53 protein-coding genes, 1 tRNA gene and 4 pseudogenes (1 of these 58 running past the window's edge) are annotated in these 55,037 nt (G+C 67.3%); 22 read left to right on the top strand and 36 right to left on the bottom strand.

Going from position 1 to position 55,037, the window contains the following annotated elements; translation table 11 throughout:
* Positions 1-544, bottom strand: partial view of a VOC family protein gene (locus tag ABNX41_RS13180; RefSeq protein WP_438670187.1) — the 5' portion only. Its footprint begins 272 nt before the window's first position; 544 of the gene's 816 nt are visible here — the first part of the coding sequence; the start codon lies at positions 542-544; the stop codon falls past the left edge of the window.
* Positions 545-784: 240 nt separating this feature from the next.
* Here ABNX41_RS13180 and ABNX41_RS13175 point away from each other — a divergent pair, with 240 nt between their 5' ends.
* A complete protein-coding gene (locus tag ABNX41_RS13175; RefSeq protein ID WP_438670186.1) occupies positions 785-1,207 on the top strand; it encodes a PaaI family thioesterase in 423 nt (140 codons plus the stop codon).
* 3 nt (positions 1,208-1,210) lie between these two features.
* The gene (locus tag ABNX41_RS13170; RefSeq protein WP_438670185.1) at positions 1,211-1,723 is read left to right on the top strand and encodes a flavin reductase family protein; all 513 of its coding nucleotides are present in this window, start codon (positions 1,211-1,213) and stop codon (positions 1,721-1,723) included.
* Between the two features lie 28 nt (positions 1,724-1,751).
* Here the strand turns inward: ABNX41_RS13170 and ABNX41_RS13165 are convergent, their stop codons facing one another.
* Both ABNX41_RS13165 and ABNX41_RS13160 read right to left on the bottom strand, forming a co-directional pair.
* A complete protein-coding gene (locus tag ABNX41_RS13165) occupies positions 1,752-2,939 on the bottom strand; it encodes a TIGR03862 family flavoprotein (protein WP_438670207.1) in 1,188 nt (395 codons plus the stop codon).
* Positions 2,940-2,976: 37 nt separating this feature from the next.
* Positions 2,977-3,591, bottom strand: a complete 615-nt coding sequence (locus ABNX41_RS13160; protein WP_438670184.1) for an enoyl-CoA hydratase/isomerase family protein — start codon at positions 3,589-3,591, stop codon at positions 2,977-2,979.
* 192 nt (positions 3,592-3,783) lie between these two features.
* Here ABNX41_RS13160 and ABNX41_RS13155 point away from each other — a divergent pair, with 192 nt between their 5' ends.
* From ABNX41_RS13155 to ABNX41_RS13140, 4 genes are all read left to right on the top strand, one after another.
* A complete protein-coding gene (locus tag ABNX41_RS13155) occupies positions 3,784-5,292 on the top strand; it encodes a DUF2125 domain-containing protein (RefSeq protein WP_438670183.1) in 1,509 nt (502 codons plus the stop codon).
* A gap of 122 nt (positions 5,293-5,414) precedes the next feature.
* Positions 5,415-6,986, top strand: coding sequence for a hypothetical protein (locus ABNX41_RS13150; RefSeq protein ID WP_438670182.1), 1,572 nt, complete (start codon positions 5,415-5,417; stop codon positions 6,984-6,986).
* 58 nt (positions 6,987-7,044) lie between these two features.
* Positions 7,045-8,391: a TldD/PmbA family protein gene (locus tag ABNX41_RS13145; protein ID WP_438670181.1), complete on the top strand. Its 1,347-nt coding sequence runs from the start codon at positions 7,045-7,047 to the stop codon at positions 8,389-8,391.
* 4 nt (positions 8,392-8,395) lie between these two features.
* The gene (locus tag ABNX41_RS13140) at positions 8,396-9,223 is read left to right on the top strand and encodes a 3'(2'),5'-bisphosphate nucleotidase CysQ (protein WP_438670180.1); all 828 of its coding nucleotides are present in this window, start codon (positions 8,396-8,398) and stop codon (positions 9,221-9,223) included.
* Here ABNX41_RS13140 and ABNX41_RS13135 read toward each other — a convergent pair.
* Genes ABNX41_RS13135 through ABNX41_RS13125 form a run of 3 tightly spaced genes read right to left on the bottom strand, consistent with a single transcriptional unit; the run spans position 9,199 to position 10,843 of the window.
* On the bottom strand, positions 9,199-9,684 hold the full coding sequence (locus tag ABNX41_RS13135) for an NUDIX hydrolase (RefSeq protein WP_438670179.1): 486 nt from the start codon (positions 9,682-9,684) through the stop codon (positions 9,199-9,201). The two genes, ABNX41_RS13140 and ABNX41_RS13135, sit on opposite strands and share 25 nt — an antisense overlap.
* Positions 9,674-9,961 carry an NfeD family protein gene (locus ABNX41_RS13130; RefSeq protein ID WP_438670178.1) on the bottom strand — a complete coding sequence of 96 codons (288 nt, stop codon included), beginning with the start codon at positions 9,959-9,961 and terminating at the stop codon, positions 9,674-9,676. The genes ABNX41_RS13135 and ABNX41_RS13130 overlap by 11 nt, the downstream gene beginning before the upstream one ends.
* Positions 9,962-9,964: 3 nt before the next feature.
* Complete coding sequence (locus ABNX41_RS13125; RefSeq protein ID WP_438670177.1) at positions 9,965-10,843, bottom strand: SPFH domain-containing protein; 879 nt, start codon at positions 10,841-10,843, stop codon at positions 9,965-9,967.
* 261 nt (positions 10,844-11,104) lie between these two features.
* On the opposite strand from ABNX41_RS13125, the gene ABNX41_RS13120 reads away from it, so the two are divergent.
* Genes ABNX41_RS13120 through lpxK form a run of 3 tightly spaced genes read left to right on the top strand, consistent with a single transcriptional unit; the run spans position 11,105 to position 13,578 of the window.
* The gene (locus tag ABNX41_RS13120) at positions 11,105-11,347 is read left to right on the top strand and encodes a DUF4170 domain-containing protein (protein ID WP_438670176.1); all 243 of its coding nucleotides are present in this window, start codon (positions 11,105-11,107) and stop codon (positions 11,345-11,347) included.
* Positions 11,348-11,350: 3 nt separating this feature from the next.
* Positions 11,351-12,547 (top strand): 3-deoxy-D-manno-octulosonic acid transferase, encoded by a 1,197-nt coding sequence (locus tag ABNX41_RS13115; RefSeq protein ID WP_438670175.1) that lies wholly within the window; start codon positions 11,351-11,353, stop codon positions 12,545-12,547.
* Positions 12,547-13,578, top strand: a complete 1,032-nt coding sequence (gene lpxK / locus ABNX41_RS13110) for a tetraacyldisaccharide 4'-kinase (RefSeq protein ID WP_438670174.1) — start codon at positions 12,547-12,549, stop codon at positions 13,576-13,578. The genes ABNX41_RS13115 and lpxK overlap by 1 nt, the downstream gene beginning before the upstream one ends.
* A gap of 2 nt (positions 13,579-13,580) precedes the next feature.
* Here the strand turns inward: lpxK and dxs are convergent, their stop codons facing one another.
* The 5 genes from dxs to ABNX41_RS13085 all read right to left on the bottom strand — a co-directional run bounded on the left by dxs (position 13,581) and on the right by ABNX41_RS13085 (position 17,936).
* Complete coding sequence (dxs, locus tag ABNX41_RS13105) at positions 13,581-15,506, bottom strand: 1-deoxy-D-xylulose-5-phosphate synthase (RefSeq protein WP_438670173.1); 1,926 nt, start codon at positions 15,504-15,506, stop codon at positions 13,581-13,583.
* A 14-nt stretch (positions 15,507-15,520) separates the two neighbouring features.
* Entirely contained in the window at positions 15,521-16,390 is an 870-nt protein-coding gene (locus tag ABNX41_RS13100; RefSeq protein WP_438670172.1) for a polyprenyl synthetase family protein, read from the bottom strand.
* The gene (locus ABNX41_RS13095) at positions 16,387-16,626 is read right to left on the bottom strand and encodes an exodeoxyribonuclease VII small subunit (RefSeq protein ID WP_438670171.1); all 240 of its coding nucleotides are present in this window, start codon (positions 16,624-16,626) and stop codon (positions 16,387-16,389) included. Before ABNX41_RS13095 ends, ABNX41_RS13100 begins: the two co-directional genes overlap by 4 nt.
* 96 nt (positions 16,627-16,722) lie before the next feature.
* A complete protein-coding gene (locus ABNX41_RS13090) occupies positions 16,723-17,442 on the bottom strand; it encodes a response regulator (RefSeq protein ID WP_438670170.1) in 720 nt (239 codons plus the stop codon).
* A complete protein-coding gene (locus tag ABNX41_RS13085) occupies positions 17,439-17,936 on the bottom strand; it encodes a MarR family winged helix-turn-helix transcriptional regulator (protein WP_438670169.1) in 498 nt (165 codons plus the stop codon). Before ABNX41_RS13085 ends, ABNX41_RS13090 begins: the two co-directional genes overlap by 4 nt.
* A 145-nt stretch (positions 17,937-18,081) precedes the next feature.
* On the opposite strand from ABNX41_RS13085, the gene ABNX41_RS13080 reads away from it, so the two are divergent.
* Entirely contained in the window at positions 18,082-18,948 is an 867-nt protein-coding gene (locus ABNX41_RS13080; RefSeq protein WP_438670168.1) for a branched-chain amino acid aminotransferase, read from the top strand.
* A gap of 168 nt (positions 18,949-19,116) precedes the next feature.
* On the opposite strand, the gene ABNX41_RS13075 is transcribed toward ABNX41_RS13080, so the two are convergent.
* The 4 genes from ABNX41_RS13075 to mtgA form a co-directional block, all read right to left on the bottom strand.
* On the bottom strand, positions 19,117-19,305 hold the full coding sequence (locus tag ABNX41_RS13075; protein WP_438670167.1) for a hypothetical protein: 189 nt from the start codon (positions 19,303-19,305) through the stop codon (positions 19,117-19,119).
* Between the two features lie 34 nt (positions 19,306-19,339).
* Positions 19,340-20,470 carry a tRNA epoxyqueuosine(34) reductase QueG gene (gene queG / locus ABNX41_RS13070; RefSeq protein WP_438670166.1) on the bottom strand — a complete coding sequence of 377 codons (1,131 nt, stop codon included), beginning with the start codon at positions 20,468-20,470 and terminating at the stop codon, positions 19,340-19,342.
* A 36-nt stretch (positions 20,471-20,506) separates the two neighbouring features.
* The gene (gene fzlA, locus ABNX41_RS13065; protein ID WP_438670165.1) at positions 20,507-21,172 is read right to left on the bottom strand and encodes an FtsZ-binding protein FzlA; all 666 of its coding nucleotides are present in this window, start codon (positions 21,170-21,172) and stop codon (positions 20,507-20,509) included.
* A gap of 76 nt (positions 21,173-21,248) precedes the next feature.
* Positions 21,249-22,034 (bottom strand): monofunctional biosynthetic peptidoglycan transglycosylase, encoded by a 786-nt coding sequence (gene mtgA, locus ABNX41_RS13060; protein ID WP_438670164.1) that lies wholly within the window; start codon positions 22,032-22,034, stop codon positions 21,249-21,251.
* 160 nt (positions 22,035-22,194) lie between these two features.
* On the opposite strand from mtgA, the gene ABNX41_RS13055 reads away from it, so the two are divergent.
* Positions 22,195-22,668 carry a hypothetical protein gene (locus ABNX41_RS13055; protein ID WP_438670163.1) on the top strand — a complete coding sequence of 158 codons (474 nt, stop codon included), beginning with the start codon at positions 22,195-22,197 and terminating at the stop codon, positions 22,666-22,668.
* An 81-nt stretch (positions 22,669-22,749) separates the two neighbouring features.
* On the opposite strand, the gene ABNX41_RS13050 is transcribed toward ABNX41_RS13055, so the two are convergent.
* The 8 genes from ABNX41_RS13050 to ABNX41_RS13015 form a co-directional block, all read right to left on the bottom strand.
* Positions 22,750-23,391: an RES family NAD+ phosphorylase gene (locus tag ABNX41_RS13050; RefSeq protein WP_438670206.1), complete on the bottom strand. Its 642-nt coding sequence runs from the start codon at positions 23,389-23,391 to the stop codon at positions 22,750-22,752.
* A 72-nt stretch (positions 23,392-23,463) separates the two neighbouring features.
* Complete coding sequence (locus tag ABNX41_RS13045) at positions 23,464-23,877, bottom strand: MbcA/ParS/Xre antitoxin family protein (RefSeq protein ID WP_438670162.1); 414 nt, start codon at positions 23,875-23,877, stop codon at positions 23,464-23,466.
* Positions 23,878-24,350: 473 nt separating this feature from the next.
* Entirely contained in the window at positions 24,351-28,889 is a 4,539-nt protein-coding gene (gene gltB / locus ABNX41_RS13040) for a glutamate synthase large subunit (protein ID WP_438670161.1), read from the bottom strand.
* A gap of 3 nt (positions 28,890-28,892) precedes the next feature.
* A complete protein-coding gene (locus ABNX41_RS13035; RefSeq protein ID WP_438670160.1) occupies positions 28,893-29,399 on the bottom strand; it encodes a GFA family protein in 507 nt (168 codons plus the stop codon).
* On the bottom strand, positions 29,389-30,174 hold the full coding sequence (locus ABNX41_RS13030) for a hypothetical protein (protein WP_438670159.1): 786 nt from the start codon (positions 30,172-30,174) through the stop codon (positions 29,389-29,391). Before ABNX41_RS13030 ends, ABNX41_RS13035 begins: the two co-directional genes overlap by 11 nt.
* 85 nt (positions 30,175-30,259) lie before the next feature.
* Positions 30,260-31,696, bottom strand: a complete 1,437-nt coding sequence (locus tag ABNX41_RS13025; RefSeq protein ID WP_438670158.1) for an NAD(P)-dependent oxidoreductase — start codon at positions 31,694-31,696, stop codon at positions 30,260-30,262.
* Positions 31,697-31,856: 160 nt separating this feature from the next.
* Entirely contained in the window at positions 31,857-32,660 is an 804-nt protein-coding gene (locus ABNX41_RS13020; protein WP_438670157.1) for an undecaprenyl-diphosphate phosphatase, read from the bottom strand.
* A gap of 4 nt (positions 32,661-32,664) precedes the next feature.
* Positions 32,665-33,651 (bottom strand): complex I NDUFA9 subunit family protein, encoded by a 987-nt coding sequence (locus ABNX41_RS13015; RefSeq protein WP_438670156.1) that lies wholly within the window; start codon positions 33,649-33,651, stop codon positions 32,665-32,667.
* Positions 33,652-33,821: 170 nt separating this feature from the next.
* Between ABNX41_RS13015 and ABNX41_RS13010 the strand changes: the two genes are divergently transcribed.
* Positions 33,822-33,906 (top strand) — tRNA-Leu (locus ABNX41_RS13010).
* A gap of 166 nt (positions 33,907-34,072) precedes the next feature.
* Here the strand turns inward: ABNX41_RS13010 and ABNX41_RS13005 are convergent.
* From ABNX41_RS13005 to ABNX41_RS12980, 6 genes are read right to left on the bottom strand one after another with little or no spacing between them, the layout of a single operon-like run.
* Positions 34,073-34,948 (bottom strand): DMT family transporter, encoded by an 876-nt coding sequence (locus ABNX41_RS13005; protein ID WP_438670155.1) that lies wholly within the window; start codon positions 34,946-34,948, stop codon positions 34,073-34,075.
* A 1-nt stretch (position 34,949) separates the two neighbouring features.
* Positions 34,950-36,311, bottom strand: a complete 1,362-nt coding sequence (locus ABNX41_RS13000) for an amidase (RefSeq protein WP_438670154.1) — start codon at positions 36,309-36,311, stop codon at positions 34,950-34,952.
* A 5-nt stretch (positions 36,312-36,316) separates the two neighbouring features.
* Positions 36,317-36,568, bottom strand: coding sequence for a hypothetical protein (locus ABNX41_RS12995; protein WP_438670153.1), 252 nt, complete (start codon positions 36,566-36,568; stop codon positions 36,317-36,319).
* Positions 36,569-36,628: 60 nt separating this feature from the next.
* Positions 36,629-37,630, bottom strand: a complete 1,002-nt coding sequence (locus ABNX41_RS12990; protein ID WP_438670152.1) for an ABC transporter substrate-binding protein — start codon at positions 37,628-37,630, stop codon at positions 36,629-36,631.
* Between the two features lie 2 nt (positions 37,631-37,632).
* Positions 37,633-38,454 (bottom strand): ABC transporter permease, encoded by an 822-nt coding sequence (locus tag ABNX41_RS12985; RefSeq protein WP_438670151.1) that lies wholly within the window; start codon positions 38,452-38,454, stop codon positions 37,633-37,635.
* Between the two features lie 56 nt (positions 38,455-38,510).
* Positions 38,511-39,293 (bottom strand): ABC transporter ATP-binding protein, encoded by a 783-nt coding sequence (locus ABNX41_RS12980; protein WP_438670150.1) that lies wholly within the window; start codon positions 39,291-39,293, stop codon positions 38,511-38,513.
* Between the two features lie 210 nt (positions 39,294-39,503).
* On the opposite strand from ABNX41_RS12980, the gene ABNX41_RS12975 reads away from it, so the two are divergent.
* The 3 genes from ABNX41_RS12975 to ABNX41_RS12965 all read left to right on the top strand — a co-directional run bounded on the left by ABNX41_RS12975 (position 39,504) and on the right by ABNX41_RS12965 (position 42,712).
* On the top strand, positions 39,504-39,917 hold the full coding sequence (locus tag ABNX41_RS12975) for a MarR family winged helix-turn-helix transcriptional regulator (protein WP_438670149.1): 414 nt from the start codon (positions 39,504-39,506) through the stop codon (positions 39,915-39,917).
* A 106-nt stretch (positions 39,918-40,023) separates the two neighbouring features.
* Complete coding sequence (locus ABNX41_RS12970) at positions 40,024-41,139, top strand: substrate-binding domain-containing protein (protein WP_438670148.1); 1,116 nt, start codon at positions 40,024-40,026, stop codon at positions 41,137-41,139.
* Positions 41,140-41,200: 61 nt separating this feature from the next.
* On the top strand, positions 41,201-42,712 hold the full coding sequence (locus tag ABNX41_RS12965; protein ID WP_438670147.1) for an amidase: 1,512 nt from the start codon (positions 41,201-41,203) through the stop codon (positions 42,710-42,712).
* 216 nt (positions 42,713-42,928) lie between these two features.
* Here the strand turns inward: ABNX41_RS12965 and ABNX41_RS12960 are convergent.
* A pseudogene (locus ABNX41_RS12960) lies at positions 42,929-43,885 on the bottom strand (IS5 family transposase).
* Positions 43,886-43,971: 86 nt separating this feature from the next.
* On the opposite strand from ABNX41_RS12960, the gene ABNX41_RS12955 reads away from it, so the two are divergent.
* The gene (locus ABNX41_RS12955; RefSeq protein WP_438670146.1) at positions 43,972-44,520 is read left to right on the top strand and encodes a TetR/AcrR family transcriptional regulator; all 549 of its coding nucleotides are present in this window, start codon (positions 43,972-43,974) and stop codon (positions 44,518-44,520) included.
* A gap of 27 nt (positions 44,521-44,547) precedes the next feature.
* On the opposite strand, the gene ABNX41_RS12950 is transcribed toward ABNX41_RS12955, so the two are convergent.
* The 3 genes from ABNX41_RS12950 to ABNX41_RS12940 all read right to left on the bottom strand — a co-directional run bounded on the left by ABNX41_RS12950 (position 44,548) and on the right by ABNX41_RS12940 (position 46,936).
* Positions 44,548-45,624, bottom strand: a complete 1,077-nt coding sequence (locus ABNX41_RS12950) for a Gfo/Idh/MocA family protein (protein ID WP_438670145.1) — start codon at positions 45,622-45,624, stop codon at positions 44,548-44,550.
* Positions 45,625-45,667: 43 nt separating this feature from the next.
* A complete protein-coding gene (locus tag ABNX41_RS12945) occupies positions 45,668-46,600 on the bottom strand; it encodes an alpha/beta fold hydrolase (protein WP_438670144.1) in 933 nt (310 codons plus the stop codon).
* A gap of 156 nt (positions 46,601-46,756) precedes the next feature.
* Positions 46,757-46,936 (bottom strand): tautomerase family protein, encoded by a 180-nt coding sequence (locus ABNX41_RS12940; protein WP_438670143.1) that lies wholly within the window; start codon positions 46,934-46,936, stop codon positions 46,757-46,759.
* A gap of 147 nt (positions 46,937-47,083) precedes the next feature.
* Here ABNX41_RS12940 and ABNX41_RS12935 point away from each other — a divergent pair, with 147 nt between their 5' ends.
* Positions 47,084-47,992 (top strand): LysR family transcriptional regulator, encoded by a 909-nt coding sequence (locus ABNX41_RS12935; RefSeq protein WP_438670142.1) that lies wholly within the window; start codon positions 47,084-47,086, stop codon positions 47,990-47,992.
* A gap of 24 nt (positions 47,993-48,016) precedes the next feature.
* Here the strand turns inward: ABNX41_RS12935 and ABNX41_RS12930 are convergent.
* Positions 48,017-48,325, bottom strand: a pseudogene (locus ABNX41_RS12930) (LysR substrate-binding domain-containing protein); the annotation flags it as partial.
* 20 nt (positions 48,326-48,345) lie between these two features.
* On the opposite strand from ABNX41_RS12930, the gene ABNX41_RS12925 reads away from it, so the two are divergent.
* Positions 48,346-48,798 (top strand): glutathione S-transferase C-terminal domain-containing protein, encoded by a 453-nt coding sequence (locus ABNX41_RS12925; protein WP_438670141.1) that lies wholly within the window; start codon positions 48,346-48,348, stop codon positions 48,796-48,798.
* A 343-nt stretch (positions 48,799-49,141) separates the two neighbouring features.
* Here the strand turns inward: ABNX41_RS12925 and ABNX41_RS12920 are convergent, their stop codons facing one another.
* Positions 49,142-49,462 carry a hypothetical protein gene (locus ABNX41_RS12920; protein WP_438670140.1) on the bottom strand — a complete coding sequence of 107 codons (321 nt, stop codon included), beginning with the start codon at positions 49,460-49,462 and terminating at the stop codon, positions 49,142-49,144.
* Between the two features lie 539 nt (positions 49,463-50,001).
* On the opposite strand from ABNX41_RS12920, the gene ABNX41_RS12915 reads away from it, so the two are divergent.
* A complete protein-coding gene (locus ABNX41_RS12915) occupies positions 50,002-52,554 on the top strand; it encodes a membrane-bound PQQ-dependent dehydrogenase, glucose/quinate/shikimate family (RefSeq protein WP_438670139.1) in 2,553 nt (850 codons plus the stop codon).
* Positions 52,555-52,666: 112 nt separating this feature from the next.
* Here ABNX41_RS12915 and ABNX41_RS12910 read toward each other — a convergent pair whose 3' ends face one another.
* Positions 52,667-53,050 (bottom strand): hypothetical protein, encoded by a 384-nt coding sequence (locus tag ABNX41_RS12910; RefSeq protein WP_438670138.1) that lies wholly within the window; start codon positions 53,048-53,050, stop codon positions 52,667-52,669.
* 255 nt (positions 53,051-53,305) lie between these two features.
* On the opposite strand from ABNX41_RS12910, the gene ABNX41_RS12905 reads away from it, so the two are divergent.
* The 3 genes and pseudogenes from ABNX41_RS12905 to ABNX41_RS12895 form a co-directional block, all read left to right on the top strand.
* On the top strand, positions 53,306-54,757 hold the full coding sequence (locus ABNX41_RS12905; RefSeq protein WP_438670137.1) for an NACHT domain-containing protein: 1,452 nt from the start codon (positions 53,306-53,308) through the stop codon (positions 54,755-54,757).
* Positions 54,645-54,881 (top strand): annotated as a pseudogene (locus tag ABNX41_RS12900) (transposase); the annotation flags it as partial. The gene ABNX41_RS12905 and the pseudogene ABNX41_RS12900, both read left to right, overlap by 113 nt.
* Before the next feature lie 31 nt (positions 54,882-54,912).
* Positions 54,913-55,037: pseudogene (locus ABNX41_RS12895) on the top strand (IS3 family transposase); the annotation flags it as partial.

Here is a 55,037-nt window from a genome sequence, read left to right as displayed (position 1 = left end):
AGGCCTCGGCCTCGGGCAGCGCACCGACCTGAAGATGGACGTGACCCACGGTCGAGCCCTCGGGAAAGCCCTGCCATTGCGCGCCCCCGGCCGCTTCGACCAGCGCGGGAAGGTCGAGATGATAGGTGCCCATCTCGACCTCGCCATTGGGCTTGTGGCGCCAGCTTCCGGCGGGACGGTCGGCATAGATCTCGACGCCGTTGCCCTCGGGGTCGGTCAGATAGACCGCCTCCGAGACCTCATGGTCGGAGGCGCCGTCGAGCCGGGTGCGGCGGGCCGAGGCGTCCAGCACCCAGGCGCCGAGCGCGGCGCGCGAGGGCAGAAGGAAGGCGGTGTGGAAAAGCCCCGCCTCACGCGGGGCGCGGCGGCGCGCGGCGCCGTCCTCGCGCAGCTCCAGCAAGGTCGCGTCCTTCGTTCCCAATTGCGCCACCCCGCCCGACTGCGACAGCAGATGAAGGCCGACAGCGGTCCGATACCATTCGGCCACGCGGCCAAGGTCGTTCACGATCAGGGCGACACGGCCCAGTTCAAGCGTCTTCGTCATTCTCTGCCCCCGTCTCGGGAAATGGCCGGGCCGGTTCGGACCCGGCAGAACATGATCACGATATGACCACATCCATTCCATGAATAAACCCGGGCAGGCGGCGATTGTTCTCTTCCGAAATGGAATCAATCATGCGCGGCCGGGGCGCAAAACAGAACGGACGGCCTCTTGCGCGCGCGGGCCGGTCGGGCAACTGTGCCGCCCGAAGCGACGATCCGAACCGATGAAAGGAACATGGGCATGGCATCCAAGGCCGAACCGGAGATCCATCCGATCGCGGCGGAGCAGCCGCCCTTCGCCCGGCATCTGGGCCTGCGCCTGCTTTCGGCCACGCCCGAGCGCGTCGAGGCCGAGATGGTCGCCGCCCCCGACCTGATCAACCGCAACGGCCATCTGCACGGCGGCGCGATCATGGCCCTGGCCGACAATCTGGGCGGGACGGCGGCCTTCCTGAATCTGGGCCCAGGCGAGGGCACGACCACGGTCGAGAGCAAGACCAATTTCTTCCGCCCGGTCCCGGCAGGCGAAAAGGTCCGCGCCGTGGCGGTGCCCTTGCACCTGGGCCGCTCGACCCAAGTCTGGCAGACCACGCTGACGCTTGCAAACGGCAAGATCGCCGCCATCGTCACCCAGACCCAGTTCACCTTGAAGCCGAAAGCCTGAGCCATGACGCTTTCAGACGCATTCCGCGAGGCGTTCCGCTATCACCCCGCCGGTGTCGCCGTGATCACCGCCGATCCCGGCGACGGGCCGGTGGCGCTGACGGTCTCGTCGCTGATCTCGGTCTCGGCGGCGCCGCCGGTGGTGGCCTTCTCCCTGTCGTCGCGCTCGTCTTCGGCCGAGCCGCTGCTGCGGGCGGAAACCATGGTGATCCATCTGCTGCGCTTCCAGGACCTCGATCTGGCCCAGCTTGGCGCGACCAGCGGCGTGGACCGATTCAGCGGCGTCGCGCCATGGGAAAGGCTGCAAAGCGGCGAGCCGCGCTATACCGGCGTCACCACCTGGTTCCGCGCCCGCAAGCTCGGCGTGCTGCCGGTCGAGGGCGCGGCGCTGGTCGCGGCCGAACTGATCGGAGGAGAGGCGGCGGCGGGTGCCATCGAGCCCGAGGCGGAATCGCTGATCTATCTGGACCGGCGCTGGCACCGACTGCGCGAAAAGCTCGACGGCGTGGCCGGGTAAGCCCCAGTCCACCCGATCAGCTCCCCGATCAGGCCAGGCGCGCGGCGGCGGCGCGACCTGCCCGTCGGCCCGCCCATCGGCCTGTGGCAAGGCAGCCGGTCAGCAGATAGCCGCCGGTGGGCGCCTCCCAGTCCAGCATCTCGCCCGCGGCGAAGACGCCCGGCACGGCGCGCAATTCCAGCCCCTCGGTCAGGCTTTCGCGGGTGATGCCGCCCGCGACCGAGATCGCCTCGTCCAGCGGCCTCGGCCCCCGATGCGGCACGGCCAGCGATTTCAGCGCGGCGAAAGGGGCCTCGCGCGCCCATTCCATCACCAGCGCCGCCGCGACCGGGGCAAGCCCCAGCTTGCGCAGCCGGTTCGCGGTGCTTTCGCCCGGCCGCATCCGCGCCAGGCGCGCCACGATCGCGGCCTCGTCAAGGTCCGGCAGCAGGTCGAGCACCAACGCCGCCCCCTCGCGCACCGGGCGCGAGACGGCATAGATGCCGCCGCCCTCAAGCCCCCGGGCCGAGACCACGAATTCGCCCCGATGCCGCAGGCCCCCGGCCAGAAGCGCCGCGCCCTTGACCGGCTGGCCGAAATGGCGCGCCATATGCGCCGACCAGTCAACGCGCAGGCCCATGTTCGCGGGCTTCCATGGCGCCAGCCCCACCCCGCGCGCCGCCAGAAGCGGCACCCAGGCCCCGTCGGACCCCAGCCGCGCCCAGCTTGCGCCGCCAAGCGCCAGAACCGTCACGCGGGGCCGGACCAGCCGCGCGCCCGCGGACGTGTCGAAGGCCAGCGCCCCCTCCCGCCAGCCGCACCAGCGCCAGCCCGGGCGCAGCTCGACCCCCTGCCCCGCCAGACGCGCAAGCCAAGCCCGCAGCAACGGGGAGCCCTTCATCGCCACCGGAAACACCCGGCCCGAGGATCCGGTGAACACCTCCTGCCCCAGATCCCGCGCCCAGGCGATCACCTCGGCGGGGCCGAAATCGGCCAAGGCCGGGGCGATCAGATCGCCGTCGTAACGGCTGGCGAAAAGCGCGGCGGACTCGTCCATGGTCAGGTTCAGCCCGGATTTCCCCGCCATCAGGAACTTGCGCGCCGGACTGGGTTTGGCCTCGGCGACCAGCACCGACAGCCCGGCCCGGGCAAGCTCTTCCGCGGCCATCAGCCCGGCGGGGCCCGCGCCCACCACAAGGGCGTCGGGGGTTTCGGGCGGCGGCGCTACCGAGTGCACCACCGGCTCTGCCCCTGCGGCCGGGCCGCCCGCCATCTCAACCCGCCATGCGCTTGATCGCCGCGACATGCTCGGGCGTGGCGGCAAGGGCGGGCCGCGCCAGGGCGCTGGCCGCGTCGAGCAGGCCATCGGGGGCGACGATCCGCTCGACCAGCCCCCAGGCCAGCGCCTCCTCGGCGCCGATCTTCTCGCCCGCCATCAGGATCATCTTCGCCCGCGCCGGGCCGACCAGCGCGACCAGCCGGGCCGGGTCCTGCGGCTGGGGCAGATAGCCAAGCCGCATCACCGGATAGAAGAAATTCGCCCCCGGCACCGCGATCCGCAGATCGCAGGCCAGCGCAAGCGCGAAGGCGCCCCCCGCCAGGGTGCCGTTCAGCGCGGCGATGCTCAGCCCGGGAAACCCGGCCAGGGCCGACGAGGCCCGCCCCCAGACCGGATCGGTGGCAAGCCCCGCCTTGGCCGCATCCAGATCGGCCCCGGCGGAAAACACCCGCCCCTCGCCGGTCAGGACCAGCGCCTTCACGCCCGCCACCGCCGCACCCTGCGCCGCCTCGGCCACCTCGGCCAGCATGTCGGCGGTCAGCGCATTCGCCTTTTCGGGTCGCGACAATGTGATCACACGCAGCCCCGCCCCGTCCTCGACCCGGATCATCGCCCGCTCCTCCGCTTTTCCATCGAAAGCCTTAGCCCGCGCGCGGGTCGGCCGAAACCCCCTTGCCCCGCGGACATCGTCCAATCGCCGCGGATTCCAGCCACCCGCGCCGCGTCGGCCCTTGACGCCCGGGCACGGGCGGTGAACCATGCGCCGCGTATCCGTATTTCCCTAACGAGGTTCCTTATTCAGATGAAGCATTGGCCCCTTTCCGCATCGACGGCACTTGCGCTTATCCTTTCCGCGGGCCCCTCGCTCGCCCTGACGCCCGAAGAGGTCTGGGAAAGCTGGAAACTGCTGACCGCCCCGTCGCTTGCCACCGTGACCACCGAATCCGAGACCCGCAACGGCAATGCGCTTGAAATCCGGGGGCTGACCACCAGCGTCGTCGATCCCGACGGCATCACCTACGAATTCACGCTCGACTGGCTGACGCTGACCGACCGGGGCGACGGCACGGTCGAGATCACCAATGCCGAATCCTATCCGATGGTGATCACCGCCCCCGGCGGTCCCAAGGGCACGCTGTTGCTGCACCAGCCCGGCGGCTCGGTGATCGCCTCGGGAACGGCCGAGGCGATCAGCTACGATTTCGACCTGCCCACGGTGACGGCCTCGCTGACAGAACTGACCGATATCCACGGCGAGACGACCGATATCCGGGTCGAGGCGCTGCTGAGCGACATCACCGGGCGCTACCTGATCACCCCGGCCGAAGGCGGCGGCCACAATGTCACCAGCGATGGCCGGATCGGCAATTTCGCCCTGACCGGCAGCGGCACCAATCCGCAGACCGACGGCAGCTTCACCGGCTCGATCACCATCGCCGATACGGTGACGAGCTCGACCGGGCGGCTGCTCGACCAGGATTCGATGCTCGATCTTTCCGCGGCGCTCCGCGACGGTTTCGCCATCGCGGCCGAGGCGACGACCGGCGCGATCAGCTACGATCTGGACGTCTCGGAATATGGCGACGACACCGCCATCAGCGGCACGCTCGGCGGCGTCGTCCTGAATGTCGCGCTGGATGCGGCGGAGATGGAATACGGGTTCGGCCTCAATGAGGGCACGATCGCCATCGCGGCCGCGGCCTCGGGCGTTCCGCCGGTGGAGGCCGGATTCGGCGAGATCTTCTTCAGCTTCGCCATGCCCGTCAGCCAGAGCGCCACGCCCCAGCCCTTCTCCTTCGTGACCCGGCTGGTCGACATCTCGCTCTCGGATGCGGTCTGGGGGCTGGTCGATCCCGGCGCGCAACTGCCGCGCGATCCGGCGACGCTGATCCTGGATCTGGCGGGAACCGGCGCCTGGGCCGTCGACATCCTGGATCCGGCGGTGCAAGGCGGCATGGCGCCCATGCCCGCCGTGCCCGGCACGATCAACTCGCTCGACCTGCGCCAGGTGCTTTTGCAGATCGTCGGCGGCGAGGCCACGGCGACCGGCAGCCTGGTCCTCGACAATGAGGACCTGTTCTCCTTCGACGGCTTCCCCGCGCCCGAGGGCAAGATCAACGTCGATCTCAAGGGCATCAACGCGCTGATCGACAAGGCCGTCTCCATGGGCTTCCTGTCGCCCGACGACGTCTTCGGCGTGCGCATGGGCCTTTCGATGTTCACCCGCCCCGGATCCGGCCCGGACCAACTGGTCTCGGAGATCGAGTTCAAGGACAAGGGGCTTTACGTGAACAGCCAGAGGATCAAGTAACCCTGGTTTTCGCCAGACCCGGGCTGCGCCCTGGCGCATCCCGGCCCAGCCCCCAGGTCCCGATCCGGCAAAACCCGGTCCGGGGCGTTTCCCGTAACCCTCCGCATGAACTGAAATCCCGGATGCGCCCCCTTTCGCAAGTCACACTGCCTGCCGCCATCGTCCTCAGCCTGGTCCAGATCCCGCAGGGCGCCCTTGCCCAGGGTGTCACCGCGGCGGAACTCTGGTCCTCCTGGCAGGAGGCGGTCGCCTCGACCGGCGGCGCGCTTTCGGCCGAAGAGCGGCGCGAGGGCAACCAGTTGATCCTGGACGCGCTGGTCTTCAAGCCCGAGGCCGATGAGGAAACCGCCTTCCGCATCGACACGCTGACCCTGGTCAGCCAGGTCGACGGCTCGGTCGGCGTGGTCCTGCCCGAGACCTTCCCGCTGCGCGTCGACCTGGCCGGAACCCGGGGCGAGACGGCGCCGGGGCAGCTTGTCTTCTCGATCACCGCGCCGGATCTGGGCGTGACCATCATCGGGCTGGGCGAGCGCGCGGAATTCCAGGCCATCGGCCCCTCGGTCTCGGTCACGCTGGACGGAATCGCCCCCCCGGCGCCCGGGGGCGAGGAAATCACCCTGGCCGCGACGGTCGAGAATCTGGAACTGCGCTACAAGCACGACCTCGCCGTGGCGCTGCCCTCGGTCGAGGCCGCGCTGACCCTTGGCACCGCCGAGTTGACGGCGAGGGCCGTCTCCGGCCCGGAGCGGCATACCGAGGTGACCTCGGGGATCGAATCGCTTTCGCTGTTCGCCGCCGCGGCCTTCCCGCCCTCGACCAGCGACCTGACCCGCAGCGCCACGCAGGGCGGTTCCACCCCGCCGGTGGCGCCGCTGCTGACCGCGCTGGCCGATGGGCTTTTGCTCGACCTGCGGCTCTCGCTGGGGCCGTCGAACCTGCATGCCGACATGGTCGAGCCGGGACGGGAGCCGGGCCGCGCGCGGTTCGACCTCGGCTCGGGGGCGGCCAGCCTCAAGCTGGACCAGACCGTGCTGGCCTGGAGCGCGGCGATGACGGATTTCCTGATGACGGGCCCCGTGCCCGACATCGACGGCGCCGAGACCATGGTCGAGGTTTCGCTGGGCGAATACCGCAACGTGATCTCGCTGGGGCTGAACGGCTTTGCCGGGTCCCAGGACTGGGCCTTCGCCCATCTGCTGCGCGATCTGGCCTTCGACGACGCGGGCTGGGCCGATCTGGACCCGACCGGGATGCTGCCCAACACGCCGCTGACGCTGGCGTTCGACATGGATGGCCGCTACGGCCTGGATCCGGCCGCGCTGGAGCCGGGCTGGCAGCCCGATCCGCGCGCACCCCATCCGCTGCGCGACTTCTCCTTCGACATCAACGAGCTTGCCTTCAGCGGGCTCGATCTGTCGGTGACGGGCACCGGGGGCTTGGGCTTCGACTTCCGCGATCTGGTGACCTTCGACGGCGTTCCGGCGCCTGCCGGGCGGCTTCAGTTCGTCACCCGGGGCGCCTATGCCCTGATCGACCGCCTCTCGGGGGCCGCGCTGATCTCGGAGGCCGAGGCGACTCAGGCGCGCCAGGCGTTGCTGCTGATCGGCCAGGCCGGGGAAGACGAGGATACGCTGGCCACGGATGTGGATTTCCGCGACAAGGCGCTTTACCTCAACGGTCAGCGGATCCGCTGATCCCCCCGGGAAGGGGCTGACCACCGACGCCCGCGCCCCCTGCCGCAAAGGAAGTTCCATGTCCGCACCCTCGCTTTCCGATCTGGCCCAGGCCCTGCGCGAGGCCGCCCTGCGGGCAGGGGCCGAGGCGGCCGATGCGCTGGCGGTGCGCGGCACCTCGCTGTCGATCGACATCCGCCAGGGCGCGCTGGAACAGGCCGAGCGCGCCGAGGGCACCGAGGTCGGGCTTCGCGTGCTGATCGGCAGGCGGCAGGCCTGCGTCTCGGCCTCGGACACCGCGCCCGCGACGCTGGCCGCGCTGGCCGAGCGCGCGGTCGCCATGGCGCGCGAGGCGCCCGAGGATGCCACGGCGGGCCTGGCCGCGCCCGGGGATCTGGCGCGGGACTGGGATCTGGCCGCGCTGGATCTGGCGGATGCCGCGCCCGAGCCCGATGCCGCCGCGCTGGAGGCCGAGGCCCGCGCGCTGGAAGGCGCCGCGCTTGGCCGCTCCGGCGTCACCCAGGCCGAGGCCTCGGCCGCCTATTCCCGCCGCGCCATGCATATCGCGCAATCGAACGGGTTCGAGGGCGGCTATGCCCGCACCAGCCATTCGCGCTCGGTCGTGGCCTTTTGCGGGTCGGGCACCGGGATGGAGCGCGACTATGCCGGCGAAAGCCGCGCCCATCTGGGCGATCTGCCCGGGGCGGAGGGGATCGGCGACAAGGCCGCCGAACGGGCGCTGGCGCGGCTTGGCGCGGTGAAGCCGCCCACCGGCAGCTATCCGGTGCTTTACGACGAAAGGGTGGCGGCCTCGCTGATCGGCCATCTGCTGTCGGCGATCAACGGGACGGCGGTGGCGCGCGGCGCGACCTGGGCGCGCGACCTGATGGGCGAAAAGGTCCTGCCCGAGGGGCTTTCCCTGACCGAAGACCCGCTGCGCCGCCGTGGCCCCGGATCGCGGCCCTTCGATGCCGAGGGCCTGCCGACCCGCGCCAAGGCGCTGGTCGCGGACGGGCGGCTGCAAAGCTGGGTGCTGGATCTGGCGACCGCGCGCAGGCTGGGCCTGCGATCCACCGGCAATGCGATGCGCGGCCCCTCGGCCCCGCCCTCGCCCGGGACGACCAATGTCGACCTGACCCAGGGATCCGCCAGCCGCGCCGATCTGCTGGCGCGGATGGGCACCGGGCTATGGATCACCTCGCTGATCGGATCGACCATCAACCCCAATACCGGGGATTATTCGCGCGGCGCCTCGGGCTTCTGGGTCGAGAACGGCAAGGTCTCGCATCCGGTGCATGAATGCACCATCGCCGGGAACCTGCCCGAGATGCTGCTGCGGCTGCATCCGGCCAATGACGCCCGCCCGCATCTGGCGCTTCGGGTGCCCTCGATCCTGATCGACGGGATGACGATTGCCGGGGCCTGATCACATGGCCCCGCCGCCATCTGGCGGCGCGACGCCCGCCGAGGACGAGGCGCTTTTGATGGCGGCGGCCCTGGCGGCCGGAGAGATCGCCCTGCGCTACTGGCGCAAGGATCCCAAGGCCTGGGAGAAGGCGGGCGGCGCCGGTCCGGTCTCGGTCGCCGATCTGGCCGTGGATGCGGCGCTGCGCCAAAGCCTCGGCGCCGCGCGACCGGGCTATGGCTGGCTGTCCGAGGAAAGCCCCGACGACCCGGCGCGGCTGGCGCAGGATCCGGTCTTCGTGGTCGACCCGATCGACGGCACCCGCGCCTTTCTGGCCGGGGAAGAGGCGTTCGCCCTGTCGCTCGCCGTGGTCCGGGCCGGGGTGCCGGTGGCGGCGGTGGTGCATCTGCCCGCGCGCGGCGCCAGCTATGCCGCGCATGCCGGGGGCGCGGCGCGCAAGAACGGCCAGCCGATCCGCTGCAACGGCCGGACGGAACTGGCCGGGGCAGACATCCTGACCACCCGCGCCGCGCTCGCCCCGGAATTCTGGCCAAGCGGCGTGCCAGTCGTGAAACGCAGCTTTCGCGCCTCGCTGGCCTGGCGGTTCTGCCTGGTGGCCGAGGGGCAGCATGACGCCATGCTGACCCTGCGCGACACCTGGGAGTGGGACAGCGCGGCCGGCAGCCTGATCGCGGCGCGCGCGGGCTGCGTGGTGACCGACCGCCACGGCGCGGCCCTGGCCTTCAACCAGCCCGCCCCCAGGGCCGAGGGCGTGATCGCCGCCGCCCCCGCCCTGCAGGCGGCGCTGGTCGCCGCGCTTGGCGGCACTCAGCCCGAGCCGGAAAGGCCGTAGGCCCCCATCACCCGCCGCACCCGGTCCTGCAGGGCCGCAACCGCCCGGGGCGCGCGCAGGAAGGCGGCGACCTCCATCGCCTCCCATCTCTGCCCTTCAGTGCCGAAGCGGATGCGGGAAAGCTCCGCCTGCGCGATCCGGCCCGCGAAGAAGACCGAGACGCGGGCGGGATCGGTCATCGAGGGCAGGATCAGCCGCTGTTCCAGCCGCGCGGGCGGCAGGCGCAGGCCGAACTCTTCCTCCAGCTCGCGCAGCAGGCAGGCCTCGGGCGTCTCGTCGCCCTCGCGCCCGCCGCCGGGCAGGTCCCAATGGCCGGGAAAGGGCAGTTCGGGGCGATCGTCGCGCAGATAGCACAAAAGCCGCGTTCCACAGAAGAACGCGGCTTTCGCACCGATGAAGTCGCCGATGAACGCGCCCCTGAACCCGCCTGCCCCGACAGGCGGGCCCGGCTCAGTTGTCATTGATGTCGCGGTCCCAGACCTTGACCTCGCTGGGGTGGTTCCTGGCGAACCAGCGACGAAGCGCCCACCACGCCACCAGCGACAGCAGCGCGAAGACCATCAGGATGAACGGCAGGCCCGCCCAGCCCAAGGCGCCGATCCCGATCAGCACCCCCGTCAACACCGCGCCCACGGCAAAGCCCAGGAAGAAGAACCCCGGCGCGAAGACCTCGACGATGCCAAGGCCGACGCCGCCCGCGATCCAGGCCCACCAGACCGTCCAGACCGGATCTTCCATGGCTCATTTCCCCCTGAGCAGCTTGAACGCGTCGCCGAAGGCATCCAGCGCGGCGGCGGGCAGGATGACCGTCTGCTTGCCTGCGCCCTTGGCGACCGCCTCGAAAGCCTCAACCTGCTTGAGCGCGACCTGGTATTGCGCCGCCTCAAGCCCGTTCTCCTTGATCGCCTCGGCGATGACGGCGGTGGCGAAGGCCTCGGCCTCGGCGGTGACGCGCTTTGCCTTGGCCTGCTGCTCGGCGGCGTAAAGCTCGGCATCGGCGGAAAGCTCCACCGCGCGCTTCTTGCCCTCGGCCTCGGTCACCTGGGCGCGCCGCGCCCGCTCGGCATTGAGCTGCTGGAGCATGGCGGCTCGGGTCGCCTCGTCCAGGTTGACGTCGAGGATCTCGGCCCGGGTCACTTCGACACCCCAGTCGTCGACCATCATCGCAACCTGTTCGCGCACCCGCTCGATCAGTTGCGAACGGTTCGACTGCACCTGGTCCAGCTCAAGCTTGCCGATCTCGGAGCGCACGATGCCCGCGACGGTGGTGGCGATGGCGGCGTCGATGTCGCGGATGCGATAGACGGTCTTTTCCGGCTCGGTCACGCGGTAGAAGACCGAGGTCTCGACCTTGACCAGCACGTTGTCGGTGGTGATGGCGTCCTGGCTGGCGGTGGGCAACTGCCGCTCCAGCACCGAAACCTTGTGGGCGATGCGGTCCAGGAAGGGAACGACAAAATTGATCCCCGGCCCCAGCACCTTGGTCAGGCGCCCGAAGCGTTCGACCACATGCTTTTCTGATTGCGGCACGATCCGCACCCCCAGAAAGATGCAGATGATGACGAAAATGGCGATCGCCAGCCAGATGGCGTTCCAGCCCATAAAATCAGATCCATTCATGAAACCGCTTCCTCTTTATAGCAGGGCACGCGCGATGACCGGCACGGTCGGGGCCTGGCAAGGCCGTCCTGCCTGCGCGGGCGCGCGGGCAGTCTGGCCCTTTGCGGGGGCGCCCGCAAGTCGGGATCGCGGTGCCCGGCGCGGCTTGCGAGGCCGCGGCCCCGGCGGTTGCGTCTTTTCCCCGGCCCACCGGGCGTCTATCGTGGCGCCGTGGTCCCGACCCGCTTCAGCCAACCCTCCTCTCCTGCGTGGAAGAACAGCATGACACAACGCCTGCATCTCGTGTTCGGGGGCGAACTCGTCTCGCCCGACAAGACCGCCTTCAAGGATGTGAAGGACATCCATATCGTGGGCATGTTTCCCGATTACGCCTCGGCCCATGCGGCCTGGAAGGCCGAGGCGCAGCGCACGGTCGACAACGCCCATATGCGCTATTTCATCGCCCATATCCATCGCCTGCGCGATGAAGAGACCGCCGCCTCGGCCACCGAGGAACTGGGCTGATCCATGGTCGCCTCGCTGGGACGGACGCTTTACAACTTCGGCCAGCGGCATCTGCCCGGGGCCGAGACCGCGCGTCCGCCCCGCCCGGCGGGGGCACTGGTCTGGCTGCATGTGCCGGGGCCGGGCGCCGCGCCGGGCATGCTGGAGCTGGCCCGGCGGCTGAGCGACGAGGACGGGGCGACCGTCCTCATGACCTGCCCCGAGCCCCTGCCCACCCCCTCACCGGGCGTGATCCTGCAGCCGCCGCCCGCCGAGACCGCAGGGGCGGCCGCGGCCTTCCTCGACCACTGGCGGCCCGCCGCCCTTGTGTTCTGCGAAGGCGAATTGCGCCCCGCCGCAGTGCTTGAGGCCGCCCGGCGCGGCCTGCCGCTGATGATGGTGGATGCGCGCGCGCCCCACCTGCCCAAGGGCCGCGAGGGCTGGTTTCCCGGCCTGATGCGCAGCGCGCTTTCGGCCTTCTCGCGCGTGGTCGCCATCGACGAGACCGCCGCGCGGGCCTTTCGCAAGGCCGGGGCGCCCTCAGGCGCCGTTCTGGTCGCGGGCCGGATGGAGGCGCCCTCGGCCGCGCTGCCCTGCCTTGAGGCCGAGCGCGAGGCGCTGGCCCGGCTGACCGCCGCCCGCCCGATCTGGTTCGCGGTCTCGATCCCCGAGGCCGAGGAACAGGCGGTGCTGTCCACCCATCGCGCCGTCATCGGGCTGGCGCATCGGCTGTTGCTGATCCTTCTGCCCGAGGATCCCGCCCGCGCCGAGCCCCTGGCCGCCGCGCTTGAGGCCGAGGGCTGGAGCGTGACCCTGCGCTCGGCCGACCAGGAACCGGAGGCCGAGACCGAGATCTATGTCGTCGGCGACCGGGCCGAACTGGGCCTGTGGTATCGGCTGGCCCCGATCACCTTCCTTGGCGGCAGCCTGGCCGGAACGGGCGCGCTGCAATCGCCGCTTGAGCCCGCCGCGCTCGGCTCGGCCATCCTGCACGGGCCCAGGCCCGGCGCCTTCGGCGCGGCGCTTGGACGGCTGGGCGCGGCGCGGGCCGCGCGGGCGGTGGCGACGCCCGCCGATCTGGCCGAGGCGCTTGGCGATCTTCTGTCCCCCGACCGGGCGGCGCGGCTGGCGCAGGCGGCGTGGAACGTGGCCTCGGACGGGGCGGAGGTAACCGAGATGGTGCTGGCCCATATCCGCCGCGTGCTGGAGGAGGCGGGCTGATGCGCGCACCGGGCTTCTGGTTCCTGCCGCCGCAGCGCCGCGACCTTCGCGCGCTGCTGCTGGCCCCCTTGGGCAGGCTTTACGCGGCGGCGACGGCGCGGCGGCTGCGGCGGGGCGATGAGGGGGCCTATCGCGCCTCGGTCCCCGTGATCTGCATCGGCAATCTGAACGTGGGCGGCGTGGGCAAGACGCCGACGGTCATGGCGCTGGTCCAGCGCCTGGCCGCGCGTGGCCTGACCGCCCATGTCGTCACCCGGGGCCATGGCGGGCGCCTGCAAGGCCCGGTGCGGGTGGACGACCGCCGCCACAGCGCCGCCGAAACCGGGGACGAGCCGCGGCTCTTGGCCGCCTTCGGCCCGGTCTGGGTCGCCAAGGACCGCGCCGCAGGCGTCCGCGCCGCCGAGGCGGCGGGGGCGCGCATCATCCTGCTGGACGACGGGTTCCAGAACCCCTCGGTCGCGAAGGACCTGTCGCTGGTCGTCGTCGATGCCGAACAGGGTTTCGGCAACGGGCTTTGCCTGCCCGCCGGCCCGCTGCGCGAGCCGGTCGAGACCGGCCTTGCCCGCGCCGATGCGGTGCTTTCGATCGGCCCCGCCGGGGCGCAGGCGGGGTTTCGCGGCCTTTGGGGCGGCGCGCTCGGGTCGCTGCCGCATCTGACCGCGCGGCTGGCGCCGCTCGACACCGGGATGGACTGGCGCGGCGCGCGCGTTCTGGCCTTCGCCGGGATCGGCAATCCGGCGAAATTCTTCGACACATTGCGGGCGGAGGGGGCCGAACTGGTCCGGGCCGAGGCGCTGGACGACCACCAGCCCCTGTCGCAGGCGCTGCTCGCCCGGCTGGAGGCCGAGGCCTTCGCGCTCGACGCCCAACTGGTCACCACCGAAAAGGATGCGGCCCGCCTGCCGCCCGCGTTCCGCCCCCGCGTGCTGACCCTGGTGGTGCGGCTGGAATTCGACGCGCCCGAGGCGCTCGACCACCTGCTGGCCCCGCTGTTGCCCCCAATGCCGCCCTCGGTGCCGCCCCAGGCCTGAGGTCAGGCCCGCCGCCCGACCGTCGCCACGCCCAGGACCGACAACACCTTCGCCTCGATCTGCGCCGCATCCATGCCAGCGACGCGATACATCGCCTCGGGGCTGGCCTGGTCGATGAAGATGTCGGGCAGCACCATGGAGCGGAACTTCAGGCCGCGGTCGAACACGCCCTCCTCGGCCAGAAGCTGGGCCACATGGCTGCCGAAGCCGCCGATGGCGCCCTCTTCCACCGTGATCAGCGCCTCATGCTCGCGCGCGAGCCGCAGGATCAGCGCCTGGTCGAGCGGCTTTGCGAAACGCGCATCGACCACGGTCGAGGCAAGCCCGCGCTGCTCCAGCGCCTCGGCCGCCTTGAGGACCTCTCCAAGCCGGGTGCCGAAGGACAGAAGCGCGACGCGCCCCCCCTCGCGCAGGATGCGGCCCCGGCCGATTTCAAGCGACGCGCCCTGCGCGGGCATCTCGACGCCCCGCCCCTCGCCCCTGGGATAGCGGAAGGCGATGGGGCCCTCGTCCCAGGCGGCGGCGGTGGCGACCATATGGCGCAGCTCGGCCTCGTCTGCGGCGGCCATGACCACGATCCCCGGCAGATTTGCCAGAAAGGCGGTGTCGAAACTGCCCGCATGGGTGGCGCCGTCCGCCCCCACCAGCCCGGCGCGGTCGATGGCGAAACGCACCGGCAGCCGCTGGATCGCCACGTCATGCACGACCTGATCGTAGCCGCGTTGCAGGAAGGTCGAATAGATCGCGCAGAAGGGCTTCATCCCGCCCGCCGCCAGCGCCGCCGAAAAGGTCACGCCATGCTGCTCGGCTATGCCCACATCGAACATCCGGCGCGGAAAACGCGCCCCGAACAGGTCGAGCCCGGTGCCATCGGGCATCGCCGCCGTCACCGCGACGATCTTCTCGTCGCGCGACGCCTCGTCGATCAGGCTCTCGGCGAAGACCCGCGTGTAGGAGGGCGCGTTCGTGGGCGTCTTCTTCTGCTCGCCCGTCACCACGTCGAATTTCGCCCGGGCATGGCCGCGGTCGGGGGAATTCTCGGCGGGCGCATAGCCCTTGCCCTTCTTCGTCAGCACATGGATCAGCATCGGCCCGGTGGCGCGCGCCTTCACCATCCGCAGCACCGGCAGCAGGGCGTCCAGATCGTGGCCGTCGATGGGCCCGACATAGGAAAAGCCAAGCGCCTCGAACAGCGTCCCGCCAAGCGCCATGCCCTTGAGCATGTCCTTGGCACGCTTCGCCCCCTCTTGCAGCGGCGGCGGCAAGAGCGACACGAACCCCTTCGCCACATCCTTGAGGTCCTGCATCGGCGCCTCGGCGTAAAGGCGGCTCAGATAGGCCGAAAGCGCGCCCACCGGCGGGGCGATCGACATCTCGTTGTCGTTCAGCACCACGAACAGCCGCTTGCCCAGATGGCCTGCGTTGTTCATCGCCTCGAACGCCATGCCCGCCGACATCGACCCGTCGCCGATCACCGCTATGGCATCGCCCGGGTCGCCGCCCAGATCGTCCGCCATGGCAAAGCCGAGCGCCGCCGAGATCGAGGTGGAGCTGTGCGCCGCCCCGAAGGGATCGTAGGGGCTTTCGCTGCGCTTGGTGAAACCCGAAAGCCCGCCCTCCATCCGCAGGCTGCGGATACGGTCGCGCCGCCCGGTCAGGATCTTGTGCGGATAGCATTGGTGGCCCACGTCCCAGACCAGCTTGTCGCGCGGCGTATCGAAGACGGCATGAAGCGCCACCGTCAGCTCCACCACGCCCAGCCCCGCCCCCAGATGGCCGCCGGTGACGGAAACCGCGCTGATCGTCTCGGCGCGCAGCTCATCGGCAAGCTGGCGCAGGTCGCGGTCGGAAAGCGCCTTCAGATCCGAGGGGAAGCGCACCCGGTCAAGCAGCGGCGTCTCAGGTCTGTCGGCGGGCGTCCGGGCCATGGGGGCCTCCTTCGTCAAGCTTGCCGCGAGATAGTGAAGCGTGCCGCCTCGATCAAGTTCGAGGCAGCCTGGCCATAGGCGGAAAGCGCCGCCTCGGCCTCGGCCACCAGGGCGGCCGCGCGGGCCTTGGCGCCCGCAAGCCCCAGAAGCGACACGAAGGTCGCCTTGCCCGCCCCCGCATCCTTGCCGGTGCGCTTGCCGGTGGTCCGGGCGTCGCCCTCGACATCCAGCACATCGTCGCGGATCTGGAAGGCGAGGCCGAGCGCCTGCGCATAGGCGCGCAGGGGCGCTGGATCCTCTCCGGCCAGGATCGCGCCCGCTGTGGCGGAAAAGCCGATCAGCGCGCCGGTCTTTCCGGCCTGAAGCGCCGTGATCTCCTCCAGCGTCAGGGGCCGCCCCGCCGTCTCGGCCGCGATGTCCAGCGCCTGGCCCAGCACCATGCCCTGGACGCCCGAGGCCAGCGCCAGCGCCCGCACCAGGGCCAGCCGCACCTCGGCGGGGCCAAGCGCGGCATCGGTCAGCAACTCGAAGGCAAGGGTCTGAAGCGCATCGCCGGCAAGAATCGCGGTCGCCTCGCCCCATTTCACATGAACCGTGGGCTGGCCGCGCCGCAGGTCGTCGTCGTCCATTGCGGGCAGGTCGTCATGGACGAGGCTGTAGGCATGAAGGGATTCGACCGCCGCCGCCGCGGGCAGGGCAACCCCGCCCTCCAGCCCGAAGAGCCGCGCGCTTTCCAGCACCAGAAAGCCGCGCAGCCGCTTGCCGCCCGACAGGGCATAGCGCATCGCCGCGACCACCGGCAGGTCGCCGCGACCGGCCAGCTCGCGTTCAAGATGGGTGGCGATCCGGGCCGCATCCTGCGCCAGGCATTCGGAAAATGTCACAGCCCCTCCGCCGGGGCGGTGCCCACCGCGCGCCCCTCGGCCGAGCGGATGATCTCGACCTTGGCCTCGGCCTCGGCCAGTTTCGCCGCGCAATGCGCCTTGAGCGCCGCGCCCCGCTCGTAAAGCGCGATCGACTGCTCCAGCGCGACCTCGCCACGCTCAAGCTGCGTGACAACCGCCTCAAGCGCCGCCATCGCCTCTTCGAAGCTCATCTGTGGAACGGGTGTCTCGCTCATCGCCGCGCGCCTTGCCTGCTGCCGGAATCCGCCGCGACCTTATCGCCCTTCCCACCGGGTTTCCAGCGGCAGGCCCCCGGAAAGCGCGCCGCCCGTTCAATCCGGGGCGAGCATGTAGCCCTCGCCCCGCACGGTCTGAAGATAGCGCGGCAGTTTCGGGTCGTCCTCGATCTTGCGCCGCAGCCGGGTGATCTGCACATCCACCGCCCGCTCCTGCGCCTCTTCCTCGCGGCCGAGGTCCAGCACCAGCCGCTCGCGCGAGATCGCCTCGCCGGGGTTCGCGGCGAAAAGCCGCATCAGGGCGGCTTCGGTCGCGGTCAGCCGCACCGCCTCGTCGCCGCGCCACAATTCGCCCCGGTCCATGTCGTAGCGCACCGCCCCCAGATGCAGCATCCGGGGCGCGGGCTCTCCGGCCCGGACCTGCGGCACCCGGCGCAGGATCGCGCCCACGCGCAGCAAAAGCTCCTTCGGCTCGAAGGGTTTCACCAGATAGTCGTCCGCCCCGGCCTCAAGCCCCTCGATCCGGTTCGCGGCCTCGCCCCGAGCGGTCAGAAGCAGGATCGGCGTCTCGAGCCTGCGGCGCAGGTCGCGGGTCAGCGAGATCCCGTCCTCGCCCGGCATCATCACGTCCAGGACGATCAGGTCGAATTCAAGCCCCGCCAGCAAGCGCCGCGCCTGCGCCGCATCCCGGGCCACCGAGACCAGATAGCCGCTGCGGACAAGGAATTTCTGCAACAGGCCCCGGATCCGCTCATCGTCGTCGACGACCAGCAGATGGGCCTCCCCCGCGATGGAGTGAGTCGCAACCTGGTTCATGCCCCGCCCTCCTTGAGGCGGTTGTAATGCGCCCGCATCTCGGGGTCCATCATCGCCTCAAGCACCTGACGGAACCCCATCACCGCCTCGGCCCCCGCCGCCCGATAGGCCGAGCGCATCCGCGCCCGCTGCGCATCCGAAAGCTGCCGCTCCAGCGCATCGCCCGACTCGGTCAGGAACAGGTGACGCTCGCGCGCGTCGCGTCGCCCCTTTTCGCTGCGCACCAGCCCGTCGTCGATCAGCGTGCGCAGGACGCGGTTCAGGCTTTGCTTGGTCACGCCCAGGATCCCCAGCAGGTTCGAGACCGTCGTCCCGGGCGAGCGGTGGATGAAATGCAGCGCCCGGTGATGGGCGCGGCCGTATTCCATCCCCTCCAGAATCCGGTCGGGATCGGCGGTAAACCCCCGATAGGCAAAGAACATCGCCTCGATCCCCTTCCGCAACTGCTCATCGGTCAGAAAGAGCAGGCTCTCGCTCCCGGTCGTCTCGGCCATGATCCGCCTCCTTGTCGCGGCGGAATTTATGTCAGCCTTGTTGACTTTCCAAGTCACAAAGCGTAGCGAGTCGCCTCGTTGGCGCAAGATCCGGTTCAGCATACCGGCATTCCGCGCAACTTTTGAAAAACGGAGGGCCGGGAAAATGGCGGCATATGACGATCGTGACGGTTGGATCTGGATGGACGGCAAGCTCGTCCCCTGGCGTGACGCGAATGTCCACATCCTGAGCCACGCGCTGCACTACGCATCCTCGGTCTTCGAGGGCGAACGCTGCTACAACGGCAAGATCTTCAAGGGTGTCGAGCATTCGATCCGCCTGCGCAAATCCGCCAACCTGCTGGACATGGAAATCCCCTATTCGGTCGAAGAGATCGAGGCGGCGAAATATGCCATGCTCGTGGCCAACGGCTGGAAGGACGCCTATGTGCGCGCCGTCGCCTTCCGGGGCGCGGGCAACGACATGGGCGTGTCGTCCGAGGCCAATCCGGTGCGGATGGCGGTGGCGGGGTGGGAATGGGGCGCCTATTACGGCGATGCCAAGACCAAGGGCGCCCGGCTCGACATCGCGAAATGGAAGCGCCCCTCGCCGGAAACCATTCCGACGGCGGCCAAGGCGGCGGGCCTCTACATGATCTGCACCATGTCGAAACACGCCGCCCATGCCAAAGGCTATTCGGACGCGCTGTTCATGGATTATCGCGGCCATGTCGCCGAGGCGACCGGCGCCAACATCTTCTTCGTGAAGGATGGCGAGGTTCACACCCCGCTGCCCGACGCGATCCTGAACGGCATCACCCGCCAGACCGTCATCGGCCTTCTGAAGGAAAAGGGCATCCGGGTCTGGGAGCGCCATATCGAGCCCTTCGAACTGGAAGGATTCGAGCAATGCTTCCTGACCGGCACCGCCGCCGAAGTGACCCCCGTGGGCGAGATCGGCCCCTATACGTTCGAGATCGGCAAGCTGACCCTCGACATCGCCGAAACCTACGAAAAGCTCGTCCGCGCCTAAGCGCGCCAGCGACCAGCAGATCGCACGCGCGGGGGCCAGAGCAAGCGGGGGCCGGAGCAATCTCCGGCCCCCGTTCTTTTCGTGGCGGGCTTTCTGCGGGCGGATCGGCGCCGCCCGGCCCTTCGGTTCAAACCCGCAGGTTCAGACCCGCAGGTTCAATCCGCGGGCTCAGGCAAGGCGCCCGCGCGCGATCCGCAGGAATTGCTTCAGACGGGTCGTGTCGGGCCCCGGCGCCTCGTCCCGGCGATGCCAGCCGCCCTCGACCAGGGTTTCGCGCCGGGTCCGGGCGATGCGCAGGAATTCCTTCACCCGGGTCCCGGATCCCGGGGCGCTGCGGTCGGCCAGATGTCTGCTCATGATCGTCTCCTTCGTTTCCGTGGCGCCGAGACTATCACGATCGGGCCCTTTTCCCCAGCCCGTCATCCTGCACCTGCGAAATCGCCGCCCCGGGGGACTGAGACAGACGCGCCACCGCCCAGGCCGCCGCCTCGGCCACCACCGGATCGGGATCGGCGCAAAGCTCCTCGGCCACCGCGCGCAGATGCGGCAGGCCGGAGTTTCCGACCGCGTAAAGCACGTTGCGCACGAAGCGGTTCCGCCCGATCCGCTTGATCGGGCTGCCCGCGAAACGGGCCCGGAAACCGGCGTCGTCCAGCCTTGCCAATTCGGCAAGCTCCGGCGCGCCGACCTTGCTCTGATAGCCGATCTCATGCGCCTGCGCGGCGAACTTGTTCCAGGGGCAGGCGGCAAGGCAATCGTCGCAGCCATAGATGCGGTTGCCGATCATCGCCCGCAGATCGGGGGCCACCGGCCCCGCATGTTCGATCGTCAGATACGAGATGCAGCGCCGCGCATCCAGCCGGTAGGGCGCCGGGAAGGCCCCGGTCGGGCAGGCCGCCAGACAGGCCCGGCAGGATCCGCAATGCGACACCTCGGCCTCGTCCTTGGGCAGGTCCAACGTGGTGAAGATCGCCCCCAGGAAGAACCAGTTTCCCAGATCCCGCGCCAGCAGGTTGGTATGCTTGCCCTGCCAGCCCAGGCCCGCCGCCTGCGCCAGCGGCTTTTCCATCACCGGCGCGGTATCGACGAAGACCTTGATCTGCTCTCCGGCGGCATTGCGGTCGGGAAGCGTGTCCAGCAGCCATCGCCCCAGCCGCTTGAGCCGCCGCTTCACCAGGTCGTGATAATCCTTGCCCTGGGCATAGACGCTGATCGCCGCCCGGTCGGGATGGGACAGCACCCCGCGCGGATCCGCGTCGGGCGTATAGAGCTCGGCCAGCATGATGACCGAACGCGCCTCGGACCAGAGCGCCACCGGATCGCCCCGCCAATGCGCGCGATCCTCCATCCAGGCCATGGTGCCGTGATGGCCCGCCTTCAGAAACGCCTCAAGCCGCGCCCTGGCCTCGGGCACGGCATCGGGCGCGCAGATCCCCAGCTTGGCGAAACCCTCGGCCCGGGCCTGCGCGATCAGGCGCTCTTTCAGCGCGGCGGGGGACAGCGCGGGCCGCGGGGCCTTCATGCCCCGGCCCGAAGGGTGCCGGGGCCCGGCCCCGGGTCAGAAGTCCAGATCGGCATAATGCGCAGGCGGCGGAAAGCCCGGCACTTGATCGGCCAGAAGCGAGCGGAACGAGGGCCGCGATTTGATCTTGGCATACCAGTCCTTCACCACCGCATGGCGGTTCCAGTCGACATCCGAGATGTAGTCGAGGCTGGACAGATGCGCGGCGGCGGTGAAATCGGCAAGGCTCATCTCGTTCCCGGCCAGCCAGCGGCGCTGGTCCAGCAGCCAGGCCAGGTAGTCCAGATGGAACTTGATCCGTTGCGCGCCGGATTTGACGTTCTTCGAATCCGGGTAGCCCGATTTGGTGACCTTCTTGTTCACCCGCTCGTAAAGCAGTTTCGAGGTGACCTCGTGGTGGAACTTGTCGTCGAACCAGGCGCAGAGGCGGCGCACCTCGTAGCGGCCATCGACGTCGCGGGGCATCAGGGGCGGGTTGGGCGCGATCTCTTCGAGAAACTCGCAGATCGCCTGGCTTTCGCTCAGCAACCGGCCCTCTATGCGCAGGACGGGGACCTTGCCCGCGGGGTTGCGGCGCAGGAAATCGGGAGATTGCTCCCAATAGCGTTCCTCGACCAGTTCGGCCTCGATCCTCTTTTCCGCCAGCGTCAGGCGGACCTTGCGGCAAAAGGGCGAAAGCGGAACGTGATAAAGACGGTTCATCGGGGGCACCTGCATGACTTCCCCCTCCTAGCCCCTGCGTCCCTTCCGATCAATCCCGCCCTGCCCGCGCGCCGCCTTAGCGGAAGCAATCCGCCCGCCCGTCGGCGGCGATGGTCTCGGCCCCCGCCAGGATCTGGCGCGCGCGCTTCTGCACGAAGTCGGACGGCCGCGCGGCGCTGCGCCTTTTGGGATCGGGCAGGATCGCGGCCAGCCGCGCCGCCTGCACGCCGCTGAGATCACGCGCCGAGACGCCGAAGTAATGCCGCGCCGCCGCCTCGACCCCGAAGACGCCCTCGTCGAATTCGGCGACGTTGAGATAGACCTCAAGAATGCGCTGCTTCGACCAGACCAGCTCCACCGCCGGGGTCAGCAGCGCCTCCAGCGCCTTGCGCGCCCAGGAGCGGCCCTGCCACAGCAGGACGTTCTTCACCACCTGCTGGCTGATGGTCGAGGCGCCGCGATTGCCGCCCGCATCGATGGCCGCCCGGATCGCGGCCATGTCGAAACCCCAGTGATTGCAGAAATTGGCATCCTCGGCCGCCACCGCCGCGCGTCCCATCACCGGGGCTATCTCGTCCCACGAGACCCATTCGCGCTTGATCCCGCCCAGGCGATGGCTTTCTTGCATCTGGTAGATGTTGGTGGGCGGCGGCACGAAGCTGAACAGAAGGATCAGCAGCCCGAAGAAGCCGACGACGGCGATGCCCGCCCGGACGAACAACCACCACAGCCAGGCCCGCGCCCGGGCGAGCGGCCCGCCCCTGGCCCTGGCAGCCGCCTTTCCCCGCCTGCCCGGACGGGACCGGGCCGGGGTCTTGCGCGCGGATTTCGGCGCCACGGGGGGATCGTCTTCGTCGGACATGGGCGAGACCTTAGGCCCGATCCCGCCGCCCCGGTCAAGCCCGCCCGCGCGGCCTTCCCTCGCGCGGCGGATCGCGCTGGTGTGAACGCCCCCGCGCGACGGAAATCCCGCCCCCGGTTCGTATCAGCCCGCGTTGCAGCAAGAAAAGGGAGCAACCCTGATGGCAAGATCCAAGACCGCAGTCCCCGCCGCCGCGCTGATCCTTGGCGCGACGGTCCTGGCGGGCCTGCCCGCATCGGCGCAGAAGCCGCCTCTTCCCCCGGTGTCCGGCGCCAAGCTGAAGCTTGATTTCGGCGCGGGCCGCTCGGTCAGCATCGATTGCGGCGAAACCGCGATCGAGGCCTGTATCGCCGCCGCCGCGCCCCTGATCGAGAAAGTCGCGGACAGCGATCCGGTCGCCACCGCCCGCCCGGCCGGGCATGGCAAATTCGCCAAGGGGATGCGGGGCGCGGGCCATGGCGCCAAGGACCGGGCCGAAGCCCGCGGCAGCTTCGGCAAGGACCGTCCCGCGGCGGATCGCCCGGCGAAAGAGCGCCCCGGCAGGGAGCGTCCCGAAGGCGCCGCCACCGCGCCGGGGACCGAGGCCCCGGCCGATGCCACGCCCGAAACGCCGATCGAAACCCCGGTGGAATGAAGCCGGGGAACCGCTCCCCCGGGCTGCCGGTCCCAAGCCGACATGAAAGGCCCGCGCGAGCGGGCCTTTTCATTGCCGCCACTACAGTTTGTAGATGATGCCCTTCGACAGGTTTCTGACCCGGTCCACCCGGCTGCCGTCGAAGTGAAACTTGTAGTGATCCCCCTGCCGGGGAACGGGCAGAAGGTCCGGCCAGAAAATCGCGACGCAATGCCCGGTCGGGAATCTGACGCTGGGGTAGAACAGGCCATGCGCGCCGCCTGCCCGCAGGGCCGAGGCGATATTCTGGCTGTCGCCATAGGCGTCTGGATCCAGGGCTTCGGCCACATCGCTCAGATCATGCAGGTCGAGATCGACCGAGCCGATCATGCAGCGGAAATCGCTGACCCAACCTGCGGGCTGGTTGGTGTCGCGCATGAATTTCGCATGATGATGCGCCACCTCGTAAATGGCGGTCTCTTCGGAATCGGCGGCGTAATAGACCCCGTAGCTGCCGTCCAAGAACCGCCCGGGCCGGTCGGGCGAGCAATGGACGAAGGGCGCCATCAGGAAGGACGCCCCCGGCCCCCCGACCCGGCGATGCACCGGCACGAGGGAGAGGTTTCCGATCTCGTCATAGAGGCGGGGGTTGGTCTTCGCCTCGGCCGAGGCCAGCGCCTCCCAGTCGGCCGGATCGGCGATATCCTCGAAGAGGTCGATGGGCGGATGGATCGAGCGGATCATGCGCAGGCTGCGCGCCCATTCGACCCGGCGCAGCGGCGGCACGGGCGGTCTCACTGGAAATCCCTCGGCCGCTCACCATCCGCCGCGTTCGGCGTCAAGATACTGTCGCACCCTGTAAAGATCCATGAGCTGCCCCCTGCGAACGACGTTCAGCGCGGAGTCACCGCCGAAAGCCGCATTCTCGCGCCGGATCCAACCGTAAAGACGCGGGGCATCATGCCCGAACATATATCTGAGCGCCTTGTGGATGCCGAGGAACAGCGAAAGCCGGGTCGCAAGATCGCGGTCGATGCGACCGATCTCTCCGGCCTTCCACCGCGCCCAGGTGCGCGAGGATATCCCGCCAAGCAAATCGCAGGCCTCGTCGTCGCTCAACTCCCAATGCCGGAACAGATTGGTGACGGCGCGGGCCGAGGCGCGCGCCTCTTCATCGGTCAGGTGGCGAACGTCCGGCGCGGAAGCGGTTCGCTGCAGCTCTTGCAACATGGCGGCCTCCTTTCTCCAGGATCTGTCATTTGGCATTAAATGTGCAATGAACGCCAAATGTCAAGATCCCGGAGCCGTGCGCGCCATGGAAAACCGTGATTCTGGCCCTGATCGGGTGGTAAACAGGTCGCATGGGCCCGGCGGCAGCACACGGAAAGCAAAGGCCACGACGCATTGCGGCCCGTCCACGGGCCGTAATGCCGCGCCCACCCGGGCAGGCAAAACACCCCGGCGCGGACGGTTGGAAACGCGCAGTGGCATCCCATGGCGCCTTGATCCGGCACGGCAATCCCGGACTCATCCCTCACGCCAGGACGGGACTGCCTGCATGCCGAGACCCGCTTCGGCGGTTCGGCGGTGGCGCCCCGAACCCGGCGGACAAAGGGAAAGAGCCGCCAAGGCATGGCGGCTCTCTCATTCGTCGGGCCTTGCCGGGATCTTTCGATCCCGGGGCGTCGGTGCTTGCCGCGGGGTTATTCGGCGGGAACCCTCGCGGCCTCGTCCGACAGCGGCACGGCCAGATGCGGCAGCATCTCCTTCGGGCAGACCTGAAGGAAGTTGCGCAGTTCGGCCCTCCAGTCGGCCAGGATCCGGGCGGCGACGCGCGACCCGGTCTCGGCCAGATGGCGCTCGACCAGGGTCTTCAGCTCCGCCTCCCAATGCGGATGGCCGATGCCGCAGCAGATTAGGCTTTCGGGGTTGACCATATCCTCGGCGATGCTGTCGGGATCGTAGAGATAGGCCATCCCCCCCGTCATGCCCGCGCCGAAATTGGCCCCGATCCGCCCCAGGATCACCGCCACGCCGCCGGTCATGTATTCGCAACCGTTGGTGCCGCAGCCCTCGACCACCACGCGCGCGCCCGAGTTGCGGACGGCGAACCGCTCGCCCGCGCGGCCGCTGGCGAAAAGGAAGCCGTCGGTCGCGCCGTAAAGCACGGTATTGCCGATGATGGTGTTCTCATCGGCGACCAGCGGGCTGGCCATCTGCGGACGCACGACGACGGTGCCGCCGGAAAGCCCCTTGCCGACGTAATCGTTGGCGTCGCCCATGACCTCGATCTTCAGCCCGTTCACGGCGAAGGCGCCGAGGCTCTGGCCCGCATTGCCGGTCAGCTTCACCGTCAGATGGTCGGGCTGCAACCCGTTGCGCATGCCGAATTTCCTGACGATATGGCTGGAAGCCCGCGTTCCGATGGTGCGCGAGGTGTTCCGCACCGCGTAGGAAAGCTGCATCTTCTCGCCGTCCTCGAAGAAGCGCGCGCCATCCTTGACGATCTCTGCATCCAGCGTGTCCGGCACCGCATTGCGCGGCTTCGAGCGGTCATAGGTGATCCGGTTCGCGCCATCCACGGTGATCAGCAGCGGGTTGAGGTCGAGGTCGTCCAGATCGGCATGCCCGCGCGAGACCTGGGTCAGAAGATCGGCCCGGCCGATGATCTCGTCGAGCGAGCGCGCCCCGATCGAGGCGAGGATCTCGCGCACTTCCTGGGCGTAGAAGGTGATCAGGTTGACCACCTTGTCGGCCGATCCGGTGAACTTGCCGCGCAAGGCCTCGTCCTGGGTGCAGACGCCCACCGGGCAGGTGTTCGACTGGCACTGGCGCACCATGATGCAGCCCATGGCGATCAGGGCGGCGGTGCCGATGCCGTATTCCTCGGCCCCCATCATCGCGGCGATGACGATGTCGCGCCCGCTGCGCAACCCGCCGTCGGTGCGCAGGGTCACCCGCTCGCGCAGGTTGTTCATGGTCAGCACCTGATGCGCCTCGGTCAGGCCCATTTCCCAGGGCAGGCCCGCATATTTGATCGAGGTGCCGGGCGATGCGCCCGTGCCGCCGTTGTGGCCCGAGACCAGGATGATGTCGGCTTTCGCCTTGGCCACGCCCGCCGCGATGGTGCCGACCCCGGACGAGGACACCAGCTTGACCGTGACCTTGCAGCGCGGGTTGATCTGCTTGAGGTCGTAGATCAACTGCGCCAGATCCTCGATCGAATAGATGTCGTGGTGCGGCGGTGGGCTGATCAGCGTCACGCCCTTGGTCGAATGGCGCAGCCGGGCGATCAGGTCGGTGACCTTCATGCCCGGAAGCTGGCCGCCCTCGCCCGGCTTGGCGCCCTGCGCGACCTTGATTTCCAACTCCTCGCAGGCGTTCAGATATTCGGCGGTGACGCCGAAACGGCCCGAGGCCACCTGCTTGACCTTGGCGCAGGGGTTGTCGCCGTTCGGGAAGGGATGCTGGTGCGCCGGATCCTCGCCGCCCTCGCCGGAATCCGACTTCGCGCCGATCCGGTTCATGGCGATGTTCAGCGTCATATGCGCCTCGGGCGACAGCGCGCCCAGCGACATGCCCGGCGTCACGAAGCGCTTGCGGATCGAGGTGATCGATTCCACCTCTTCGATCTGCACCGGCTTGCCGAGGGCCTTGATGTCCAGCAGGTCGCGCAGATGGATCGGCGGATTGGCCCGCATCGCCGCCGAATAGGTCTTCCACAGGTCATAGCTGGCGCGGTCGCAGGCCGCTTGCAGCATATGCATGGTCTGCGCCTCCCAGGCGTGCTTCTCGCCCGAGCGCCGCGCCTTGTAGAAGCCGCCGATGGGCAGCACGTCGGATCCGCCGCGCCAGCCCCGGGCGTGGACCTCTTCCAGCTTGGCCTCGATCCCGTGGACGCCGATCCCCGAGATGCGCGAATGCATGCCGGGGAAATATTCCGCCACCATGGCGCGCGACAGCCCCACCGCCTCGAAGTTCAGCCCGCCGCGATAGGACGAAATGACCGAGATCCCCATCTTGGCCATGATCTTCAGAAGGCCCGCGTCGATGGCGTCGCGATAGCGGCGCATCGCCTCCAGCAGGCTGCCCTCCAGAAGGCCGCGGTCGATGCGGTCGGCGATGCTGTCCTGCGCCAGATAGGGGTTCACCGTGGTCGCGCCCGAGCCGATCAGCACCGCGAAGTAATGCGGGTCGATACATTCGGCCGAGCGCACGTTGATCGAGCAGAAGGTGCGCAGCCCCTTGCGCGTCAGCCAGGAATGCACCGCGCTGGTGGCAAGGATCATCGGCATGCCGACCTTTTCGGGGCCCTGGTGTTCGTCGGTCAGGATCAACTGGCCCGCGCCCGAGCGCACCGCATCCTCGGCCTCGGCCCGGATCCGGTCGAGCGCCTGGCGCAGGTCGTCATGGCCCGGCAGCACCGGGAAGGTGCAGTCGATGAAGGCGACCTGATCGCCGAAGCGCTTCACCAGCGCCTCGAATTCGGCATTGGCCACGAAGGGGCTGTCGAGCACCAGGATCTCGGTCTGGCCCGAGTTTTCGTCCAGCACGTTCTTGAGATTGCCGAACCGGGTCTTGAGCGACATCACCCGGCCCTCGCGCAGGCTGTCGATCGGCGGGTTGGTGACCTGGCTGAAGTTCTGGCGGAAGTAATGCGACAGCGGGCGGTAGATCTTCGACAGCACCGCAGGCGGCGTGTCGTCGCCCATCGAGGCGATCATCTCCTTGCCGTCCTCGGCCATGGGCGCAAGGACCTGCTCCAGATCCTCGATCGAATAGCCGGCCGCGATCTGGCGGCGGCGCAGGTCGGCGCCGGAATGCAGCGCCTTTTCGGGGACGTCCTTCAGCCCCTCGTTCAGATCGACAATCTTGCCGACCCATTCGCCATAGGGCTGCGCGGCGGCCAGTTTGTCCTTGATCTCGGTGTCGTGGTAGAGCCTGCCGTCCTTCATGTCGACGGCGATCATCTGCCCCGGGCCAAGCGCGCCCTTCTCGCGCGCGGTGGTCTCGTCCACCGGCACCATACCGACCTCGGATCCCGCGATCAGCATGCCGTCGCCGGTGACGACATAGCGCATCGGCCGCAGCCCGTTGCGGTCAAGCCCGCCGCAGACCCAGCGGCCGTCGGTCATGGCAAGCGCCGCCGGGCCGTCCCAGGGCTCCATCACCGAATTGCAGTAGGAATACATGTCGGCCCAGGCCTTGGGCATGTTGGCGGTCTGTTTCGACCAGGCCTCGGGGACCAGCATGGTCTTGGCCATGGGGGCATTGCGCCCGCCGCGCACCAGAACCTCGAACACCGCATCCAGCGCGCCCGAATCCGACGAGCCGCCCGGGATGATCGGCTTGATATCCTCGGCCATGTCGCCGAAGGCGCTCGACGCCATGCGGATCTCATGGCTTTTCATCCAGTTGACGTTGCCCTTGAGCGTGTTGATCTCGCCGTTATGGGCCAGCATGCGGAAGGGCTGCGCGAGCCACCATTGCGGGAAGGTGTTGGTCGAGTAACGCTGGTGATAGATGGCGAAGGCGCTTTCGAAGCGTTCGTCCTGCAGGTCGGGGTAGAAGACCGCGACCTGTTCGGCCAGCATCATCCCCTTGTAGATCACCGAGCGGCACGACAGCGAGCACAGATACATCCCCGCGATCCCGGCGGCGATGGTGGCCTTCTCGATCCGGCGGCGGATGATGTAAAGCTCGCGCTCGAACTGCTCCTGGTCGATGTCCTTCTCGCAGCGGATCAGGATCTGTTCGATCTCGGGGCGGGTGGCATTGGCCTTTTCGCCCAGGACCGAGATGTCGACCGGCACATGGCGCCAGCCGTAGATGTAATGGCCCATGCGCAGGACCTCGGTCTCGACGATGGTCCGGCAACGCTCCTGCGCGGCGAAATCGGTGCGCGGCAGGAAGACCTGGCCCACGGCGATCAGCTTGTGGGGATCGGGCTCATGCCCGGTGCGGCGCACCACGTCATAGAAGAACTTGACCGGGATCTGCACATGGATCCCCGCGCCGTCGCCGGTCTTGCCGTCGGCATCCACCGCGCCCCGGTGCCAGATCGCCTTGAGCGCGTTGATGCCGTTTTCCACCACCTTGCGCGAGGGCTTGCCCGAAATCGCGACCACGAGGCCCACGCCGCAGGAGGAATGCTCGTCCTCGGCCTTGTAAAGCCCGTTGGCGTCCAGCCAGGCGCGCTTTTCCTCTTCGGCCCGGGCCCAGGCTTCATCATATTTCGTCATGGCTCACTCCTTGGACGAGGGGCTGGCGTCGAGGCCGAGAAAGACAAGCGTCTCGGCCCGGCTCATTTTCTTGGCGGAACCGGCATAGGAAAAGGCGTCCGGCTTCTGGTCGTGGTAGATCTCGGTCTTCATGACCATGCCATCGGCATCGTCGAACAGGCCGATGGGGATTTCATAGGCATCGGCCCAGGGGCCGTCGGTCAGCTTGTAGTAAAGGCCCGATCCGCATTTCGCGCAAAAGGCGCGCATCGCCCAGGCCGAGGACTGGATCTCGCCGATATGCTCGGTGCCGCTCCAGGTGACATCGGCCAGCGGCACGGTGATCGCCAGAAGCGCCGATCCGGTCCAGCGACGGCACATCACGCAATGGCAAGTGCCATAGTCGAGGCTGCCCAGCCGGGCGGTGAACCGCACGGCGCCACAAAGGCATTGACCGACGCGCTCTTCCTTTGCGCCATGCTCGGGCCCGCCATGCCCAGACGCGCCGGGTTCGGGGGATTCAGGGGCCATCGGACACCCTCCACAGCGGCGCGCCCGGCACGCCCGCCGTCATCGGATCGCAATCGTATTTCGGCTGGCTGGTGGCAAAGCCCGGCTCGCCCGGGAAGACGAACTCCAGCGGGCTGCCGTCGATCGGGCGCCAGAGCCCGTCGCCAAGATCGCTTTCGCCCGGGCCCGCGAAGAAAAGCCGCATCTCGCGGTTGATGTATTCGCGCCCGCGCGCGCGACGCAGCACGTTTCCGGCCGGATCGGTCTCGGTGAAGTCGAATTCGGTCTCTTCCAGCGTCACGCCATCGACGGTGACGCTGCGGCCGGTCAGCCGGTCGTAGCCCCGGGCGGTCGAGGTGCCGCCATCGGATCGCGCCAGATCGAAGTGGAAACTGTCGATCCCGGTGGCGATCAATTCGCTGAACGAGGCCGGATCCGGCGGTGCGGGCGCAAGCCATTGCGTGAGCTGCGGACCACCCCCGCGGCGGCCCTCGATGCTTTCGATCCATTGCGTCTCGAAGTCGATGCGGGAGCGGAAGAACAGCCCGTCCAGATCGAAATCGGCCCGCCACTGGTCGCCCGGCGCATCGTCCGCGCAGGTGTAGTGGTTCGAGACCCGGCAGGCCTTGGCCTGAACGGTCATGAAGATCTCGCAGCCCTGGGGGGCGGCCCATTCCCGGGCCCCGGCCACGGCGGGCGCCACCGCAAACAGCGCGGCCAGCACCGCCAGGCGCCCGGCGACCGCGCCGCGAAGAAAGGCCAAAACCGGCGCCTTGATGATGAGATAGGGTTTCAAATCCGTTCGATCCTGTTGAAGCCCCCGCCCCCGCAGAAGGGGGGCGGCAAGACGGAAAGCCCAGGCGCCGGGTTCGGCTGCGGAATTATTCTGCGGCCACCGCGCCGGTTCGGGCAAGGTATTCCAGCATAGCATCGGCCGCTTCGCGCCCGTCGCGGATCGCCCAGACCACCAGAGAGGCACCGCGCACAATATCGCCCGCCGCATAGACGCCCGGCAGGCTGGTGGCATGGCTGCGGAAATCGGCCTTGATCGTGCCCCAGCGGGTGACTTCCAGCCCCTCGACGCCCCAAAGCCTGGGCAGATCCTCGGGTTCGAAGCCAAGCGCCTGCACCACCAGATCGGCGGGTTCGACGTAATCCGCGCCCTCGATCACCTCGGGGCTCTGGCGCCCGGAGGCGTCCGGCGCGCCAAGGCGCATCTTCGAGACCATCACGCCCTCGACCGCCGTGCCGCCGGTGAAACCCTTGGGCGCGGCGAGCCAGACGAATTCGGCGCCCTCTTCCTCGGCGTTCTGCACCTCGCGCTGGCTGCCCGGCATATTGGCGCGGTCGCGGCGGTAAAGGCATTTGACCGAAGCCGCGCCCTGGCGGATCGCGGTGCGGACGCAATCCATCGCGGTATCGCCGCCGCCGATGACGACGACGCGCTTGCCCTCAGCATTCAAGGCGCCGCTGGTGAAGGCCTCGACCTCATCCCCGAAGGAGAGCCGGTTCGAAACGGTCAGGTAGTCGAGCGCCCGCACGATCCCCTGCGCGCCCGAGCCCGGCGCCTCGATTTCGCGGATCTTGTAGACGCCGGTGGCGATCAGCACCGCATCGTGACGGCCGCGGATGGCGTCGAAGCTCAAATCCTCGCCCACGGCGCAGTTCATCACGAATTGCACGCCCGAGGCCTCGAGCTGCTCGACCCGGCGCATCACCACCGGCTTTTCCAGCTTGAAACCGGGGATGCCATAGGTCAGCAGCCCGCCCGCCCGGTCGTAGCGGTCGTAGACCGTGACCTGCACGCCCGCACGCCTCAGCCGTTCCGCAGCCGCAAGACCACCCGGGCCCGCGCCGATGATTCCGACGCTTTCGGGCCGCTCGACCGCAGCGACGACGGGCTTGACCCAGCCCTCTTCCCAGGCGGTGTCAGTGATGTATTTCTCGACTGAGCCGATGGTCACGGTGCCGTGGCCGGATTGCTCGATCACGCAATTGCCCTCGCACAGCCGGTCCTGCGGGCAGATGCGGCCGCAGATCTCGGGGAAGGAATTGGTGGCCTGGCTGATCTCCCAGGCCTCTTGCAGCCGCCCTTCGGCGGTCAGGCGCAGCCAGTCGGGGATGTTGTTGTGCAGCGGGCAATGCGCCTGGCAATAGGGCACGCCGCATTGGCTGCACCGGCTGGCCTGTTCGGCGGCCTTTGCGGCGGCGAACTCGCGATAGATCTCGTCGAAATCCTGCTTGCGCAAGGAGGCGTCGCGTTTTTCGGGCATCTCTTTGCCCAACGAGACGAATTTCAGCATTCTTTGCGTGGCCATAGCTGCGCGCCCCTGTTCAGACTTCGGGTGCGCCTTCCTATCGCTGTTCTTTTCTGAAGAAAAGTCAATTATGCTGACCCAATTAATCCTTTTTTCGCGTAGCCAAGGATAATTCAGCGCAAAGTAACGAAATATAGGTCAGCAAAGTTTCCAGATACCGTCAGAAGCCCGCCAGCAAGGCCACCAGCGCAGCCGTGCCGACGACGATTCGCCACCAGCCGAAAATCGCGTAGCCATGCCGTCCGACGTAGCCCAGCACCCATTTCACCACCAGAACGGCGCTGAGAAAGGCCACCGCGAAACCGATCGCGATCTCGGTCATCGCCCCGAAATCCAGCACGTCGCGGTTCTTGTAGAGGTCGTAGGCCACCGCCGCCCCCATGGTCGGCAGGCTGAGGAGGAAGGAAAACTCGGCCGCCGCGCGTTTCTCGACCCCCATCAGAAGCGCGCCGACGATGGTCGCGCCCGAACGCGACACGCCCGGCACCATGGCCAGGCACTGGCAAAAGCCGATCGCCAGCGACTTGCCCAGGGGCAGGCCCAGGGCATCGGTATGCCGGGGATGTTTCGGCGCGATCCGGTCGACGAACAGCAGGACGAACCCGCCCAGGATCAGCATGACGGCGATCAGCATCGGCGATTCGAACAGGATTTCCTTGATGATCCGGTGCAGGGCCAGGCCGACCAAGACCGCCGGCAGAAAGGCCAGCAGCACCGACAGCAGCGCGCGCCGCGCCCATTCCTCATGCCGGGCGGCAAGGAAAAGCTGCGTCAGCTTGGCCGCATAGACCGAGAACAGCGCGAAAATGGCGCCAAGCTGGATCACTACCTCAAAGGTATTGCCCGCCGACCGGAAGCCAAGGAAATGCCCCGCCAGCAACAGGTGCCCGGTGGACGACACCGGGATGAACTCCGTCAGCCCCTCAAGCAGTCCGAGAAGGGCGGCGGTCAGGGTGGTATCCAAGCGGTCAGACCTTTCTCAGGTTCCGCGCCGAGGCCTTGATGGCCGCATATTGCCCCGACGGACGGAAGCGCCACAGATATTCGGGCAGCACCGCCTCGAAGGCGGTCGGCTGGATGTCCAGATCCGAAAGGCCCCGGGCCGAGGCCCCGACCACATTGTCCTGCGCCAGCATGGTGATCTGGTCGCGGGTGACGATCTTGTTGCGGATGAGGCCGAAGGTCAGCGCCTCGACCATATCCAGCCCCCAGGCCGGGATCCGCGCGAGGAAGGCCGGGATCCCCAGGATCAGGCGGCGGCGCTGGATCACCGGCAGCATGCGGTTCAGGATTTCCTTGAGGCTGGCCGCCTCCGGCCCGCCAAGCTCGTAGATGCCGGGTGCGGCCTCGCCGGTGATACCCTTCACGGCGGCAAACGCCACATCCTCGACATAGACCGGCTGGAACCGGGTGGTGGCATGCGGCAGGGCCAGGACCGGCGCCATCACTGCCATTCCGGCGAATTTGTTGAAAAAGCCGTCGCCATTGCCGAAAATCACCGAGGGGCGCAGGATCACTGCGGTCGGAAACGCCTCAAGCACGGCCTTTTCGCCCGCCGCCTTGCTTTTCGCGTAAAGCGAATCACCCTGGGGATCGGCGCCGATCGCGGAAAGATGGACCAGATGCGCCACGCCTTCCTCTGCTGCGATCCGGGCGATGCGGCCCGCACCCTCGGCCTGCACAGCCTCGAAATTGTTGCGCCCGTAGCGCGAGAAGGTGCCGACGCAATTGACCACGGCATCCGCGCCGCGCAGGGCCGCGCGCAGGCTGGCCTCGTCGCGGATGTTGCACAGGACCGGCTCGACCTGGCCCGGCACGCCATAGGGCTTGACGAAAAGCGCCTGGTTGGGGCGGCGGACCGCGACGCGCACGCGCCAGCCCAGCTTGGCCATGCGCCGCGCGACATAGCGACCGACGAAACCCGAACCGCCGTAGATCGTGACCAGCTTGCTCATGCGGAAATGCTCCCCTCGCGGGCCTTGGTTGTCACCGCAGATCATTAGCCCTGCGACCGGGATGCGGCAAGACCAAACGCCTTTCCGACCCGGCCCGGAAAAATCTTCGTTCCGCTTCCGAGCCGTGTTGACTTCGCTTTAGGCGCCCGCTACATCCCCGCCACGACATCGCCCAGATGGCGGAATTGGTAGACGCGCTGGTTTCAGGTACCAGTGCCGCAAGGCGTGGAGGTTCGAGTCCTCTTCTGGGCACCAATATCTTGCGAAAAGCCGTGCAATCCCTATGGATTGCGCGGCTTTCGTCTTTCCTGGCCCCCTGCCGGAGCCGCACGATCACGGGCGAGGCCGCCCCTTCGCGCGTAGCCGGATAAGTGTGAAAGGCCTGTCCCGAGCGGCAGCCGACGCAGCCTATCGCCGGGCCCTATCGCCGGGCCAGCGCCAGGACGCACAGAAGCGCCAGCCCGCCGCCGATCCAGAAGGACGGGCCGACCACCTCGCCCAGGACCGTGACGCCAAGCATTATGGTGAAAAGCGGAAACAGCAGCGTCATGCCCGCGACCGAGCTCGGGTCGTTGCCCTTCAAGAGCGCGTAATAGGCGGTATGGGCGCCCAGCGTGACGACAATGGCCGGGCACAGGATCGCGACCGCCGACAGCAGCGGCTGGGCGGCCAGAAGCGGCAATCCCCGCGGTTCCAGCAGCGGGGCGAGGCAGGCCAGCACCAGCGCCGAAACGGCCGAGGTCCAGGCCTGCATCTGTATCGCGCTCGCCCGGCCGGTGCCCTTGATCAGCACGCTGCCCAGCGAAAGCGACAGCGCCGAGCCGATGATCAGCGCCACCCCCACCGGATCCGCCCCGCCCTGCTCGGCGCCGATGGCCAGCACCACCGCAAGCGTGGCCATCGCCACAAGCCCCAGGCGCGGCATCGACCACCGCTCGGCCCCCGCGAGCATCGAGATCAGCGCGGTCGCGGGCGTGCCAAGCTGCAGGATCAGCGCCGCGGTGGAACTGTCGAGCCGCGCATAGCCCAGCATCAGCAGGCCGAAATGACCGGCCCCCATCAGAAAGCCCGCCGCCAGCACCAGGGGGAAGCGGTCGGGGCGGCGGCGCAGCAGGGGCGAGAGGCAAAGCCCCGCCACAAGGAAACGCCCCGCCGCCAGCCAGACCGGCGGCAACTGGCCTGGGCCGACGGCATGGCGCAGAAGCACCGCATTCGCCGCCCAGACGAAACAGATCGCAACAAGGGCAAGGAACGCAGCCCCGCTAAGCCTCTTGCCGGGGCGGGGTCCGGGCCGCATCTCAGTCGGCCAGCGCCAGCAACCCGGCCTCGGAGCCGTCGCGGCCGATCAACTGGATCCCCACCGGCAGCCCCCCTGCCCCGCCCGGGCAGGGAAAGCTGACGGCGGGCAGGCCGGAACAACTTGCGATGGCGGTAAAGCGCATGTTCGCGGTCAGGGCGGATTCGGGGCGGCCCGACAGGATCACCTCGGTCTGGCCGATCAGGGGCGCGACGAAGGGAATGGTCGGCGTGGCGATCACATCGACCTGCGCCAGCAGGGCCAGGACCGTCTCGCGGAACACCGTGCGGAAGCGTTGCGCATGCAGGTATTCGGTCGCGGTGATCGCCCGGCCCGCCAGAAGCTGGTTCAGCACATCCTTGCCGTAAAGCTCCGGCGAGATATCGAGCCAGCCATCATGCACCGCCGTCGGCTCGGCCGCGTCGACGATCACAAGGGCGTCGACCGCGCGCTCCAGCGCATCGATCTCGATATCGACCGGCTCGGCGCCCGCCGCCCGCACGGCATCGAGCCAGCGGGAAAAGGCCGCGCCGACCCCCTCTTCGATCCGCTCGAAGACATAGCCGCGCGGGACGCCGATCCGCAGGCCGCGCCAATCGCGGCGCGCGGACGGCAGAAACGGCTGGTCCAGCATCGCCGCCAGCAGCGCGGCGGCATCGCGCCCGTTGCGCGCCATCGGCCCCACGGTGTCGAGTGACCAGGCCAGCGGGAAGATCCCGTCGACCGGAAGGCGCCCGATCCCCGGGCGCAGCCCGGTGATCCCGTTCATACCCGCGGGCAGCCGGACCGAGCCGCCGGTATCGGTGCCAAGCGCGGCGAAGACCGCGCCCGACGCCACCGCCGCCCCCGATCCGCCAGACGAACCCGCCGGGATCCGCTCCGGGTCGCGGGCGTTGCGGGCCTGGCCGTAATGCGGATTGGCGGTGGTGCCGCCCCAGGCGAATTCGTGCATGTTGGTGGTGCCCAGGATCACCGCCCCGGCCCGACGCAGCCGCCGCGTGACCTCGGCATCGCGGATGGCGATCCGGTCGGCGAGCAACCGGCTTCCCGCCGTCAGCGCCACCCCCCTGATCGCGATATTCGACTTCAGCGCGATGGCGATGCCTTGCAGCGGCCCCAGGTCGTAGCCCGCCCCGAGCAGCGCATCCTGCGCGCCCGCCGCCACCATCGCCTCGGTTTCGAAGACCCGCTCGAAGGCGTTCAGCCCCGAGGTCTCGGCCGCGCGGTCGAGACAGAGGCGCGTCAGTTCGGCAAAGCTCGTCTCGCCCGCCCGCACCATCCGCCCCGCCTCAGCCAGGGTCATCGACGGCAGGCCTGTCGGCAGGGGGTCGGGCATCGCCCCTTCGGCATCCTGGAACCTCATGCCGGTCATTTCGCGCCACCGGCCTCGCAGTCGCGGGCCAGGCTGAAATCCGGCCAGGGCGTCTCGTTCACCGCGCCGATGGGCGAAAGAACCGCCGGAATCGCCAGGGTGAACGGATCGAGTCCCGCCTTGGCATGGGCGCTGATCCGCTCGCAGCGCGCCGCCCAGTCGGAGAGCAGCGCCATCAGATCCGGCGTCGCGGCGCCGGGCGGCAGGCCAAGCAGGGCCAGCCGCTGTTCCAGGGTCAAAGAGGGCATGGCAATACCATGAAGGGAAAAGGCGCCGGGACGCGGGATCTGGCCCCGGCGCGAGGGGGCTCAGTTCTTGCTGTCGGCGTAGGCGGCGGCCCGGGTCGCCAGATCGGTGTTGACGTTCACCTCATAGCCGGTCGCCTCCGACGGATAGGCGGTGAGCGTTCCGGTATAGACCGAGATGTTCATGTTGTTTTCCCAGGCTTTTTCGGTAACCAGCACGTTTTCCGGATAGCCCTTGGCGTCGATCTCGCGCTGGACCGAGGTGCGGATCACCTCATCCGAAAGCTGCGGGAAATAAAGCTTGGCGATCTCCACCGTGCGCTCGAAATCGGCATAGATGAAGCGCGAGGCCTGCTCGAACGCCGTCACCACGCCAAGCGCGGCCTCGGGGTTCTGGTCGATATAGGCCTGGGTCGTGGTCAGGCTGGAAAACGCATAGGGATACCAATCGGCATTGGCCGAGAAGGAATAGACAGAGAAAAGCCCGTTATCCAGTTCGGCCTGCGCCACCTGCGGATCGACCGCGAGCGCGTAATCCGCCGCCCCCGCCACGATCGCCGGGATCTCGTTCCCGATCGAGACATTGACGATCTCGACCCCCTCCAGCCCTTCCTGCTCGATCAGGTAGGACATGAAGGCCCAGGTCGTGTCGGGCTCGGGCGAGGTGATGACCTTCTTGCCCGACAGATGCGCGAGATTGTCCTGCAGATCCGTCTCGTCCGAGCCGAAGATGAACACGGTCGGCGCATTCTGCACCCCGGCGACCACCACCCCGTCGCCGCCCATCTCGCGCGATTTCGGCACGAAGACCGGATCCTGGATCGAGAATTGCGCCGATCCGCCGATCACCGCCGCCCAGCTTTGCGGGCCGCCGCCGCCGGTCTCGATGGTGACCTCGACGCCATGTTCGGCGAAATAGCCCTGCTCTTGCGCGACATAGAGCGGCAGATACAGCAGTGACTGGAAGGCCTGGTTGATGGTGACCTCCTTCATCTCTTGCGCATTCGCGGCAAGAGGCGCGAGGCCGAGGCAAAGGGCCGAGGCAAGCAGAGTCCGACGCAGCATGGTCATTTCCTTTCCCAGGAGAGAAGCGTTTTTTCCAGAAGACCGATCAGCCCGTTGAAGACGAGCATCATCACCATCACCACCGCGATCCCCGCGAGGACGATGTTCATCGAGAAGTTGGAGGAGCCGAGCAGGATCATGTGGCCCACGCCGCGCTGCGACGAGATGTATTCGCCCACGATCGCACCCACCAGCGCGAAGCCCACATTCAGCTTCAGCCCCGAAATCACCCAGGGCATCGAGGCGGGCACCACCAGCTTCAGAAAGATCTGCGAGCGCGGCGCATTGAAGGACCGCATCAGATTGATCAGGTCCGGGTCGGTGCGCATCGCCCCCTTGTAAGAGGTGGTCAACGACACCACGACGCAGGAGAAGGCCACGATCATCACCTTGGCCAGCATCCCCGTGCCGAACCAGATGATGGTCATCGGCGCGATCGCCAGCACCGGGATCGAGCCGATGGCCGCGATGAAGGGCGCCGACAGGTCCGACAGGAACCGCGAATACCACAGCGACAGCCCGATCACCGAGCCCCCGACCGCGCCCACGGCATAGCCCGTCATCACCTCGGCGCTGGTGGTCCAGACATCGAGCCACAACCGTCCGTTGGCGGCGCGCTGGACCAGGATCTCCCAGACCATCGAGGGGCTGGAGAACAGGAATTTGTTGATCGCGCCGGTCCGCGCGCCGATCTCCCAACCCAGCACCAGCGCGACGGTGATCCCGAGTTGCAGCACCAGTAGCACATAGCGGCGCGGCAGCCTGCCCGGACTTGAGGCACGCCGGACGGAACCGGCGGACAGGTTGTTTTCCGACATGGACATGAACCGGAGGCCTTTCAGAATGCGGATGCGGGCGGGCTGGAGGGGAGGGCTGCGGGTCAGGCGCCGACCGGCTGCGGCGCCCCGATGCGCTGCCAGATCCGGTTGTAATATTCGTTGAATCGCGGCGATATCCGCCGCTCGGGGATCGAGAAACTGTCGGTTCCCAGATCGACGCGGATCTCCTCGACGATCTCGCCCGGGCGGGCCTTCATCACATAGACGCGGTCGGCCATGGTGACGGCCTCTTCAATATCGTGGGTGATGAAGATCACCGTCTTGCCCGAGCCCTTTACGCGCTGCAGAAGTTCGCCCTCCAGTTCGATCTTCAGCGGATAGTCGAGCGCCTTGTAGCTTTCGTCGATCAGGATGATCTGCGGATCGGTGATCATGGTGCGCATCAGGGCGACCCTCTGGCGCATGCCGCCCGAAAGCTCGCCCGGCAGCTTGTTCTCGAAGCCGGTCATGCGGTATTCGGCCAGCAGGTCCATGGCCTTTTCCCGCGCCTCGCGCCGGGGCACACCCTTGACCTCAAGCCCGAGGATGATGTTGTCGATCACCCTGCGCCAGGGAAACAGAAGATCCTTCTGCAGCACATAGCCGATCTTGTCCGACACCCGGCCGGTGGTTTCCTGCCCGTCGACGATGATGCCGCCATCGTCGGGCGCGATCAGCCCGGTGATGATGTTGAACAAGGTGGACTTGCCGCAGCCCGAGGGCCCGACGAAGGCCACGAATTCGTCTTTCGCCGCCCGAAACGACATGTCGCGCAGCACCGTCAGCGGGCCGTCCGAGGTGTCGTAGGCTTTGGTGATCTTGACTACTTCCAGGGCGTAGCGCACGTCCGGCCTCATGCTGTTCTCTGCCCGTCATGTTGATACGGAAATGTTTTCTTTTTCAAGTATTTTTTGAGCCCCCGCGGAGATTTCCATGCAATATGCTGTAAAATATTAATATTTTACGACATCATCCTCTTCCATTGAACGGATCGGCATCGCGTGTTATCTGAAAATTCAACTATGTCCGTCGAAACCTGAATCGGGGCCGCCAAGATGACTGAGCGCCGCATCTCTCTCGCCCATCTGATCGCCCAGGTGAATCGCCGGATCGAGGGCTCGCTTTCGGCGCGGCTGCGCGAAGGGGGGCTGACGGTCGAGCATTTCCGGGTGCTGAGCGCGCTGATGGAGCAGAACGGCCGCACGATGAGCGATCTGGCCGCTTTCGCATTGGTCGATCCGCCGACCATGACAAAGATGATCGACCGTCTTGTCGCCAATGGCGCGGTGTTCCGCGCACCCGATCCGGTCGACCGCAGGAAGGTGCTGGTCTTCATCTCGGAGCGCGGCAAGACATTGCATCAAAGCGCCGAGGCGCCGGTGCGCGAATACGAGCATGAGTTGAACAAGATGCTGGGCGCAACCGAGCAGGCGCAGCTCACCCATCTCCTGCGCTGCATGCTTAACTGACTCGGCGCCGCGATTTTGGGCAACCGTCCCGGCGCGGGCGGGAATCGCCCCCGGGATTCGGCGACGGGGCTGGCGGCGGCATGGTTTCTGGCGTCTGACTTCCGTCATGGCCCATTCCCCGGTGCACCCCTTCTTCGGCAGACATCCGGTCCCGGGGCCCAGGGTCAGGCTTGGGCTGATGGTCGCGCAGGACGGATCGGCGGGGCTGTGGTCGCCCTCGGCCATCGCCAGCGCCGATCTGGCGGTTCAGGAGCTGAACCTGCAGGGCGGCATCCTTGGCCGCGAGATCGAGCTGGTGACGATGGATTGCGGCGCCTCGGGGGCGATCGCCGCCGGAAATGCCCGCGATTCCCTTGAGATCGACGGCATCTCCGCCATGATCGGCATGTTCCCCAGCTATGCCCGCGCCGATGTGGCCGCCGCCGTGGGCCGACGGATCCCCTTCCTCTACACCCCGCAATTCGAAGGCGGCGAGACCCGCGCCTCGGTCATCACGACCGGCGAGACCACCGCCGAATTGCTGGGCCTTGCCGTCGACTGGCTGGTCGAACACCGCCGCGCCAGGCGCTTCTTCCTCTGCGGCTCGGACTATCGCTGGCCACGCGAAAGCTTCACGGTGGCGCGGCGGATCATCTCGGATTGCGGCGGCAGCGTTCTGGGCGAGTCGTTCCAGCATATCGGCGACCACAATTACGACCTCGTGTTGCAGGCCATCGCCGACAGCGCCGCCGATACGGTGGTGCCGATGTTCCTTGGCCTCGACGCCGTGGCCTTCAACCGCGCCTTCGCCGCCAGCGGCTTGGCCCGCCATGTGCTGCGCTGCGCGCCGGGCCTGGACGAGACGATCCTTTACGGCCTTTCGCCCGAGGATACCGAGAACCTCTATTCGGTGGCGGGATATTTCGCCTCCCACCGTTCGGCCAACAATGGCGGCTGGCTGGAGCGTTACCACATGCGCTTCGGCGACAACCCGCCCCCGGCCAATTGCTACGGCCAGTCCGCCTATGAGGGGATCTATGCCCTGGCCGCCCTGGCCGAGGCCAGCGGCTCGCTCGATCCGGCGCTGGTGCGCCGGGCGCTCGGCCGGACGGCACCGCAGCGCAGCGCGCGCAACGGCCGCGCCACGCCCGCCATCGGCGCGCGGCCCAACCTGCTTCTTGCCGAAATCGACGGCTACGACATCCGCATCCTGCGCGAGGGGCGAAGCTGTCGGCCGATATAAAACTTGCATTTATAATATTTTCCATGGCAACTAACATCTCTGCCCGAAGACGGAGATTGCCATGCCCTTGCCACGCCCGGATATCGCCCGGCTGAAAGATCTTGCCGCGGGGATCGGCCTGGACCTCGACGCAGGCCGCGCGGCCGAGTTCCTTCAGGTCATGGAGGGGTCTTTCCAGGCCTATGACCTGGTCGAGCGCCTTGACGACAGCCCCCCTGCGCCCGCCTTCGCCCGCAAGGTGACGGCGGTGAAGCCCATCCATCCGCTGAATGCCTGGTATGCGACCTGCGAAAGCGCGCCCGCGCCGGATGGGCCGCTGGCCGGGCGCAGCGTGGCGCTCAAGGACAATATCATGATGGCGGGCGTCCCGATGGCGAACGGCAGCACGATCCTCGACGGTTTCGTGCCCCTGCGCGACGCCACGGTCGTCACCCGGCTCTTGGCGGCGGGCGCGCGGATCGCAGGCAAGGCGGTATGCGAGAATTTCTGCATGTCCGGCGGCAGCTTCACCTCGGCCACGGGCCCGGTCCTGAACCCTCATGATCCGTCGCGCTCGGCCGGGGGGTCAAGCTCGGGCTGCGCCGCGCTTGTCGCCTCGGGCGAGGTCGACATGGCGGTGGGGGGCGATCAGGGCGGTTCCATCCGCATTCCCTCGTCGCATTGCGGCATCGTGGGCATGAAGCCCACCTGGGGGCTGGTGCCCTACACCGGCATCATGCCGATCGAGGCCACGCTGGACCACGCGGGCCCGATGACGCGCAGCCTTGCCGACAATGCGCTGATGCTGGGGGTGATCGCAGGCCCCGACGGGCTGGATCCGCGCCAGACCGGCGCGCCCGCCCGCGATTACCGCCGCGCCTTCGAGCGCGGGCCCGAGGGAATGCGCGTGGGTCTTCTGGCCGAGGGGTTCTCCGTCCCCTTCATGCAGCCCGAGGTCGCCGAGACCGTCCGTTCGGCCGCGCTGCGGCTGGCCGGGGCCGGGGTCGAACTGGTCGAGATCTCGATCCCCGAGCACCACATCGCCGACAAGGTCTGGGCGCCCATCGGCCTTGAGGGGCTGACCCGGCAGATGATGCAGGGCTATGGCATGGGCTTCAATTGGCGCGGGCTTTACGCGCCCGAGTTGATGGAGGCCATGGCGGGCTGGCACGACCGCGTGGAGGAGCTGCCCGTCACCTTGCAGATCTCGCTTCTGACCGGGCTCTGGACGCTTGGCCAGACCGGGGGGCGCAGCTATGCCAAGGCGCAGAACCTGTCCCTGAAGATGCGCGCGGCCTATGACCGGGCGCTGGCCGGGCTGGATGCGCTGCTGATGCCGACCGTGCCCTATGTCGCCCCGCCGATCCCCGGCCCGGACACCGATCTTGGGGATTTCATGCAGCGGGCGCTTGGCGTGAATGTCTCGACCTCGCAATTCGACGTCACCGGCCATCCGGCCCTGACCGTGCCGGTGGGCAAGGCCGACGGGCTTCCGGTGGGCGCGATGCTGGCCGGGCCCTGGTATGGAGAGCTAGCGCTTTACCGCCTGGCGCAGGGGCTGATGATAGAGACGCCCGTGTCCCGGGGCGCCTAGCCCGCCCCACCGCGCCGGATCGTTCAAAACCTTCTCCCGGATCGTTCAAGACCCCCCGGCGGCGCTTCCGCTAGCCTGTTCCTTCTGAACGGCAGCAGCCGTCAATCGCGGGGAGGAGGATCTTCGCGGCACAAAGGGAGGAAGACACATGAATGTCGCACGGGCCTTGTTGCGCCATTCGGATTGAGGCGGCAGGTCTCCCTTTCCCGGCTGTCTTCAGCGCATTCGGACAGTCTCGGGCGTGCCGAGGGATGTGAAGCGGTTCATGTGGAGCAGGTGAACGCCATTGGTTCGAGAGAACCTGCGACCCGATGCGGATCTGAACCTCTGCATCCTGCCTGTCGAAGTCTCTGGCCATGATGCGCTCGCCGAGGGGTTCGAGGCATCTCATCCTGGCCTCCACGCGGTTTCGTCGATGATATCCGGACCATTTCTTCCAGCTCGCCCGGCCGAACCGTTTGCAGGCGCGCAGGGCCTCGTTGCGCGCCTGCAGGCCGGGATCGTGGCCCTTCCAGTCCCGGGCATTGCGTCTCGGTGGCATGATGGCATCGGCACCTCGGACTGCGATGGCGCCGTGACACCCCTTGGTGTCATAGATACCATCGGCGGTGACACTGCCGATCCGCTCTTGCATCGGGATCTGCGCCAGCAGGTCGGGCGGAACGGGCGCATCGCCGATACGGTTGCTGGTCATCTCGACGGCGCGCACCTCGAGCGTTTCAGCATCGATACCGATGCCATTGCCTGCGGCGGCTGGCCCCATGCTTGCGGACCGGCCACTCGCCTTCGCCCGAGAACTTGATCCCCGTGCTGTCCACCAGCAGATGCAGCGGCCCGGGCGCGGCACGATACGGGATCTGCACCTTCAGGTGCTTCTGCCGACGGCAGAGCGTCCGTGTAATCCGGCACCGGCCAGTCGAGCCCGCTCAGAGCCCGCAGGCTCTCCACAAACCCCGTCGTTTGACGGAGCGGCAGCCCGAACAGCACCTTGATCGAGAGGCAGAACTGAATGGCCGCCGCCGAGAACCTCTCAGGATGACCCGCCTTGCCGCTCGGGGCCGCAAACCATGACATCTGCGGGTCAAGCCATACCAGCAGCAAGCCGCGGCGCTTCAGAGCCTGGCCGTAGCTGGACCAGTTCGTCGTGCGGAAAAGGGGGACGGCCTTGCTCATATGCCTATCCCAAACCCCTGACCCACAAACATGATTCCGCAAGTCAGAGGGATAGCGCAACAAAGCCGCGCAGACGTGGCGCCGCTTTGGAGGAAGCTATTCTCGATGCAACCTGGGAAGAACTGGCCTCGCATGGCTATGAGAGCCTGACCCTGGAGGCCATCGCACGACGCGCGGGAACGAGCCGCCCGGTCCTCAGCCGCCGGTGGGACAGCCTGTCGAAACTCGCATCCGCGGCCATTGCGCGATACGCGATTCAGAACCCCATCGACGTGCCGGATCTGGGAAGCCTGCGGGAAGAACTGCTCATGCTGCTGCGTCAGGTTGCCCGGAGATCCTCACCGAAGCTTGTGCGACTGATCTATGAAATGCGCAAGGATCTCGAGGCCGCGTTCTCCAGTTTTGCCGACATCCGCTCCCAGGTCGGACGCGCGGGATATCCCACGCAGCAGATCCTGGACCGCGCCATCGCCCGGGGAGAGGTCGCGCCGGAACGCATAACCCCCCGGCTTCTGCGCCTGCCCGTCGATCTTGCGCGCCACGAGATGATGATCACCTTCCAGCCGCTTTCCGAGCCAGACATCTACGAAATCGTTGATGATATCGTCCTCCCGCTCTGGACCGCGCGAGTCTGATCGAGACCGTTTTCGGCGGAGACGCCGCTATCTTGCAAGGACGGCCATGATCCTTTCGATCAGCAGCAGATCCTGGCGCGCATCGGCGATATCTGTGTCGATTGCCGCCCCTTCGGCGATCGCAGCATGGAAACTAGCCCATTCTGCCACGAAGGCATCCCGCCGCATCGGCTGGTGGAAGGTCTCCTTTACACCGGCCTCGCCCTCGGCTTCAGTGACGCGCAGGGTCGCCGGCAGGTGCCGCACGAAGGGAGTGTCGTAATCCAGCCGGATGACGCGCTCGTCCGACAGCACCTCCATGCTGGCGTCGAAGCGGGCGATCCGGTCGATGCCGGTCTCGAAATGGCAGATGAAATCGCCATAGTCGAAATCGACGGTGAAGAACCGGCCGTCGCGGCGATGGCGGGCCGACAACACGCGCCCGGGCATGCCGATGAGGCCGCGCATCACCGACAGATCATGCGTCGACAGCCCGAGCAGCAGCATATGGACGAAGGCGCGCGGGCCCTCCGTGGTTCTGGCGACCGCGCGTGTCGCAAGGGCACTCGCCTCCGCCGCCTCCACCAGGCTTTCGGGCGGAATGTCGTCGCCGGCGATGATCGCCGCCGTCGGCTTCAGAAAGGCGCTGTTCGGCCCGATGATCGCGCGCAGGCGCGCCATGTTGATGTCGGCCCCGTCGGCGGCGATCAGCCGCTTTGCCTCGTGAAAGGCCGGGGCGTGCCGCCGCATATAGCCGATCTGGGCGATCATGCCTGTCTCCTGCGCGGCGGTGGCAAGTGCGTCCGCCTCGGGCAAAGTCATGCACATGGGCTTTTCGATCAGCACATGGCGCCCGGCGCGCATCGCCGCGATGGCATGTGGCGCATGCAGCGCGCTTGGGCTGGCGACGAGGACCGCGTCGACCTCGGGGTTGTCCAGCAGCGCACCGATCGAGTCATGGGCCATCGCCCCCGGCATCCGCGCCGCCAGTTGCCCGCGCACGGAAGGCGAGGCGTCGTAGAGCGCCCGGACGGCGAAACGCTCGCCCAGTTGCGCAAGCGCCGGAATATGCAGGTGCTGCGTGACCATGCCGCAGCCGATAAGGCCGATGCCCAGTGGTTTCATCGCTTCGTCTTTCTCCAGCATCGCCGAACCGCTGTCCGGCGGATCATTCGGCGAGGAAGCCGCGCAGGTCCGCGACGAATTTCCGGGGGTTCTTGAGCATCAGGAAATGGTCCCCCTCTTCTGCGCTGGTATAGCTGAACAGCCGCCCGTGGGGCGCGGTTTCGGCGATCCAGGCCTGGCTCGGCAGGTTGTTGCTCTCCTCGCCAGAGAAAACCGCGACGGGGATGTCGAGCTTCTGCTCGATCACGTCGCGCCAGTCGTTGGCTGCATGGTCGAACAGAACGCGGAAAGTATAGGCGGGGTCCGTGTCGATCACCGCATGGGCGAAGCCCGCCGAGTTCTGCGCATAGGGCGAGTCCATCATCAGCGACCGCTGCACGACCTTCATGTCGACGACCTGCTGGTTGGTCGGCGCGCCCTGATAGGCGGCGATCATCCTCTCCACCGAGGTGGTCATGCCACCGGCGTTGAGGCGTTCCTCCTCGGACCAGTCGTCATGGGTATAGATCGACACCGGCTGATCGACGAAGACGGCCTTGGAAATCCGCTCGGTGCCGAACAGGTCAATATAGCCCCAGATGACCGACACGCCCATCGACCAGCCCGCGAGGACGGTTTTCTCGACGCCGATATGGTCGAGGAATTCGTTCAGATCCATCGAATGGCGGGCGATCCGCGCGCCCTTGAGCGTCTTTTCCGACAGGCCCTGGTTTCGCGGGTCGAGGACATAGACATGATGGCTCTGCGACAGCAGCCAGATCACGTTGATCAGCTCCGCGCCATTGGCGCCCCATGCGGGCACGAAGACGACCGGATCGCCGCTGCCCGCTTCCCAGTAATTCAGCCGGATACCGTCATTGGTGGTGAAGCCGTTGATCTGCAACCCCGCGAAGTCCGACAGCTTTCCGAGCATGTCGGCGATCTGGTTGGGGAAGGTATAGTCGGTTCCCAGCACCTCCATCGCCGGTTCGGCCAAGGCAGGGGTCACAAGCAAAGGCAGCGACACAAGCGCAGATATTAAAAGGTGTTTCATCGAAGCCTCGCCTGGATTGTCGCGGGACATGGGGCCGGGATAACTGCCGGTTCAAGGGCGGGAACCCGGCAGTCACCGGCACCCCGCCCTCGGCCGATGTCAGCCGAACAGCTTGCCGGAACCGGCCCAGTCGGACGGTTTCACATCCTCGAAGATCACATAGATATAGCTCGCATCGGTTCCGGTGTTGCGGACGATGCTTTCGGTGATTTCGGCGGCAACCTTGGCCTTTTCTTCAGCCGACTTGCCTTCGAACCAGCTTACGCGAACCACGGGCATGATGTTTCCTTTTCATTGGCAGGGCATGGGGCAGACTTTCGGCCTTCCGGATGAGGGCGCGATAAGACTTGCGCCATTGATGATATTAGTATCTTTGATGTGGATAAATACCCTCCGGGTGACTTCAGAGTGGCGCTTAATTCTACAATGGCCCAGATCGATCATCTCGCTGGCGTTCAGGCCTTCGTCGAGACCGCCCGCCACCTGAACTTCACCGAGGCCGCGCGGACTTTGGGCGTCACCAAATCCGCTGTGGGGAAAAGCGTGAGCCGTCTGGAGGCCCGCCTCGGCACCCAGTTGATCCGCCGCAGCACGCGCCGGCTGGTACTGACCGCCGATGGCGAAGCCTATCTGGCTGTGGCGCGCCGCGCGCTGGAAGAGATAGGGGCGGCCGAGACCTTCCTTGCGAGCGGCAATCGCGACGTCGCCGGGCGCCTGCGCGTGGATGCGCCCGCCGCCTGGGGGCGTCAGGTTCTGCTGCCGATCCTTGTCGACATCACGCGCGAGCATCCGGGTCTGCATCTGTCGCTTTCCTTCACCGACCGCATCATCGACCCGATCGAAGAGCGCGTGGATCTCGTCATCCGCTTTGGCGAGACGCCGGACACCGGCGGCCTGATCACCCGCAAGCTGGCGGAGCAGCGCGCGCCGCTGGTAGCCGCGCCCGGCTATATTTCGCGCAAGGGGGTACCGGCGACGCCGGAGGACCTGCACCATCACGACTGCATCACGGGCGTCCGTCGGGATGCCCCCACGGGTTACAGGATCGTCCGAGGGACCGGAACGCCCGAACGCCTGCACGTGCTTGCCACGCATGAGATCGGCGACGGGGCGGCGGTGGTCGAGGCGGCAATTGCCGGGCTTGGCATCGCGCAGATGCCGCTGTCGCTGGTCGCGCAGCCGCTGGCGGATGGCAGGCTGGTCGAGGTTCTGCCAGACTACGGCACCGCGCCGGTGGGCATCTACGCGCTCTGGCCCGAGACCCGGCATCTGCTGGCCCGGGTGCGTCATGTCGTCGATGTGCTCGCAAAGCATGGGCAGCAGGGGACCCTTTAGAACCCGGGCCTGAGCGGCCGGTGTCTAACCCTTCGTGCGTGCGGATTGGGATGCCACGTCATCCGACCGTACAAGTCCGCGATCCCAGGATGGGTTAGGGCCAAGGTCGCTCACCAGGAAATCAATGAAGGCGCGGACCTTGGCCGGAGGGCGGCGGTTGGCCGCGTAGACGGCGAAGACACCGGCAAGTTCCATCGGCGGATGATCGAGACAGACGGGGACCAGCCGTCCTGCGCGGATTTCGCTGCCGACAAGAAACGTGGGCTGATAGATCAGGCCCTGCCCGGCCAGGGCTGTGGCAAGCAGGGCATCGCCATTGTTCGCCTGAAATCTGCCGCGGACGTCCGCACTGAATGCACCATCTGTCCCGCGTGCGGATGTTCAACACGGGCTTCGGTGCCCTGGCGCGACCGGACCGCGATCTTTACCCCAATGACCCGCGCGACCGGATCGACGCACCGAACGAGCGGACAAATCCGCGTCTCAACATCAGGGTCTACCGCTTGTGCTTCGCCACAATGCAGCTCGCCTATGAGAAAGCCTTCACCCATGTCTTCGAAATGCTGGACGAGCTGAAGACGCATCTGGCGGAGAAGGGGCCTTATCTTCTGAGCGAGCGCTTGACCGGGGCGAATATCCGGCTTTACGCGACGCCGGTGCGTTTCGACGCCGCCTATGTCGGGATCTTCAAATGCAACCTGCGCAGCTTTGCCAATTATCCGGCGTTCAGCGCCTGTCTCCCGGCTGTCTTCGATCTCCCGGGCGTGCGAGAGACCGCCAGTATCCACCATATCAAGCGCGGTTAGTACTCGATGCGGTGCTCAACCACAACGGCGTCGTACCGGTGGGGGCCGGACCTGCCCGGGCTCGACCCCGTCACGCGGATCCCCGCCGCCGGGGCGGCTGCAGCACGGACCCGAAAGGAAGCGGTCATGAGCCGGTCTCTCGTCATCTTCTTGCACGGCGTCGGCCGTGGCGCCAATCTTGCGCCGCTTGGCGTCCACTGCTGCTGCCTCCGACGGATTTCGCGGCGCCGGACGAGCCCTTCGCCGTTGATCACGGCGGAAGCGGTCGGCGGTGGTTCCGCGTCAAGGGCGTGACGGAGGCCAACCGGCCCGGCCGCATCCTCGCCGCGCGAGGTGCCTTCGATCACACCATCGCCGGGATCATCGCCGCGCATGGCTTGACCAGACCAACCGACCGCGATGCCCTAGTTGGTTCCTCGCAGGCCTCGATCATGGCGCGGGACGCGGTTGCCTCCGGCCGCTGGCGGGTGCGGCGGTGGCCGCCTTCGCCGCGTCGCCTCGCATCGCCCGCGCCAATGGCGCCATCGACCGGCGCCAAGATCCCCCGTTCGTCCACTGTAACGGCGACCGGGTGATGCCTGTCGAGGAAAGCCGAACCGCCGCAGCGGCTTTGAAGCAGGCGGGCATCGATGTCGCCCTGAATGTCCTGCCCGGCCTTGGTCACGCGATCTCGCCAGAGAGCGCGAGGGCTGCTGGTCAGTTTCTGTTGCGCGTATTGACGGCCAGCCAAAACGCCTGAAACGGCCACCACCGAAGACGTCGGGCTACCGCGCGGTCCCTTCCCGGTGAGGGGCGGAAATCTTGACCGCGAAACCGATGAAACGTCTTGACCTCGCCGGTCTCCTGCATAGGGCAGAGGGGGAGGGCGGGACGCGATACTCCTCCTGCCAGCAGCCAGCACAGCTGTCCCGATGGCCGGATGGTCCCGAACCTCGGGTAGCGCAGGCGGTGATGTTGGCCGGACCGGGCGATGTGGGAGATAGTAGATCCAGAGGAAACTCTGTGTGGAATTTTTCTGTATTTACGCTGAAACAGCGCAGGAATAGCTAATTTCAGGGTCTGTAGACCATGGCATGCTGCCCGATTTCCATTGCTGAACGGCATTTGCCATGCCTGACGCAGCGACTCCCGATCAGGTTTGTCTGGCAGGAAGCGTCACGACTTGTTCAGGCCAGGTGAGCGCCATGGCCGCAGGCATCGGGAATGCGGACGCCGGGAAAAGCTCGGAACAAGGAGATCTCCCAGCCACTTCACCCGAACCAGCGCCGCCGGGTCGCTCTCTTCGTGGGAGCCACGGGATCAAGCGATACAAGAGGAAGGACAAGGACTGGCATGTCAACTTCAACACGGGGCGGGGCGGATAGCCGCGCCGGAAAGAGCAACCGCGCGCGGTGGACGCTCCTGGTCTTTGGGGCGCTGCTCGCCCTGGTCGGTCTGGCCCTGACAATAGGCGGGATCCAACTCGCGGGGCTGGGCGGATCCTGGTATTATCTTCTTGCCGGTCTGGCGCTGCTGGCTTCCGGCGGTCTTCTCGCGATGCGCCGGTCTGCGGCACTGTGGCTCTTCGGCGCAACCACCATCGCCACGGTTCTGTGGGCGCTGTGGGAAGTCGGCCCGGAATTCTGGGCACTGGTTCCGCGCCTTGCACCCTTCGTGGTGATGACCCTCATCATGGGGCTGCTTGCGCCCCTGCTTCTGGGAAGAGCGCGAAAGAAGGCCAGCTATTCCGTCTCCGTGGTCGCCGCGCTGGTCCTGATCGCGGGGGCCGTGTCGGTCTTCATCCCCCACGGCGTTATCAGCCCGAGCGGCGCAGCAGTTGTGCGCGCGGCGGTAGATGCGCCAGAGGAATCGCGCTGGCAGTATTACGGCCGCACCCCTGACGGGACCCGCTTCGCGCCCGAAAGCCAGATAACGCCGGAAAATGTCGATCAGCTCAGCGTTGCCTGGACCTTCCGCACCGGCGAGATGGCCGAACTCGGGTCGGAGAACCAGAACACCCCGATCCAGATCGGTGACACGCTCTATGTCTGCACGCCGCTGAACAAGGTCTTTGCCATCGACGCGGACACCGGCGAAGAGCGCTGGAGTTACGATCCGGAGCCTGTCGACACCACCATCTGGAACCGCTGCCGCGGCGTGGCTTACTATGAACCCTCCGCCGTTGACGCACCGCCTATCCCGGATGCAGAGACGGGCGCTGTTCCGGCCATCGTTCCCGCGAGCGCGACCTGCGGGCGGCGCATCGTGACGACGACGGTCGATGCGCGTCTGATCCAGCTCGATGCCGAAACGGGCGCCCTGTGCGAAAGCTTCGGGACGGGCGGGATCGTCGATCTCAAGGCCGGGATGGGCGAAATAAAACCGGCATGGTATCAACCCACCTCGATGCCGACAGTGGCCGGGCGGCTGATCATCGTCGGCGGCTGGGTGTTCGACGGGCGTTCGGTCGATGAGCCCTCGGGCGTCGTCCGCGCCTTCAACGCGGACACCGGCGCGCTGGTCTGGGCATGGGATCTTGGCAACCCCGAGATTACCGGCCTGCCATCGGAGGGCGAGACCTATTCGCGCACCACGCCGAATGTCTGGTCCACGCCCGCCTTCGACGAAGAACTGGGCCTGGTCTATCTGCCGACCGGCAACCAGAACCCCGATTTCTGGGGCGCGCTGCGGCCGGAGATTTCCGAGCAGTATTCCTCGGCCATCGTCGCGCTGGATATCGTCACCGGGCGTGAGCGGTGGAAGTTCCAGACCGTGCATCACGACATCTGGGACTATGACGTTCCCGCCCAACCGGCGCTCTACGACGTGCCCGACGGAAACGGCGGCACGATCCCGGCTCTTGTCCAGCTGACGAAGCGCGGTCAGATCTTCATGCTTGACCGCCGCACCGGCGAACCCATCGCTGATGTCGTCGAAAAGCCGGTTCCGCAGGAACATCAGGAAGGCGACTGGGTTTCGGCCACGCAGCCTTACTCGGTCGGTATGCCCGCCATCGGTGCGGAGCCGCTGTCCGAGGAAAGGATGTGGGGGGCGACGTTCTTCGACCAGCTTTCCTGCCGGATCGCCTTCCGCAAGCTGCGCTACGAGGGCGAATTCACGGCGGCCACCACCGAGGCCAGCCTGCTCTATCCCGGCTATTACGGCGGGATGAACTGGGGCAGCGCCTCGATCGACGCAGGCACGGGCTATCTGATCGTCAACGACATCCGCATGCCGCAGGTCGTGCGGCTGATCCCGCAGGCCGAACTGGCGGGCGCGAATGCGGGTCACGGCGTCGGCAGCATCTATCCGCAGGAGGGCGTGCCCTTCGGCATCGAGCACAGCTCGCTGGTGTCGTTCCTCGGGCTGCCGTGCAATGCCCCGCCGTGGGGCACCTTCTCGGCAATCGACCTGTCGAAGCGAGAACTGGTCTGGCAGCGCCCGGCCGGAACGGTCGAGGATACCGTGGTCGCGGGCGGCCTCAAGGCGAGCCTTCCGGTTCCGCTGGGCATGCCGACGCTGGGCGGCCCGATTACCACCGGTTCGGGGCTGGTCTTCTATGCCGGGACACAGGACTACTATCTGCGTGCGCTTGACGCAGCGACGGGCAAGGAAATCTGGAAAGGTCGGCTGCCGGTTGGCGCCCAGGCCACGCCGATGACCTACGTCTCACCCAAAAGCGGCCGTCAGTTCGTGGTCGTGTCGGTCGGTGGTGCCCGTCAGTCGCCGGATCGCGGCGACTACGTGGTCGCCTACGCCTTGCCTGAGACGCAGTGACCCGGAGTATCTTTACGGCGTTCGTAAGAAACCGGATCCAAAAACCCGCCCCGAAAGGGGCGGGTTTTCATTTTTAGCGTCTGTCAAATGAATCCGGGTGGGAACAAGTCTCTCACCTGGCAGTGCCGCCTTTGAAAATCCGCGGATGGTCGATGAGCTCGCGCGCCATCAGATGCGCAAGACGCACGGCAGAGGTCATCTTCTCCGGCACAATGGCCCGGCGTGACCCGAGGAGTTCGCGCCCACAGGCGGCAGGGTCCGCAATCGGATTTTCCAGTCTGCGCAGGCAATCCTGCGCAATGTCGTCCCCATCGGCAGCAGGCGACTCCCGATGCACGATCTGCCCGAGCCGCAGCGCGATATGGCCGAGGGATAGTGCGGCGACCGCATCCCTTGGAACAGCATCAGGACCGTCGTGGCCGCACCCAGATCGGCGGACGCCCCGAGCGCGCCGAGAAGCTGCGGTCGGCGCGCCTGCGGAAAGCTCCGTTTTCACCGGCAGATCAGCAACGTGCCGCAAGCAATACGCATGAACTGCTTAAAGGGCTGCAGGAGGACGGTCGTCTACGCAAGGTGGATGTAGTGCAACGGGCCTCGTTGGGGGGCGAGGGCACGGAAGGGCAAACCGGCCCTCTTCCTGCGCATTGAGCATGTCGTCAACGACTTCGAGACGAGTTTCGAAGAAGGGGATCTCGAGGATTTCGAGGCCTGGCTCAAGTCGGACGACCAGGGCTGGCTCTTTCTCGATTCCGTGGACGAGGCGCGCCTGCGCGATCCCAAGGATTTTGAGCGCGCCATCCGCCGCATTGGGAAGCGGATTGAGCGTGCCCTACAGCGCACGCATATCGTCATCACGGGCCGCATGGAAGCGTGGCGCCCGGCGACCGACCTCTTGTTGTGCCGGACCAACTTGCGTTGGGATGCGCCGACGAAAGAACCCAACGAGGCGACCGCGCCCCAGGGGGAATATGCGGTCGCAGCTGAGCGAGTGGAGAAGCGTGAGAGTAAGCACGCCCCGTTCCGCATCGTTACCCTCGAAGATCTGCACGGCGCTCAGGTCGAGACCTTTGCGATCGCCAAGGGCGTGACGGACATCAAAGCCTTCACTAAAGCCCTAGAGCGTGCCGAGGCATGGTCGTTCACAACCAGGCCTCTCGACCTTGCCGAAACTGTTGAGTTTTGGAACGATTACCATCGGGTCGGCTCTCGGTTCGACCTGATGACGAGCAGCATCGCCAAGCGCCTTGAGGAGCGGGATCAGGACCGGGCCGATGCGCGGCCGATCGCGGTCGACCGCATTCGCGAGGATGCCCGTCTAGTCGCGGCAGCCACCACGCTCTGTCAAGAATCGGCCATCCGCATCCCCGACGGAGACAAGAATACCTTAGGTCTTCCAATCAAGGATGTCCTTACCAATTGGAACGATCAGGACTGCGCGATCCTGCTGTCGCGGCCAATCTTCGATCCGGGCATCTATGGCACCCAGCGATTCCACCATCGTTCGGTGCGGGAATATTTAACCGCCAAATGGCTAAATTCGTTGCTGGTCGACGAAGGCTCGCGCGCGAAGATCGAGGGGCTGTTTTTCCGCATGCAATATGGCATTGAAGTCATCGTGCCGACGATGCGCCCGGTGCTGCCGTGGCTTGCGGCGCTTGATCGGCGGATCCTCAACAAAGTCGTGGCGCTCGCACCCGAGGTGCTGCTTGAGGGCGGCGACCCCGCCAAGCTGCCGCTTGACACGCGGCGTCACATCCTGCGCCAGACCTGTGAACGGGTCGCGCAGCCCGCGCACGGCCGCTCGATGATGGAATATCAGGCGGTCCAGCGCTTCGCCAACGCCGATCTTGCTGAGGAGATCGGGGCGCTCCTCGACCAATATGCTGCGGATGACGACATCACTTGGTTCCTGCTGCGCATGGTCGATCAAGGCGGCATCCAGGCCCTAGTCGGCAAGGCCAGATACTTCGCGCTCAGGTCCCGCGCAAAATATACCCGCATCGCGGCGATCCGCGCGGTGTTCGCGGTCGGCACGTCCGCCGATGTCGCAGACATCCGCAGTGCCTTCTTGAAGGAAAGGCCGGGGCTGTGGGATGAACACGAAGTTTCATGCCGTTGCCGATGCGCAGGGCCGTCCGATCCGCATGTTTGTCACGGCAGGTCCTGTCAGCGATTACACCGGGGCTGCCGCCATGCTGGGTAGCCTGCCGAAGGCGGAATGGATGCTGGCCGACCGGGGCTATGATGCCGAATGGTTCAGAGATGCGTTGAAAGACAAGGGGATAAAGGCATGCATCCCCGGCAGGAAGGCCAGGAAGAAAGCCATCCCTGCACCATGCCCACGTCACGCTGGGCGCCTGGCGCACGGACTATAACACCGGACGGCCCCACTCCCGTCTCGGCTGGCAGACCCCAGCCGAGTTTGCCAAAACCTTCGCCCCGCAACGGGGCCTGACGCTGCGCAACCCGCAAGGCTCCGCGCC

Source organism: Pseudogemmobacter sonorensis (assembly GCF_042762395.1).
GTDB lineage: Bacteria > Pseudomonadota > Alphaproteobacteria > Rhodobacterales > Rhodobacteraceae > Pseudogemmobacter > Pseudogemmobacter sonorensis.
This window is presented reverse-complemented; position numbering and strand designations above follow the sequence as displayed.

What these genes read in the sequence shown, in the direction of transcription:
- ABNX41_RS13085 (WP_438670169.1), bottom strand. Translation starts at nt 17,936, where the DNA reads ATGGCCGAGACGACCGGGAGCGAGAGCCTGCTCTTTCTGACCGATGAG.
- ABNX41_RS12935 (WP_438670142.1), top strand. Translation starts at nt 47,084, where the DNA reads ATGGCCCAGATCGATCATCTCGCTGGCGTTCAGGCCTTCGTCGAGACC.
- ABNX41_RS12950 (WP_438670145.1), bottom strand. Translation starts at nt 45,624, where the DNA reads ATGAAACCACTGGGCATCGGCCTTATCGGCTGCGGCATGGTCACGCAG.
- ABNX41_RS12995 (WP_438670153.1), bottom strand. Translation starts at nt 36,568, where the DNA reads ATGCCCTCTTTGACCCTGGAACAGCGGCTGGCCCTGCTTGGCCTGCCG.
- ABNX41_RS13075 (WP_438670167.1), bottom strand. Translation starts at nt 19,305, where the DNA reads ATGAGCAGACATCTGGCCGACCGCAGCGCCCCGGGATCCGGGACCCGG.
- ABNX41_RS13015 (WP_438670156.1), bottom strand. Translation starts at nt 33,651, where the DNA reads ATGAGCAAGCTGGTCACGATCTACGGCGGTTCGGGTTTCGTCGGTCGC.
- ABNX41_RS13150 (WP_438670182.1), top strand. Translation starts at nt 5,415, where the DNA reads ATGCGCCCCCTTTCGCAAGTCACACTGCCTGCCGCCATCGTCCTCAGC.
- ABNX41_RS13135 (WP_438670179.1), bottom strand. Translation starts at nt 9,684, where the DNA reads ATGACAACTGAGCCGGGCCCGCCTGTCGGGGCAGGCGGGTTCAGGGGC.
- ABNX41_RS13035 (WP_438670160.1), bottom strand. Translation starts at nt 29,399, where the DNA reads ATGGCCCCTGAATCCCCCGAACCCGGCGCGTCTGGGCATGGCGGGCCC.
- ABNX41_RS13045 (WP_438670162.1), bottom strand. Translation starts at nt 23,877, where the DNA reads ATGTTGCAAGAGCTGCAGCGAACCGCTTCCGCGCCGGACGTTCGCCAC.
- ABNX41_RS13145 (WP_438670181.1), top strand. Translation starts at nt 7,045, where the DNA reads ATGTCCGCACCCTCGCTTTCCGATCTGGCCCAGGCCCTGCGCGAGGCC.
- ABNX41_RS12985 (WP_438670151.1), bottom strand. Translation starts at nt 38,454, where the DNA reads ATGTCCATGTCGGAAAACAACCTGTCCGCCGGTTCCGTCCGGCGTGCC.
- ABNX41_RS13160 (WP_438670184.1), bottom strand. Translation starts at nt 3,591, where the DNA reads ATGATCCGGGTCGAGGACGGGGCGGGGCTGCGTGTGATCACATTGTCG.
- ABNX41_RS12940 (WP_438670143.1), bottom strand. Translation starts at nt 46,936, where the DNA reads ATGCCCGTGGTTCGCGTAAGCTGGTTCGAAGGCAAGTCGGCTGAAGAA.
- ABNX41_RS12915 (WP_438670139.1), top strand. Translation starts at nt 50,002, where the DNA reads ATGCGGACGCCGGGAAAAGCTCGGAACAAGGAGATCTCCCAGCCACTT.
- ABNX41_RS13050 (WP_438670206.1), bottom strand. Translation starts at nt 23,391, where the DNA reads ATGATCCGCTCGATCCATCCGCCCATCGACCTCTTCGAGGATATCGCC.
- ABNX41_RS13000 (WP_438670154.1), bottom strand. Translation starts at nt 36,311, where the DNA reads ATGAGGTTCCAGGATGCCGAAGGGGCGATGCCCGACCCCCTGCCGACA.
- ABNX41_RS12965 (WP_438670147.1), top strand. Translation starts at nt 41,201, where the DNA reads ATGCCCTTGCCACGCCCGGATATCGCCCGGCTGAAAGATCTTGCCGCG.
- ABNX41_RS13115 (WP_438670175.1), top strand. Translation starts at nt 11,351, where the DNA reads ATGGTCGCCTCGCTGGGACGGACGCTTTACAACTTCGGCCAGCGGCAT.
- gltB (WP_438670161.1), bottom strand. Translation starts at nt 28,889, where the DNA reads ATGACGAAATATGATGAAGCCTGGGCCCGGGCCGAAGAGGAAAAGCGC.
- ABNX41_RS13005 (WP_438670155.1), bottom strand. Translation starts at nt 34,948, where the DNA reads ATGCGGCCCGGACCCCGCCCCGGCAAGAGGCTTAGCGGGGCTGCGTTC.
- ABNX41_RS13155 (WP_438670183.1), top strand. Translation starts at nt 3,784, where the DNA reads ATGAAGCATTGGCCCCTTTCCGCATCGACGGCACTTGCGCTTATCCTT.
- ABNX41_RS13025 (WP_438670158.1), bottom strand. Translation starts at nt 31,696, where the DNA reads ATGGCCACGCAAAGAATGCTGAAATTCGTCTCGTTGGGCAAAGAGATG.
- ABNX41_RS13120 (WP_438670176.1), top strand. Translation starts at nt 11,105, where the DNA reads ATGACACAACGCCTGCATCTCGTGTTCGGGGGCGAACTCGTCTCGCCC.
- ABNX41_RS12970 (WP_438670148.1), top strand. Translation starts at nt 40,024, where the DNA reads ATGGCCCATTCCCCGGTGCACCCCTTCTTCGGCAGACATCCGGTCCCG.
- ABNX41_RS12925 (WP_438670141.1), top strand. Translation starts at nt 48,346, where the DNA reads ATGCACCATCTGTCCCGCGTGCGGATGTTCAACACGGGCTTCGGTGCC.
- ABNX41_RS13175 (WP_438670186.1), top strand. Translation starts at nt 785, where the DNA reads ATGGCATCCAAGGCCGAACCGGAGATCCATCCGATCGCGGCGGAGCAG.
- ABNX41_RS13055 (WP_438670163.1), top strand. Translation starts at nt 22,195, where the DNA reads ATGGCAAGATCCAAGACCGCAGTCCCCGCCGCCGCGCTGATCCTTGGC.
- fzlA (WP_438670165.1), bottom strand. Translation starts at nt 21,172, where the DNA reads ATGAACCGTCTTTATCACGTTCCGCTTTCGCCCTTTTGCCGCAAGGTC.
- ABNX41_RS13130 (WP_438670178.1), bottom strand. Translation starts at nt 9,961, where the DNA reads ATGGAAGATCCGGTCTGGACGGTCTGGTGGGCCTGGATCGCGGGCGGC.
- lpxK (WP_438670174.1), top strand. Translation starts at nt 12,547, where the DNA reads ATGCGCGCACCGGGCTTCTGGTTCCTGCCGCCGCAGCGCCGCGACCTT.
- ABNX41_RS13095 (WP_438670171.1), bottom strand. Translation starts at nt 16,626, where the DNA reads ATGAGCGAGACACCCGTTCCACAGATGAGCTTCGAAGAGGCGATGGCG.
- mtgA (WP_438670164.1), bottom strand. Translation starts at nt 22,034, where the DNA reads ATGTCCGACGAAGACGATCCCCCCGTGGCGCCGAAATCCGCGCGCAAG.
- ABNX41_RS13140 (WP_438670180.1), top strand. Translation starts at nt 8,396, where the DNA reads ATGGCCCCGCCGCCATCTGGCGGCGCGACGCCCGCCGAGGACGAGGCG.
- queG (WP_438670166.1), bottom strand. Translation starts at nt 20,470, where the DNA reads ATGAAGGCCCCGCGGCCCGCGCTGTCCCCCGCCGCGCTGAAAGAGCGC.
- ABNX41_RS13080 (WP_438670168.1), top strand. Translation starts at nt 18,082, where the DNA reads ATGGCGGCATATGACGATCGTGACGGTTGGATCTGGATGGACGGCAAG.
- ABNX41_RS12975 (WP_438670149.1), top strand. Translation starts at nt 39,504, where the DNA reads ATGACTGAGCGCCGCATCTCTCTCGCCCATCTGATCGCCCAGGTGAAT.
- ABNX41_RS13170 (WP_438670185.1), top strand. Translation starts at nt 1,211, where the DNA reads ATGACGCTTTCAGACGCATTCCGCGAGGCGTTCCGCTATCACCCCGCC.
- ABNX41_RS12990 (WP_438670152.1), bottom strand. Translation starts at nt 37,630, where the DNA reads ATGCTGCGTCGGACTCTGCTTGCCTCGGCCCTTTGCCTCGGCCTCGCG.
- ABNX41_RS13090 (WP_438670170.1), bottom strand. Translation starts at nt 17,442, where the DNA reads ATGAACCAGGTTGCGACTCACTCCATCGCGGGGGAGGCCCATCTGCTG.
- dxs (WP_438670173.1), bottom strand. Translation starts at nt 15,506, where the DNA reads ATGGCCCGGACGCCCGCCGACAGACCTGAGACGCCGCTGCTTGACCGG.
- ABNX41_RS13125 (WP_438670177.1), bottom strand. Translation starts at nt 10,843, where the DNA reads ATGAATGGATCTGATTTTATGGGCTGGAACGCCATCTGGCTGGCGATC.